The organism is Burkholderia sp. AU30198, assembly GCF_020419825.1.
Lineage (GTDB): Bacteria > Pseudomonadota > Gammaproteobacteria > Burkholderiales > Burkholderiaceae > Burkholderia.
The window spans coordinates 1-57304 of sequence record NZ_JAIZSA010000016.1; the positions used below are offsets into that span (position 1 = coordinate 1).

At 65.6% G+C, this 57304-nt stretch carries 52 protein-coding genes and 1 pseudogene (1 of these 53 cut by a window edge); 34 read left to right on the forward strand and 19 right to left on the reverse strand.

All coding sequences use genetic code 11. The annotated features are described in order from the left end of the window. Window positions 1–170: 170 nt before the first annotated feature. The 6 genes from LGN19_RS29010 to LGN19_RS29035 form a co-directional block, all read right to left on the reverse strand. Window positions 171–572 carry an ankyrin repeat domain-containing protein gene (locus LGN19_RS29010; protein ID WP_226218548.1) on the reverse strand — a complete coding sequence of 134 codons (402 nt, stop codon included), beginning with the start codon at window positions 570–572 and terminating at the stop codon, window positions 171–173. A 76-nt stretch (window positions 573–648) separates the two neighbouring features. Then, window positions 649–1113 carry a DUF6714 family protein gene (locus tag LGN19_RS29015; protein ID WP_226218550.1) on the reverse strand — a complete coding sequence of 155 codons (465 nt, stop codon included), beginning with the start codon at window positions 1111–1113 and terminating at the stop codon, window positions 649–651. Between the two features lie 55 nt (window positions 1114–1168). Beyond that, on the reverse strand, window positions 1169–1633 hold the full coding sequence (locus LGN19_RS29020) for a GNAT family N-acetyltransferase (RefSeq protein WP_174957623.1): 465 nt from the start codon (window positions 1631–1633) through the stop codon (window positions 1169–1171). A 109-nt stretch (window positions 1634–1742) separates the two neighbouring features. Beyond that, entirely contained in the window at window positions 1743–2114 is a 372-nt protein-coding gene (locus tag LGN19_RS29025) for a nuclear transport factor 2 family protein (protein ID WP_226218551.1), read from the reverse strand. A 92-nt stretch (window positions 2115–2206) separates the two neighbouring features. Then, window positions 2207–2806 carry a hypothetical protein gene (locus tag LGN19_RS29030; RefSeq protein ID WP_226218553.1) on the reverse strand — a complete coding sequence of 200 codons (600 nt, stop codon included), beginning with the start codon at window positions 2804–2806 and terminating at the stop codon, window positions 2207–2209. Window positions 2807–2894: 88 nt separating this feature from the next. Beyond that, window positions 2895–3098 carry a hypothetical protein gene (locus LGN19_RS29035; protein ID WP_226218554.1) on the reverse strand — a complete coding sequence of 68 codons (204 nt, stop codon included), beginning with the start codon at window positions 3096–3098 and terminating at the stop codon, window positions 2895–2897. A gap of 92 nt (window positions 3099–3190) precedes the next feature. On the opposite strand from LGN19_RS29035, the gene LGN19_RS29040 reads away from it, so the two are divergent. The 3 genes from LGN19_RS29040 to LGN19_RS29050 all read left to right on the forward strand — a co-directional run bounded on the left by LGN19_RS29040 (window position 3191) and on the right by LGN19_RS29050 (window position 7881). After that, entirely contained in the window at window positions 3191–4696 is a 1506-nt protein-coding gene (locus LGN19_RS29040) for an aldehyde dehydrogenase (RefSeq protein ID WP_226218556.1), read from the forward strand. A gap of 81 nt (window positions 4697–4777) precedes the next feature. Further along, the gene (locus LGN19_RS29045) at window positions 4778–6169 is read left to right on the forward strand and encodes an aspartate aminotransferase family protein (RefSeq protein ID WP_226218557.1); all 1392 of its coding nucleotides are present in this window, start codon (window positions 4778–4780) and stop codon (window positions 6167–6169) included. A gap of 302 nt (window positions 6170–6471) precedes the next feature. Continuing rightward, window positions 6472–7881 carry a purine-cytosine permease family protein gene (locus LGN19_RS29050; protein ID WP_226218559.1) on the forward strand — a complete coding sequence of 470 codons (1410 nt, stop codon included), beginning with the start codon at window positions 6472–6474 and terminating at the stop codon, window positions 7879–7881. A 12-nt stretch (window positions 7882–7893) separates the two neighbouring features. Here the strand turns inward: LGN19_RS29050 and LGN19_RS29055 are convergent, their stop codons facing one another. Next, a complete protein-coding gene (locus LGN19_RS29055; protein ID WP_226218561.1) occupies window positions 7894–9144 on the reverse strand; it encodes an SMI1/KNR4 family protein in 1251 nt (416 codons plus the stop codon). A 142-nt stretch (window positions 9145–9286) separates the two neighbouring features. After that, window positions 9287–10306 carry an AraC family transcriptional regulator gene (locus LGN19_RS29060; RefSeq protein WP_174957618.1) on the reverse strand — a complete coding sequence of 340 codons (1020 nt, stop codon included), beginning with the start codon at window positions 10304–10306 and terminating at the stop codon, window positions 9287–9289. 144 nt (window positions 10307–10450) lie between these two features. Here LGN19_RS29060 and LGN19_RS29065 point away from each other — a divergent pair, with 144 nt between their 5' ends. Genes LGN19_RS29065 through LGN19_RS29075 form a run of 3 tightly spaced genes read left to right on the forward strand, consistent with a single transcriptional unit; the run spans window position 10451 to window position 14117 of the window. Then, on the forward strand, window positions 10451–12118 hold the full coding sequence (locus tag LGN19_RS29065; protein ID WP_226218562.1) for an acyl-CoA synthetase: 1668 nt from the start codon (window positions 10451–10453) through the stop codon (window positions 12116–12118). A 22-nt stretch (window positions 12119–12140) separates the two neighbouring features. Further along, window positions 12141–12908, forward strand: a complete 768-nt coding sequence (locus LGN19_RS29070) for a 3-hydroxyacyl-CoA dehydrogenase (protein ID WP_226218563.1) — start codon at window positions 12141–12143, stop codon at window positions 12906–12908. 18 nt (window positions 12909–12926) lie between these two features. Then, a complete protein-coding gene (locus LGN19_RS29075) occupies window positions 12927–14117 on the forward strand; it encodes an acetyl-CoA C-acetyltransferase (protein ID WP_174957615.1) in 1191 nt (396 codons plus the stop codon). 131 nt (window positions 14118–14248) lie between these two features. On the opposite strand, the gene LGN19_RS29080 is transcribed toward LGN19_RS29075, so the two are convergent. Then, the gene (locus tag LGN19_RS29080) at window positions 14249–14902 is read right to left on the reverse strand and encodes a response regulator transcription factor (RefSeq protein ID WP_174957614.1); all 654 of its coding nucleotides are present in this window, start codon (window positions 14900–14902) and stop codon (window positions 14249–14251) included. A 372-nt stretch (window positions 14903–15274) separates the two neighbouring features. After that, a complete protein-coding gene (locus LGN19_RS29085) occupies window positions 15275–15973 on the reverse strand; it encodes a TetR/AcrR family transcriptional regulator (RefSeq protein WP_226218564.1) in 699 nt (232 codons plus the stop codon). 356 nt (window positions 15974–16329) lie between these two features. Between LGN19_RS29085 and LGN19_RS29090 the strand changes: the two genes are divergently transcribed. From LGN19_RS29090 to LGN19_RS29125, 8 genes are all read left to right on the forward strand, one after another. Beyond that, on the forward strand, window positions 16330–17610 hold the full coding sequence (locus LGN19_RS29090; protein WP_226218566.1) for a Zn-dependent hydrolase: 1281 nt from the start codon (window positions 16330–16332) through the stop codon (window positions 17608–17610). Between the two features lie 127 nt (window positions 17611–17737). Then, window positions 17738–19075, forward strand: a complete 1338-nt coding sequence (locus LGN19_RS29095) for an NAD(P)-dependent oxidoreductase (RefSeq protein ID WP_226218567.1) — start codon at window positions 17738–17740, stop codon at window positions 19073–19075. A 64-nt stretch (window positions 19076–19139) separates the two neighbouring features. Then, window positions 19140–20459, forward strand: coding sequence for an NAD-dependent dihydropyrimidine dehydrogenase subunit PreA (gene preA / locus LGN19_RS29100; RefSeq protein ID WP_226218569.1), 1320 nt, complete (start codon window positions 19140–19142; stop codon window positions 20457–20459). A gap of 101 nt (window positions 20460–20560) precedes the next feature. Continuing rightward, complete coding sequence (locus LGN19_RS29105; RefSeq protein WP_226218571.1) at window positions 20561–22069, forward strand: NCS1 family nucleobase:cation symporter-1; 1509 nt, start codon at window positions 20561–20563, stop codon at window positions 22067–22069. A gap of 61 nt (window positions 22070–22130) precedes the next feature. Further along, on the forward strand, window positions 22131–23588 hold the full coding sequence (gene hydA, locus LGN19_RS29110) for a dihydropyrimidinase (RefSeq protein WP_226218572.1): 1458 nt from the start codon (window positions 22131–22133) through the stop codon (window positions 23586–23588). A gap of 349 nt (window positions 23589–23937) precedes the next feature. Further along, complete coding sequence (locus tag LGN19_RS29115) at window positions 23938–25212, forward strand: NupC/NupG family nucleoside CNT transporter (protein WP_226218574.1); 1275 nt, start codon at window positions 23938–23940, stop codon at window positions 25210–25212. Window positions 25213–25251: 39 nt separating this feature from the next. After that, window positions 25252–26568, forward strand: a complete 1317-nt coding sequence (deoA, locus tag LGN19_RS29120) for a thymidine phosphorylase (RefSeq protein ID WP_174957607.1) — start codon at window positions 25252–25254, stop codon at window positions 26566–26568. 114 nt (window positions 26569–26682) lie between these two features. Beyond that, complete coding sequence (locus LGN19_RS29125; RefSeq protein WP_122950299.1) at window positions 26683–27072, forward strand: cytidine deaminase; 390 nt, start codon at window positions 26683–26685, stop codon at window positions 27070–27072. 34 nt (window positions 27073–27106) lie between these two features. Here the strand turns inward: LGN19_RS29125 and LGN19_RS29130 are convergent, their stop codons facing one another. From LGN19_RS29130 to msrB, 4 genes are all read right to left on the reverse strand, one after another. Beyond that, window positions 27107–28222, reverse strand: a complete 1116-nt coding sequence (locus tag LGN19_RS29130) for an aromatic ring-hydroxylating oxygenase subunit alpha (RefSeq protein WP_226218576.1) — start codon at window positions 28220–28222, stop codon at window positions 27107–27109. A gap of 239 nt (window positions 28223–28461) precedes the next feature. Beyond that, window positions 28462–29157: a peptide-methionine (S)-S-oxide reductase MsrA gene (gene msrA, locus LGN19_RS29135; RefSeq protein ID WP_226218765.1), complete on the reverse strand. Its 696-nt coding sequence runs from the start codon at window positions 29155–29157 to the stop codon at window positions 28462–28464. A gap of 123 nt (window positions 29158–29280) precedes the next feature. After that, window positions 29281–31152 carry a cytochrome c biogenesis protein DipZ gene (locus LGN19_RS29140; RefSeq protein ID WP_226218577.1) on the reverse strand — a complete coding sequence of 624 codons (1872 nt, stop codon included), beginning with the start codon at window positions 31150–31152 and terminating at the stop codon, window positions 29281–29283. Window positions 31153–31187: 35 nt separating this feature from the next. Next, window positions 31188–31718 (reverse strand): peptide-methionine (R)-S-oxide reductase MsrB, encoded by a 531-nt coding sequence (gene msrB / locus LGN19_RS29145; protein WP_122950303.1) that lies wholly within the window; start codon window positions 31716–31718, stop codon window positions 31188–31190. A gap of 630 nt (window positions 31719–32348) precedes the next feature. On the opposite strand from msrB, the gene LGN19_RS29155 reads away from it, so the two are divergent. After that, window positions 32349–32774: an NTF2 fold immunity protein gene (locus LGN19_RS29155; protein WP_226218579.1), complete on the forward strand. Its 426-nt coding sequence runs from the start codon at window positions 32349–32351 to the stop codon at window positions 32772–32774. A gap of 91 nt (window positions 32775–32865) precedes the next feature. Here the strand turns inward: LGN19_RS29155 and LGN19_RS29160 are convergent, their stop codons facing one another. Further along, window positions 32866–33189 carry a hypothetical protein gene (locus LGN19_RS29160; RefSeq protein WP_226218580.1) on the reverse strand — a complete coding sequence of 108 codons (324 nt, stop codon included), beginning with the start codon at window positions 33187–33189 and terminating at the stop codon, window positions 32866–32868. Here LGN19_RS29160 and LGN19_RS29165 point away from each other — a divergent pair. The 14 genes and pseudogenes from LGN19_RS29165 to LGN19_RS39635 all read left to right on the forward strand — a co-directional run. Continuing rightward, window positions 33167–33847: a hypothetical protein gene (locus LGN19_RS29165; RefSeq protein WP_226218582.1), complete on the forward strand. Its 681-nt coding sequence runs from the start codon at window positions 33167–33169 to the stop codon at window positions 33845–33847. The genes LGN19_RS29160 and LGN19_RS29165 overlap by 23 nt on opposite strands. Window positions 33848–33878: 31 nt before the next feature. Next, a complete protein-coding gene (locus tag LGN19_RS29170) occupies window positions 33879–34376 on the forward strand; it encodes an Lrp/AsnC family transcriptional regulator (protein WP_226218583.1) in 498 nt (165 codons plus the stop codon). 151 nt (window positions 34377–34527) lie between these two features. Further along, window positions 34528–35607: a homoserine dehydrogenase gene (locus LGN19_RS29175; protein WP_226218585.1), complete on the forward strand. Its 1080-nt coding sequence runs from the start codon at window positions 34528–34530 to the stop codon at window positions 35605–35607. Then, entirely contained in the window at window positions 35604–37034 is a 1431-nt protein-coding gene (locus LGN19_RS29180; protein ID WP_226218587.1) for an aldehyde dehydrogenase family protein, read from the forward strand. The genes LGN19_RS29175 and LGN19_RS29180 overlap by 4 nt, the downstream gene beginning before the upstream one ends. 82 nt (window positions 37035–37116) lie before the next feature. Further along, on the forward strand, window positions 37117–37914 hold the full coding sequence (locus LGN19_RS29185; protein ID WP_226218588.1) for an ABC transporter ATP-binding protein: 798 nt from the start codon (window positions 37117–37119) through the stop codon (window positions 37912–37914). 31 nt (window positions 37915–37945) lie between these two features. Beyond that, window positions 37946–38725, forward strand: coding sequence for a transporter substrate-binding domain-containing protein (locus LGN19_RS29190; protein WP_222210874.1), 780 nt, complete (start codon window positions 37946–37948; stop codon window positions 38723–38725). A gap of 72 nt (window positions 38726–38797) precedes the next feature. Then, entirely contained in the window at window positions 38798–39475 is a 678-nt protein-coding gene (locus LGN19_RS29195; RefSeq protein WP_174957599.1) for an ABC transporter permease, read from the forward strand. A 13-nt stretch (window positions 39476–39488) separates the two neighbouring features. Then, the gene (locus tag LGN19_RS29200) at window positions 39489–40184 is read left to right on the forward strand and encodes an ABC transporter permease (protein WP_226218590.1); all 696 of its coding nucleotides are present in this window, start codon (window positions 39489–39491) and stop codon (window positions 40182–40184) included. A gap of 44 nt (window positions 40185–40228) precedes the next feature. Then, the gene (locus LGN19_RS29205) at window positions 40229–41398 is read left to right on the forward strand and encodes a trans-sulfuration enzyme family protein (RefSeq protein WP_226218591.1); all 1170 of its coding nucleotides are present in this window, start codon (window positions 40229–40231) and stop codon (window positions 41396–41398) included. A gap of 104 nt (window positions 41399–41502) precedes the next feature. After that, entirely contained in the window at window positions 41503–42444 is a 942-nt protein-coding gene (locus LGN19_RS29210; protein ID WP_226218593.1) for a homocysteine S-methyltransferase family protein, read from the forward strand. Continuing rightward, window positions 42441–42878: an Lrp/AsnC family transcriptional regulator gene (locus LGN19_RS29215; protein WP_122950313.1), complete on the forward strand. Its 438-nt coding sequence runs from the start codon at window positions 42441–42443 to the stop codon at window positions 42876–42878. Before LGN19_RS29210 ends, LGN19_RS29215 begins: the two co-directional genes overlap by 4 nt. A gap of 218 nt (window positions 42879–43096) precedes the next feature. Next, window positions 43097–43504 (forward strand): hypothetical protein, encoded by a 408-nt coding sequence (locus LGN19_RS29220; protein ID WP_226218595.1) that lies wholly within the window; start codon window positions 43097–43099, stop codon window positions 43502–43504. Between the two features lie 341 nt (window positions 43505–43845). After that, window positions 43846–45873, forward strand: a complete 2028-nt coding sequence (rpoD, locus tag LGN19_RS29225) for an RNA polymerase sigma factor RpoD (protein WP_226218596.1) — start codon at window positions 43846–43848, stop codon at window positions 45871–45873. A 199-nt stretch (window positions 45874–46072) separates the two neighbouring features. Further along, window positions 46073–46141 (forward strand): annotated as a pseudogene (locus tag LGN19_RS39635) (hypothetical protein); the annotation flags it as partial. 270 nt (window positions 46142–46411) lie between these two features. Here LGN19_RS39635 and LGN19_RS29240 read toward each other — a convergent pair. The 4 genes from LGN19_RS29240 to LGN19_RS29255 form a co-directional block, all read right to left on the reverse strand. Beyond that, complete coding sequence (locus LGN19_RS29240) at window positions 46412–47218, reverse strand: oxidoreductase (protein ID WP_226218597.1); 807 nt, start codon at window positions 47216–47218, stop codon at window positions 46412–46414. A 32-nt stretch (window positions 47219–47250) separates the two neighbouring features. Then, window positions 47251–50391: an efflux RND transporter permease subunit gene (locus LGN19_RS29245; RefSeq protein ID WP_226218599.1), complete on the reverse strand. Its 3141-nt coding sequence runs from the start codon at window positions 50389–50391 to the stop codon at window positions 47251–47253. Further along, window positions 50388–51506, reverse strand: a complete 1119-nt coding sequence (locus tag LGN19_RS29250) for an efflux RND transporter periplasmic adaptor subunit (RefSeq protein WP_226218601.1) — start codon at window positions 51504–51506, stop codon at window positions 50388–50390. The genes LGN19_RS29245 and LGN19_RS29250 overlap by 4 nt, the downstream gene beginning before the upstream one ends. Window positions 51507–51588: 82 nt before the next feature. Continuing rightward, a complete protein-coding gene (locus LGN19_RS29255; RefSeq protein ID WP_122950318.1) occupies window positions 51589–52206 on the reverse strand; it encodes a TetR/AcrR family transcriptional regulator in 618 nt (205 codons plus the stop codon). Window positions 52207–52283: 77 nt separating this feature from the next. Between LGN19_RS29255 and LGN19_RS29260 the strand changes: the two genes are divergently transcribed. The 5 genes from LGN19_RS29260 to LGN19_RS29280 all read left to right on the forward strand — a co-directional run. Next, a complete protein-coding gene (locus tag LGN19_RS29260) occupies window positions 52284–53744 on the forward strand; it encodes an efflux transporter outer membrane subunit (RefSeq protein WP_226218603.1) in 1461 nt (486 codons plus the stop codon). A gap of 75 nt (window positions 53745–53819) precedes the next feature. Then, a complete protein-coding gene (locus LGN19_RS29265) occupies window positions 53820–54359 on the forward strand; it encodes a TetR/AcrR family transcriptional regulator (protein WP_226218605.1) in 540 nt (179 codons plus the stop codon). Window positions 54360–54438: 79 nt separating this feature from the next. Next, window positions 54439–54762, forward strand: a complete 324-nt coding sequence (locus tag LGN19_RS29270; protein WP_226218606.1) for a hypothetical protein — start codon at window positions 54439–54441, stop codon at window positions 54760–54762. 223 nt (window positions 54763–54985) lie between these two features. Then, window positions 54986–56578 (forward strand): PAS domain-containing hybrid sensor histidine kinase/response regulator, encoded by a 1593-nt coding sequence (locus LGN19_RS29275; RefSeq protein WP_226218608.1) that lies wholly within the window; start codon window positions 54986–54988, stop codon window positions 56576–56578. 30 nt (window positions 56579–56608) lie between these two features. Continuing rightward, a protein-coding gene (locus tag LGN19_RS29280) for an adenylate/guanylate cyclase domain-containing protein (RefSeq protein ID WP_226218609.1) crosses the window boundary here: on the forward strand, window positions 56609–57304 show its 5' portion. 492 nt of this gene lie beyond the right edge of the window; the window shows 696 of its 1188 coding nt (coding positions 1–696); it begins with the start codon at window positions 56609–56611; the stop codon falls past the right edge of the window.

The following is a 57304-nucleotide window of genomic DNA, read 5'->3' on the forward strand; positions in this document are numbered from 1 at the left end:
CCCGAACAGGACCGTGAAACGACTCTACGCCGATGATAGTGCGGATTCCCGTGTGAAAGTAGGTAATCGTCAGGCTCCTTAAGCCAGAAACCCCCGCCCGAAAGGCGGGGGTTTTTGCATTTGCGCGGCGAAAATGCGTGTGTGGGATCGGCCCGACTCAGGAGTCGATTTCATCGACGCGTCTTAAGAAGCCGGATTATTTTGGCATTCTCGTTAAGCTCGGCAACTTCGAGCGGCGTCTGACCAAATTCATTTTTTGAATGCTTCCTGGCGCTGCATTTCAAGAGAAATTCGACCGAATCGAATTGATCCATCATGGCGGCCTGATGCAGTGGCGTGTTGCCGAGGTCTCCGGCGACGTTTACATCGGCACCAGCATCGATAAGGACCTTCATGTCTTCAATCGCACCTGTTCGAGCCGCGAGATGTAAAACGGTGTCACCAACCGCGCCTCGCTGGTTGGGATCGGTTAACTCAAGTCCTAGGAATTCGGGGTGAGTTGCGTATTTTTCGAACATTGCTTTCAGACGCTCCTCGGATGTCACCTCTGAACCCTTGTTCCTTTTGTTCACAACGACACCTTGATCCTCTTCGCAACGACTAAGATGAGACTTCGAGTCGATTGAGGACCGAATCGAAAAGCGTTGATCAAAATATTTCGCGCAATAGGCTGGCAGTATCTGCCGCCAAGTCAGGATCTTGATGCCGCCACTCGATTCGACTCATCTCGCCGAGAAAATCAATGACGCTGTCTCGTTGATCTTTTGAGTATGTCTTCAATATTTCATCGAGCCAGTCGTTCGCTCCGCCCGTTGCCATTCGGTGCAGCTTGTACACGAGAGAATCGGGGATGTTGTCAGCCTCATCATATTCGTGGGTCGCTATCTTCATGAACAACGGAAGAAAGAACGCAAATGCCTCCGGCTCCATGAAAGCGAGGCACGCGGATTCATCGCACTCGTAGTCTTCCCGCAATTCCTTGAGCGTTCTGTCGAAGCGCTTCTTTCCTCGAAAGAAGTCATCGACGGCACACGACTCGATCCCCGATCTGTTGGTGATCGGTGCCCCCTTTGGGAAGGGATCGTTCGGAAACAATGAAAAGTCCAAACTCATTCTAGGCCGTTTGCCTGCACGGTTGACTTGGTCCTGGAGCCTGCGATGTCAGATATCAGATCGTGATCCGCAAGATCGGAAAGAACCTGCCCGGGACGACACTCGATTCCTTTTCGCCGATCTTTTCAGCCCCGAGCGCCAGATAGAACGGAACCGCATTGGGATCGGCTTCGATCACAAAGCTTCGGATCCCTCTTGCGGCGCTTTCCCGGCGGACCTCTTCCCACAGTGCACGGGCGACACCCCGGCCCATGTGGTCGGGATGGACAAACAGCCATCCGGGCGTCGGGCGATCCGCTTCCGATGACGCCCTGACCCAGAACCCGATGATTGCCTCTCCGGATTCCGCGACGTAACCGATCGACCCATCGATCGTCTCCGGCGCAATCGTGAGATCGCTCTGCCACAAGTCGAGCCAGTCCTTCGGATAGCCCCAGTGTGCCTTCGAAATGCGAGCCAGTCGCGTGAGCTCGTCCGCGTCCGCGGTGCGGGCAGCGCGGACGGTGAATGGTTGGTGCATCTCGTCTCCTGTCATGGTCGACACCTTCGGCGGGGTATCGTCCGGCTCGCATCGACGCCCCTCCGGATTCGCGGCCTGCCGATTCGAAGGGAGAGCGAGCTCGACGCGGTTACCGGAGCTGCGATGCATGCCCGGCGACGACGCGCCAGCCGGCACGCGATCGGCGCCACAGCCGAGTATAGGCAAACTCGCCATCGAACGCCGTGCCATCGAAATGGCCGGCGAGTATTGCCTTCGTCGTGGTCAGGATCATCTCGCCGATCGCGCATGCGTGCGTTTCCTGCACATCGAGTCTGTCGAGACGCAGAAGCTTCGCGCGATGCGCGGCCAGGTCGTCCGCCTTCGAAATGACCTGGCCGGTCGGGACGGTGAACACCAGATCGTCGTCCAGCAGCGCATCGAGCGCCTCGACATCGTTGGCCAGCATCGCGGCACGAAGCGCGGCTTCGCTGGGTTCGATGGCTGTATGGATTGCGTCCATTTCAGGGCCTCGCATCATCTCTAAAGGTGTGTGGTTTCACTCATACCGGCGAGCAACAGCAGCAAGCAACATACCGCACCGACGGATATCGTCTACCGCGCGTTCGACTGCGACTGACGCCGGACAAGCATCACCACGCAAATGCCGACCGACGCGATGACGTTGACGGCCGGATAGAACGCGACCGCGACACTCCACGTGCTCAGCGCCAGCAACGCCAGCGCGTACTTGACCACGCACAGCGCGAAATACGCGAGGCTCTCGCTCCATGGATCGCGGATCGTCTTGCGGACGGTCGGGCCGAGGCCGGCAAGCTCGATCAGCGTGACCAGGCAGATCGAGATCGTCGGATCGTCGGTCAGCATCCACAGCGGAATGGCTGACAGCGCCGCGCCCAGGAAAAGCCAGTCGACGCGTGTCCAGCCGCGTTCGCCTCGAAAGATGCTGGCCACCAGCGTCAGAAAGCAGGTGACGGCAATCGCCGCCGTGCACCACGCGGACGGCCCTGCACCCGCGACGAACTGGCCGGCAGCCGCGATCGCCGTGACGATCGACCACACGAGCCATGTGAACAGATGCGGACGAACGATGCGCCGGTAGATCGCGAGTGCGTACGGAATCGCGGCCAGCAAAGACACTGCCGTTCCAATCGCGCCAAAGATCGAAGCGGCGCCCTGATCGACATTCACCATCGACGCATCCTTGTTCGCGCAGGCCGACCAGTATGTGGTCGGACGGGCCGGGGCGCAATGTCGTGCCGGCCAGGTGTCGCAGCGAGTGTCACGTCGCGGCGCGCCGGAAAGCCGATGCGATCCCACACAAACAAACGGCACCGGGATCGTGACGGGGCAGGAAAACCCACTGCACGACCGCGGGATGAATAGAAATAACCTCTTCAATGAGAAGAAAAACTGTTCTTTCAAATCTCATTTTGATGACCGACAGTTGGCCAACCGGACGACTGCGGCGATTCTCGGCGGTCACGGGCCCCGGTCGTGCCCGCTGGCGTCTTTCGTCCGGTCGAATGCAGGCAGAGAACAACGCACAAATGCCTGGTCGTCAAAACGGAGTCTTGAATGAACCCAACTTCAGCAGAAAACCATCAGCACGCAGACTGGAGACGTCTTGCGGCGCAAGTTGTCCCGAGAACGCTCGCGCATATTGGCGGCCGCAGCGTGCCGGCCCGCAGCGGCCAGACGTTTGCCGCGATCAATCCGGCCACCGAGGCCGTCATCGCGGAAGTCGCGTCGTGCGATGCAGCGGATGTCGACGACGCGGTGCGTGCCGCGCGTCACGCGTTCGAATCCGGCGCGTGGTCGCGCTGTGCGCCGGCCGCGCGCAAGCGCGTGCTTTGTCGGCTCGGTGAACTCATCGCATCGCATGGTGCGGAGCTCGCGCTGCTCGACTCGCTCAACATGGGCAAGCGTGTCGCGGATGCATTCAGCATCGACGTGCCGGCCGCGGGCGGTCTCTTCAGCTGGTACGGCGAAGCCGTCGACAAACTGCATGGCGAAGTCGCGTCAACCGACCCCGGCAACCTCGCGGTCGTCACGCGCGAACCGCTGGGCGTCGTCGGCGCCGTGGTGCCGTGGAATTTTCCGCTCGACATGGTCGCGTGGAAGGTGGCGCCAGCGCTGGCGGCCGGCAACAGCGTCGTGTTGAAGCCGGCGGAACAATCGCCGCTGTCCGCCTTGCGTCTCGCGGAGCTGGCGCTCGAGGCCGGCCTGCCGCCGGGCGTGCTGAACGTCGTGCCGGGTTACGGCGAGACCGCGGGGCGCGCGCTCGGGCTGCATCCCGATGTGGACGTGCTCGCATTCACGGGATCGACGGCCGTCGGCAAGAAATTCCTCGAGTACGCCGCGCAGTCGAACATGAAGCAGGTGTGGCTCGAATGCGGCGGCAAGAGCCCGAACCTGGTCTTCGACGATACCGACGATCTCGACCTGGCCGCACGCAAGGCGTGCTTCGGTATTTTCTTCAACCAGGGCGAGGTGTGTTCCGCCAACTCGCGGCTGCTGGTTCAGCGTTCGATTCACGATGCGTTCGTCGACCGGCTGATTGCGCATGCCGCCGCGTTCATGCCGGGCGATCCGCTCGATCCGTCGAGCGGGATGGGGGCCGTCGTCGACGAGCAGCAGCATCGGCGCGTGCGCGAGTGGATCGCCCGCGGCCGCGATAGCGCGACGCTCGCGATCGGCGGAGGCGCGCCGCGTATCGACGGCAAGGGCTACTTCATCGAGCCGACGATCTTCATCGACGTGAAGCACGACGATGCCATCGCACGCGAGGAGATCTTCGGGCCGGTGCTGTCGGTGATGGCGTTCGACACCGAGGACGAGGCCGTCCGGCTCGCGAACGACTCGATCTATGGGCTTGCCGCGTCGGTCTGGACCGGCAGCCTGTCGCGCGCGCACAGTGTGGCGGGCCGGCTGCGCGCCGGCACGGTGTCCGTCAACACGGTCGATGCGCTGAGCGCGCAGACGCCGTTCGGCGGGTTCCGCCAGTCGGGCTTCGGCCGCGATCTTTCGCTGCATGCGATCGACAAGTACACGGGCCTTAAGACGACCTGGATCAGTTACTGATTCGACGCGGCGGGCCGCAAGCGGCTGCGCCGCGCCATACGACAACGCTTTTTATCCACAAAACGAACCGGAGACTCGCCTATGAATGCGCCCAACTTTCCGCATCGTACGACGCAGGACTATCAACGCAGCGACGCCGCGCATCATCTGCATGCGTTCGTCGACCAGAAGGCGCTGAACGAGGAAGGCGCACGCGTGATGGTGCGCGGCGAAGGTGTCCATCTATGGGACAACGACGGCAACCGCTACCTGGACGGCATGTCCGGGCTGTGGTGCACCAACGTCGGCTATGGCCGGCCGGAGCTGATCGACGCCGCCGCGCGGCAGATGAAGGAACTGTCCTACTACAACATGTTCTTTCATACGACGCATCCGTCGGTGATCGAACTGTCCGAGCGTCTGTTCGCGCTGCTCGGCCATCGCTTCAGTCACGTGGTGTATACCAATTCGGGCTCCGAATCGAATGAAGTGCTGATTCGCACTGTGCGACGCTTCTGGGACGTGATGGGCAAGCCGAAGAAGAAGGTGTTGATCGGCCGCGTGAACGGCTATCACGGCTCGACGGTGGGCAGCGCGTCGCTGGGCGGCATGGCGTTCATGCATGAAATGGGCGATCTGCCGATTCCGAACATCACACACGTGGACGAACCGTACTGGTACGCGAATGGTGGCGATCTGAGCCCCGAGGCATTCGGCAAGCAGGCGGCGCTGTCGCTTGAGCGCAAGATCCTCGAGATCGGCGCGGAGCGCGTCGCGGCGTTCGTCGCGGAACCGTTCCAGGGGGCGGGCGGGATGATCTTTCCGCCGGACGGCTACTGGCAGGAGATCGAGCGCATCTGCCGTCAGTACGACGTGCTGCTCTGCGCGGACGAAGTGATCGGCGGTTTCGGCCGTACCGGCGAGTGGTTCGCGCATCGTCACTTCGGCTTCGAACCGGACCTGATCTGCATGGCCAAGGGGCTGACCTCGGGCTACGTGCCGATGGGCGGCCTGATCATGAGCCGGCGCGTCGGCGATGCGCTGGTCGACAAGGGCGGCGTCTACGCGCACGGGCTGACCTATTCGGGGCACCCGGTCGCGGCCGCCGTCGCGCTGGCCAACCTCGACGTGCTCGAACGCGAAGGCCTCGTCGAGCGGACGAAGATGGATACGGGACCGTACCTGCAGAAAGCGCTGCGCGATGCGTTCGACGGTCATCCGCTCGTCGGCGAGATCCAGGGCGTGGGCGCGGTCGGCGCGATCCAGTTCGCGAAGAACAAGGCGACGCGCGAGCGCTTTGCGAACGAGGCCGACCTGACCTGGCACAGCCGGACGGTCGGGTTCGAACTCGGGGCGATCGTGCGTTCGACCAATGGCCGCCTGATCGTTGCGCCGCCGCTGGTGATCGATCACGCGCAAATCGACGAACTGGTCGGCACGATGCGCAAGGCCGTGGACGCCACTGCGCGCGAAGTGCTCGGGATCGACTGCTGACCGGTTGAGCGACGCGCTTCCGTCCGGCGACAGACAGACGGGCGGGAGCGCACCGAACCACGGGTTTCGCTGCCGCGACGGGCCGGCTGCGTTCAGGCGCCGGAGCGGCAATCCGGCAGGTTGAAGATTGGGCATCGTGGGTGGTGGTCCGGCGAAGTGGTGTGCTGTTGCACGCCTATTAATAAGGAATGCAAATAAATGACCGGTTGATCGCAGCAGGCACGCTTCGCGTAGACCAGGCATTCCGCTTCACCCTTCAGCCCCCGAACCCGCGAACATCACAACAGAAACAAGGAGACGAAATGAGTCAGGGCGAGTCCATTGCTCATCTCGAGGAAAGCACCATCCAGCCGATTCCGCTGACCGAGCGGCACGGCAGCGCGAAGGACCTGTTCACGATCTGGTTCGGGTCGAACATCATGATGCTGACGATCGTCACCGGATCGCTCGCGACCACGGTGTTCAAGCAGCCGTTCTGGTGGGCGGCGCTCGCCACGCTCGTCGGCAGCCTGATCGGCGCGGTTTTCATGGCGCTGCATTCCGCGCAGGGGCCGCAACTTGGCGTGCCGCAGATGATCCAGACCCGCGGGCAGTTCGGGTCGTTCGGCGCGCTGCTCGTGGTCGCGCTGGTCGTCGTGATGTATGTCGGCTTCTTCGCGTCGAACTGCGTGTTCGGCGGGCAGGCGCTGCACAGCCTGAGCGCCGATATTCCGCTCGAGGCGGGCGTCGTGGTGATCGGCCTGATCAGCCTGCTCGGCTCGATCTACGGCTACAAGCTGATCCACGCGTATGCGCGGCTGCTGAGCTGGTGCTCGGGCAGCGTGCTCGTGCTGGCATTCGTGTGGATCATCTTCGTGCATGGATTGCCCGCCGACACGTTCTCGAAGCATTCGCTGAACCTGTCTGGCTTCCTGGGTGCGATGTCGGTCGCCGCGCTGTGGCAGATCGCCTATGCACCTTACGTGTCGGACTATTCGCGCTACCTGCCGCCCGATACCGGGCCGCGCACGGCGTTCTGGTCGAGTTACTGGGGCTGCGTGCTCGGCTCGTTCTTCCCGATGCTGCTCGGCTGCCTGGTGGGCCTCGCGACGCCCGACGGCAATGTCGTGAGTGGCCTCACGGGCCTCACGCAAGGGATCAGCGTGCTCGTGATCGTAGTGCTGTCGTTCGGCATTGCGGCCAGCAATGCGATGGAGCTGTATTGCGGTGCGCTGTCAGCCATCACCGTACTGCAGACGCTCTTTCCGTCCTGGTCGGGCAAGGCGCGTGCGCGGGCGATCACCGCGATCGTCCTGTGCGGCATCGCGCTCGCGATTGCGCTGTTCGGGCAGAACAACTTCCTCGCCGGCTATACGAACTTCATCCTGCTGCTGCTGTACGTGCTCGTGCCGTGGACCGCGATCAACCTCGTCGACTACTACCTCGTGTGTCATGGCGAGTACGACGTCGATTCGTTCTTCCGGCAGGACGGCGGCATCTACGGACGCTTCAATGCGATTGCCGTTGGATCGTACTTCATCGGCATCGTCGCACAGGCGCCGTTCATGGCGACCGATCTCTATACGGGCGAACTGGCGAGCCGGCTCGGCGGCGCGGACGTGTCGTGGATCGTCGGTCTCTCGCTGACGTCGCTGGTCTACTACGCGGGTTGCAAGCTGTTTTCGCGGCCGCTGCAGGGTGTGGCCGCGCGCGCCGACGCGGTTTCCCGCTGAGTCCGTGTCACGTTACAGCACGAATGTCCGGAGGCGTTCAGCGTGGGCTTCGAGTCCGTCGAGGCCGAGATAGTGGCTGAGCTTGCCCTTGCGGACCTCGGCGATGTCGGCAGTGAACTTGCGCAGCAGCGTTGCACTCGCCGTACGGTAGGCGGCGGCAGCGTCAACGCCTTGTGCCGCCAGTGCCGCGCCGATCAGGCGCGCGCTGTCGGCGCCGCCGCCGGCGACACAGCGCGCCATTGCGTCGGCATCGGGTTGTGCGCCGGCGTCGAGCAGTGCGCGCATCAGCGCGGCCGGCACGTTGCCGGAGGCGGACTCCAGCGAATCCGGCGCGACCGGCGCACCGGATTCAAGCAATGCGGTGGCGGCGGCAAACTTCTCGCGCCGCAGCGCGTAGTCGGTCGGGATCGAGCTGCCGGCGAGCGCCGTGCCGAGATTCGCGACGAGCGGCGCCAGTTGCATGGTGAGCGCCGTGTCGTCGTGGTCGATCGCGTCTCGCAACGCCTGGCGCGCGAGCGCCGGTTGGGTGGCGAGCGTGCCGGCGGCGAGCGGCGTGCGCCAGTCGGTCACGGCCTGGCAAAAGAACGCGATCAGCTTGTCCGCCAGCGGCGCTGACAGACCATGCTCCATCCGACGTTCGTCGACATACTCGAGAAACGTTATACCGGTTCCGCTCTGGCCAGGTTCCAGCGGGTCTGCATGGAGCTGCAGCGCGCCGAATGCCGCGTACAGGTCGGAGGCGATCGTCGCGAGGCCGTCCTCGTGCATCGCACCGCGCCACGCAGGCGGCAGCCCCTGTTTCCACGCGAGCACGTGGCCGCAATCCTTTGCGTCGGGTTCCGTCACGATGTAAATGCGGTCGCAATATTCGAATCCGCCGAACGGCAATACGTCGAGCTTGCCACTCCAGGCGCGTGAATCCTCCTCGGCGGCTTCCTCGGCCAGTTCGAGTTCGTGGTCGATCCAGCCCTCCAGGTCGCGATAGCTGTCGCTGCCGTTGTAGAACAGTTCGCCCCAGCTGATTCCTTCGATATGACCGTTCATCTCCAGCGTCAGGTCGTAGTCGAGGCTGCCGCCGGCCGTCGTGCGCCACAAATCGAGCAGCGCGGGCGGGAGGTCGCCGTGGCAGCGGGCCTGCACGGCCGCGATCTGGTCGGCCGGCATCGGCGGCTGTGCGTCGAAGATCACACGGTCGGCAAACAGCACGATGCCGTGCGCGCGCAGGTCGGCCAGTTCAGCGTCGGAAAAGTGGGTGGCTTGCATCGGAGCGGGAGCGGTGGTGGTGGGTTGGATGTTCTCCGTCGTTCATGGGGAACGAACGGCGGTCGATAGGTCGCATCGTATCAGCGTCGCGTGGACGCTTCCGTGTCGGTCGGGCATTCATCGTTGACGACGGCCTGCCGCGTCATCCGCTCGCCACCCCCGGCTCCCCCTCCGCCGCATGCACGTCCCGCCGGAACGCGCCGGGGCTCGTGCCCGTCCATTTCCGGAACGCGCGATGAAACGCGCTCGGCTCGGTGAAGCCAAGCTCGGTTGCGATCTCCGCAACGCTGAGCGCGTGCCCGCGCAGCAGCGACTGCGCCAGCGCGCCGCGCAACTCGTCCTTGATTGCCGCGAAACTTTGACCTTCGCTGCGCAGACGCCGCCGCAGCGTCGCCGGCGTCGTGCCAAGGCGCACGGCCAGCGTATCGAAGTCGGGCCACTCGGCGGCCGGCAGCGTTTTCAGCTGTGCGCGCGTCTTCGAGACCCAGCCCGTATCGTGCCGGTAGCGGACCAGCAGGTTGCCGGGCGCGCCGCGCAGGAAGGTCTTCAGCGCCTGCTCGGAGCGGATCGTCGGCAGCGCGAGGTACGCGGCGTTGAACGTGAGCCGGCTGTCGGGCCGGTCGAAATGCACGGGAACGCCGAAGAACTGGTGATAGTCGCTGCGCTGGTCGGGGCTCGGGCATGCGAAGTCGATGCGTTGCAGCGGGATGCGCCGGCCGATCAGCCAGCATGCGACGCCGAGCAGGATCAGCCAGAACGTCCGGTACGCGAACGCCGGGTAGGGGGCGCCCGTCTGCGTCAGCACGATCTGCGCCTGCCCGTCGGCTACGACGAGCTCGCCATGCGGCTCGTCCAGCACCACGCGCAGGAATTGCAGCGCCCGCCGCAGCGCCTTGTCGAGCGTACCCGCGTGCAGCACCGCGTGGCACAGCAGCGTGAAGCTGCCGCGCCGCATCGGGCGCGCGGCGAGGCCGAAGAACTCGTCGTCGAGCGCACCGGCGATCGCGAGCCACAGCCGGCCGTACTGCTGCGGCGTGACGGGCTCGCGCATGGCGGCCGGCAGGCCGGCGGCGCGCAGCACGGGCTCCGTCGGCAGGCCTTGCCGGCGCAGGCACGCGAGCGCGTCGTCGACGAAATCCGGCGAAATCATCTGCGGCCCCATTTTTCTGCATCCTCCCGACATGGCAAAAGCGATCACGATTCTAGATTCTGTTTGTCATTGATTGCAATGTACGGGCTGTCTACTATCGAACTATCCCCGGCGCGCCCCTGGCTCGCCGGCGGCCATAACGCACAGGAGACACGCATGCCTGATGGAGCTACCGCCCGGGCGGTGCCGGCCTACGCCGACGCCGTGGCCCGGTTCAGTATCGAGACCGCCGCGCAGCAACTGCACGGCGACCTGGAGCGCGGCCTGAACGCGTGCGTGGAATGCTGCGACCGGCACGCATCCGCGGACGCGATCGCGCTCGACTGGATCGACGCGGGCGGGCAGCACCACCGCTACACGTTTGCGCAGATGAAGGCGCTGTCGGCACGCGTCGCGAACCTGCTGGTCGCGCAAGGCGTGAAGCCGGGCGACGTGGTGGCGGGCTTGTTGCCGCGCACGCCGGAACTCGTCGCGACGATCCTCGGCACGTGGCGCGCGGGCGCCGTCTACCAGCCGCTGTTCACCGCGTTCGGCCCGAAGGCGATCGAGCACCGGCTGCGCATGAGCGACGCGCGCCTGGTCGTGACCAACGTCGCGAATCGCGCGAAGCTCGACGAGATCGCCGATTGCCCGCCCGTTGCGACGGTGCGCGAGCCGGCCGAAACGCTGCCGGCACGCGACATCGATTTCCGTGCGGTGCTCGATGCGCAGTCCGACGCGTTCGAACCGGTGCTGCGCAAGGGGACGGACCTGTTCATGATGATGTCGACGTCGGGCACGACGGGTTTGCCGAAGGGCGTGCCGGTGCCGCTGCGCGCGCTGCTCGCGTTCGGCGCGTACATGCGCGAAGCGGTCGACCTGCGTGCCGGCGACCGGTTCTGGAACATCGCCGATCCGGGCTGGGCGTACGGCCTCTATTACGCGATCACGGGCCCGCTGTTGCTGGGCCACGCGACGACGCTCTACGAGGGCAGCTTCACGGTAGACAGCACGTACGACGTGATCGAACGGCTCGGGATCACGAGCCTCGCCGGCTCGCCGACGGCATACCGGATGCTGATGGCGGCCGGGACGGAAGCGGCGGCGCGGCTGAAGGGCAAGCTGCGCGTGGTCAGCAGCGCGGGCGAACCGCTGAATCCGGAGGTCGTGCGCTGGTTCGACGCGGCGCTCGGCGCGCCGATCTACGATCACTACGGCCAGACTGAACTCGGGATGGTCGTGAACAACCACCACGGCCTCGCGCATGCGGTCCACGCCGGTTCGGCTGGCTTCGCGATGCCGGGCTACCGTGTCGCGGTGCTCGATGAAGCGAGCCGTGAGCTTGGCCCCGGCGAGCCCGGCAACCTCGCGATCGACATCGCGCGCTCGCCGCTGCTGTGGTTCCACGGCTACTGGCAACAGGACACGCCGGCGATCGCGGGCGGTTATTACCGGACCGGCGACAACGTCGAGCTGGAGCCGGACGGCACCGTGAGCTTCATCGGCCGCGCGGACGACGTGATCACGTCGTCCGGCTACCGGATCGGCCCGTTCGACGTGGAAAGCGCGCTGATCGAGCATCCTGCGGTGAGCGAGGCCGCCGTCATCGGCGTGCCCGACGCGGAGCGCACGGAGATCGTCAAGGCGTTCGTCGTGCTGTCGAAAGACTTCGACGGCACGCCGGCGCTGGCCGAGGAACTGAGCCTGCACGTGAAGCGGCGGCTGTCCGCTCACGCCTATCCGCGCGCGATCGACTTCGTCGACGCGCTGCCGAAAACCCCGAGCGGCAAGATCCAGCGCTTCGTGTTGCGCAAGATGGAAGCCGAGAAGGTCGCTCAACCCTGAACACATACTGTACGGACTGCGAATGGATATCAAGGATCACGTTTTTCTGATCACGGGCGCCGGTTCGGGCCTTGGCGCCGCGGTGGCGCGCATGGTGGTCGCGGATGGCGGCAAGGCCGTGCTGCTGGACGTCAACGAAGAGGCAGGTGCGGGCCTCGCGCACGAACTCGGCGCGGCCGCACGCTTCGTGAAGACCGATGTGACGAGCGAAGCCGACGGCCAGGCGGCCATTGCCGCCGCGCGTGACGCGTTCGGCCGCATCGACGCGCTCGTCAACTGCGCGGGTGTCGCGCCGGGCGAGAAGGTGGTTGGCCGCGACGGCCCGCACTCGCTCGACCGCTTCGCGCGCGCGGTGTCGATCAATCTGGTCGGCACGTTCAACATGATCCGGCTGGCCGCCGAAGCGATGTCGAAGCAGGACGCCAATGCGGACGGCGAACGCGGCGTGATCGTCAACACTGCGTCGGTCGCGGCGTTCGACGGGCAGATCGGGCAGGCTGCGTATGCGGCGTCGAAGAGTGGCGTGGTGGGCATGACGCTGCCGATCGCGCGCGAACTCGCGCGGTTCGGCATTCGCGTGGTGACGGTTGCACCGGGCATCTTCGCGACGCCGATGATGGCCGGCATGCCGCAGGACGTGCAGGACGCGCTCGGCAAGAGCGTGCCGTTCCCGCCGCGGCTTGGCCGCCCGGAAGAATTTGCGGCGCTGGTGCGCCACATCGCCGAGAACACGATGCTGAACGGCGAAGTTATCCGTCTCGATGGCGCGTTGCGCATGGCACCGCGCTGACACTGGAGGAAGCGAATCATGACGACTCAGGATCCGATCGTAATCGTTGGTACGGCGCGTACGCCGATGGGTGGTTTTCAGGGCGACCTCGCGGCAGCCAGCGCGAGCGACCTTGGCGCGGTAGCGATTCGCGCGGCGCTCGAGCGCGCGAACGTGCCGGCCGAGCGTATCGATGAAATCGTGTTCGGCTGCGTGTTGCCGGCGGGCCAGGGCCAGGCGCCGGCGCGGCAGGCCGCGCTGAAGGCCGGGCTGCCGCTCGCGGCGGGCGCGACCACGGTCAACAAGATGTGCGGCTCGGGGATGAAGGCCGCGATGTTCGCGCACGACCTGCTGCTGGCGGGTTCGGCGGGTGTCGCCGTCGCGGGCGGGATGGAGAGCATGACGAATGCGCCGTACCTGCTGCCGAAGGCGCGCGCGGGGATGCGCATGGGTCACGGGCAGGTGCTCGACCACATGTTCCTCGACGGACTGGAAGACGCGTACGACAAGGGCCGGTTGATGGGCACGTTCGCGGAGGATTGCGCGCAGTCGTATCAATTCACGCGTGAAGCCCAAGATGCGTTCGCGATCGAATCGCTGACGCGCGCGCAACGTGCGATCACGGAAGGGCGCTTCGTGTCGGAGATCGCGCCGGTGACCGTGAAGGCCGGCAAGGCCGAAGCGGTCGTGTCGATCGACGAGCAGCCGGGCAAGGCGAAGCTCGACAAGATTCCGACGCTCAAGCCGGCGTTCCGCGAAGGCGGCACGGTGACGGCCGCCAACTCGTCGTCGATCTCCGACGGCGCGGCGGCGCTGGTGATGATGCGTCGCTCGGAAGCCGAGCGGCTCGGCCTCACGCCGAAGGCCGTGATCGTCGGACATTCGACGTATGCGAACAAGCCGGGCCTGTTCGCGACGGCGCCGATCGGCGCGCTTCGCAAGCTGTCGGAGAAGACCGGCTGGAACCTGCGCGACGTCGATCTGTTCGAGATCAACGAGGCATTTGCGGTGGTCGCGATGGCCGCGATGCGCGATCTCGACCTGCCGCACGACAAGGTCAACGTGCACGGCGGCGCGTGCGCGCTCGGCCATCCGATCGGTGCATCGGGCGCGCGCGTGATGGTGACGCTGCTGGCCGCGCTGGAAAACTACGGCCTCAAGCGCGGGGTGGCGTCGCTGTGCATCGGCGGTGGCGAGGCGACGGCGATCGCGATCGAGCGCGTCGCCTGACGCACGACGCATAGTACGCACGCTGCAACGCGGGCGACGGGTATCGCGCGGGAATCTTCCGCGCGTTGCCGGTCGCCCGTTTTCTTTTGGGCATCTCGCGCGCGCTCGTCAATCGATCGATATGAAAGCAGCTAGGATGTCGCTATGCCATTGCGCTGCGCGACCTTCACCAGTTCGACCATGTTCGGGGCGTTGAGCTTGCTCATCAGACGCACCTTGTAGGTACTCACCGTTTTGTGACTGAGCATGAGCGTACGGCCGATTTCCTGGTTGTTCATTCCTTTCACCAACAGGCCGAGGACCGTCATTTCGCGGTCGGTGAGCCCATCGAGCTCTGCGGCCTGGCCTGTGGCTTCGCTCGCCGCGACTTCCAGCAAGTTTTCGCGAAGCATGTTGGTGACCACTTGCGGGAAATACGAATAGCCGGCGAGCAGCGCCTTGACGCCCTTGGATATTTCATCCAATCCGTCGTCCTTGCAGACAAAGCCTGACGCGCCGGCTTGCAGGCAACGCATTGCATAGTTGCGCGTGTCGCCGGACGTGAGCACCAGGATGCTGGCGTCCAGTTCGGCGCCGCGCAGGCGATCCATGACCGAGAAGCCGTCCAGATCGGGAATGACCAGATCCAGGATGACCAGATCGGGCTTGAGCGCCCGAACGGCCTGCACGCCGTCCACGCCCGTGCGGCACTCCGCGACGACTTCATGGCCGTCACGCTCCAGAATCACTCGCACTGCCATTCGAATCAGTGGATGGTCGTCCACGATCACAATACGACGATTCACGGTCCCCTCTGCTTGATTGATTTTCTTCGTCGAACACGCCAGCACTGGCTGGGCAGTCTATTCGGTTTTCGGTTGAAGCGATGGCTGACAAGGTATCGGCGCCCATTGCCGCAAAGCCACCCTGTCCTTGCCGCTTACCTTACTCGAATGCGGATTGACAGCGAATGCGCCGAGTGGTGCGTCAGATATTTCCTGACGAAAAGCAGATTGTTCCGAATAGCTTGAACGGGCATTGGGCCGGCACATTTGACGACGTGATGGCGCGATGGTTTTGCTGAGACCCGTCGCTTGGGGTTGGCCGTCACTACCGTCGAGGCTGCCCGTGATTGCGCAGAGACGAGCCACTCAGCGACGCGGCATCCGCCGCCGTTCTCATGCCGATCGCTTTGCCTCAGGCGACACCGCCCCGCACGCGCGAATCACGAGCTGCACGACCTGTTCGGTCTTCTCGTCGAACGCTTTCTGCGTGAACGTCCGCTTGCCGCTCAGCGCGCGGATCTGCGCATCGAAATCCGCGTAGTGTTGCGTGGTTGCCCAGATCAGGTACATCAGCGCATGCGCGTCGATCGGCGCGAGCAGCCCTCGCGCGATCCAGCCATCGATGACCTTCACGCGCGTATCGAACCACGGCTTCACGCGTTCCGACAGGATGTCCTGCATGTGCTCCGCACCGTGGATGATCTCGTTGGCCCAGACCTTCGAGCCGAGCGGACGCCGTCGCGACAGCGCCATCTTCGCGCGCACGTAGGCACCGATCGCTTCGACGGGATCGTCGTCGGCCTCGAACGAACCGGCCGCGCGATGCCAGTCCTCGAACAGGTCGTCGAGCACGCGGCGGTACAACGCGAGCTTCGTCGGGAAGTAGTAATGCAGGTTCGCTTTCGGCAGGCCAGCGCGCTCCGCGATCATCGCGGTGCTCGCGCCGTCGAGCCCGCGTTCCGCGAATACGGCCTCCGCACAGGCGAGCAGATGCGCTTCGTTGGACTCGCGGATGTGCGCCTTGCGTCGCCGCAAAGGCGCGGGCGTTTCGCCGCTGTCGGTGGCTTCGGTTGCCGCCTCGTCATGTCTCATCGTTGCCCTCGCGCGGCGGGCGTGCCGCGTTGGGCTTCATTCTAGCCGCTGATTCGCATCGCGCGCACGTGTGCGGACATCGCGCATTCATCGTCATGCTGCGTTGCGATGGCACGTTTCTCGCTCCATTCATTCACGCAAGAAAGAGATTGATTTGGTCATTTTGATCGTCTAAAACCTGTCCAATCGGACAGGATTCGACGAGCGGCGGAAACCTTTCGACCCGATTCATCGGACGAACTTCGCGAACGATCAGGGCATGCACCGCGCTTGGGCGGCATTGCCCCGAAACAGGCATGACACGCACCGGCACAGACCGGGCTGACGACATCACCGACCCCACAGGAGCGATACGAATGAACGCGGTATCGGAAACAGTGAAGCGGGCAGCTTTCGACACGTCGATCAAGGTCGACGGCAAGCGGTTGTGGGACAGCCTGATGGAAGTCGCGAAGATTGGCGCGACACCGAAGGGCGGCGTGTGCCGCCTCGCGCTGACCGATCTCGACAAGGCCGGCCGCGACCTGATCGTCGGCTGGGCGAAGGCCGCCGGTTGCACGGTGACGGTCGATACGATGGGCAACGTGTTCATGCGCCGCGCGGGCCGCGTAGCCGATGCGGCGCCGGTCGTCACGGGTTCGCACGCGGATTCGCAGCCGACGGGCGGCCGCTTCGACGGTATCTACGGCGTGCTCGGTGGCCTCGAGGTGATCCGCAGTCTCAACGATCACGGCATCGAGACCGAGCATCCGGTCGAGGTCGTGATCTGGACCAATGAAGAAGGCTCGCGCTTCGCGCCCGCGATGGTCGCATCCGGCGTGTTCGCGGGCGTGTTCCCGCTCGAATACGGGCTGTCGCGCAAGGACGTGGACGGCAAGACGATCGGCGAAGAACTGGCGCGCATCGGCTACGCGGGTGACGTGCCGTGCGGCGGACGCAAGCTGCACGCGGCGTTCGAACTGCATATCGAGCAGGGGCCGATTCTCGAAGCGGAGTGCAAGACGATCGGTGTCGTGACCGACGCGCAGGGGCAGCGCTGGTACGAGATCACGTTCACCGGCCAGGAAGCGCACGCGGGGCCGACGCCGATGCCGCGTCGCCGCGACGCACTGCTCGGCGCATCGCGCGTGGTCGATCTCGTCAACCGGATCGGCCTCGATCATGCGCCGTTCGGCTGCGCGACGGTCGGCATGATGCAGGTCTACCCGAACTCGCGCAACGTGATTCCCGGCCGCGTGTTCTTCACCGTCGATTTCCGTCATCCGGACGACGCGGTGCTCGCGAAGATGGATGCTGCGTTGCGCGATGGTGTGGCGCGCATCGCGGGCGAGATCGGGCTCGAGACCGAACTCGAGCAGATTTTCTATTACAAGCCGGTCGCGTTCGACGCTGCCTGCGTGGAAGCCGTGCGCAGTGCGGCCGACCGCTTCGGTTTCTCGCATCGAGACATCGTGTCCGGTGCCGGCCACGATGCGTGCTACCTCGCTCAGGTCGCGCCGACGTCGATGGTGTTCGTGCCGTGTGTCGACGGCATCAGCCACAACGAGATCGAGGACGCGACGCCCGCATGGATCGAGGCCGGCGCGAACGTGCTGCTGCACGCGATGCTGTCGCGTGCATGCGAGCCGGCTTCATGACGCAGAGACCGTAGCAGCCGGCTGGCTACTCATCGCCTGACCGTAGCATTCCTAAGAACGACCGCCCCGACTGTGCATTCACAGCCGGCGGGGACGGCTTTGTCTCCACCCAGTCGAAGGAACGCGTATGACCACCAAGCCAACCGGCGATATCGCCGCGCATCGCCTGTCGTCCACGCAACTCTCGTGCGAATTCGCCGATATCGCGCCGCTGCTCGATCCGACTGCCGCAGCGGCCGCCGCCAGCCGCTGCCACTACTGCTATGACGCGCCGTGCGTGCAGGCCTGCCCGACGCAGATCGACATCCCGAGCTTCATCCGCAAGATCGGCAACGGCAACCTGAAGGGCGCCGCGACCGACATCCTGTCGGCGAATCCGCTCGGCGGGATGTGCGCACGCGTGTGCCCGACCGAGATCCTGTGCGAGGGCGCATGTGTGCGCAACCACCAGGATGCGCAGCCCGTCGCGATCGGTGCGCTGCAGCGGCATGCGACCGACTGGGCGATGGAGACCGGCGCGGTGCGCTTCACGCGCGCGCCCGACACGGGCCGCCACGTCGCGGTGGTCGGTGCGGGCCCGGCCGGGCTCGCGTGCGCGCACCGGCTTGCGCTCGCCGGGCACCGCGTCACGCTGTTCGACGCGCGCCCGAAGGCCGGCGGCCTCAACGAATACGGGATCGCCGCATACAAGACCGTCGACGATTTCGCGCAGCGTGAGGTCGAGTGGCTGCTGTCGGTGGGCGGCATCACACTGAAAACCGGCGTCGCGCTTGGCCGCGACATGACGCTCGACGCGTTGCGCGAGCAGCACGATGCAGTGTTTCTCGCGATGGGCCTCGGCGGCGTGCGTGCGCTCTCGATCGACGGCGAGCAACTGGGTGGCGTGATGAACGCGGTCGACTTCATCGAGCAGGTGCGGCAGGCCGATGCGCTGGAGAACGTGCCGGTCGGGCGGCGCGTGGTCGTGATCGGCGGCGGCAACACGGCGATCGATGCGGCGGTGCAGAGCCGCAAGCTCGGCGCCGAGCGCGTGACGATGGTGTACCGGCGCGGCGTGGATGCGATGAGCGCGACGTGGGCCGAGCGCGAGTTCGCGCAGAAGAGCGGCGTCACGCTCGTCACGCACGGGAAGCCGGTGCGCATGGCCGGCGCGAACGGGCAGGTGACGGGTGTCGAGTTCGAGGCGGCGTCAGGCGAGCGCTTCACCGTCGACGCGGACATGGTGCTGAAGGCGATCGGCCAGACGCTGGTGCCGGAAGGCATCGACGCTACGCTGCTGACGGCGGACGGCGCGCGCATCGCGGCGGACGCGGACGGGCGCACCGCATGGCCCGACGTGTGGGCCGGCGGCGACTGCGCGGCGACGGGCGGCGTCGACCTTACGGTGCAGGCCGTGCAGGACGGCAAGCGCGCGGCCGCGTCGATCGACGCGACGCTCGCGCAGCGCGACGCGAAGGCTGCGTGACCGCGCATCGCGCGTCACACACCACGAGCACAACGAACACGACCCCACTCTCACGGAGCCGAACATGGCCGACCTTCGCTGCACCATCGCGGGCATCACTTCGCCGAATCCCTTCTGGCTCGCCTCCGCGCCGCCGACCGACAAGGCCTACAACGTGAACCGCGCGTTCGAGGCGGGCTGGGGCGGCGTCGTCTGGAAGACGCTCGGGCTCGATCCGCACGTCGTCAACGTCAGTTCGCGCTACGGCGCGGTGCAGTGGAACGGTCAGCGCATCGCGGGGCTGAACAACATCGAGCTGATCACCGACCGTCCGCTCGACGTGAACCTGAGAGAGATCGCGCAGGTAAAGCGCGACTGGCCGGACCGCGCGCTGATCGTGTCGCTGATGGTGCCGTGCAACGAGCGCGACTGGAAATGGATCCTGCCGCTCGTCGAGGATACGGGCGCCGATGCGGTCGAACTGAATTTCGGCTGCCCGCACGGAATGAGCGAGCGCGGGATGGGGGCGGCGGTCGGACAGGTACCCGAATATGTGGAGATGGTCACGCGCTGGGTGAAGGAAGGCACGAAGCTGCCGTGCCTCGTGAAGCTCACGCCGAACATCAGCGATATCCGGATGGGGTCGCGCGCCGCGTACAAGGGCGGTGCGGACGGCGTGTCGCTGATCAACACGATCAACTCGATCGTCGCGGTCGATCTCGACCACATGGCGCCGATGCCGACCGTGGACGGCAAGGGCACGCACGGCGGCTATTGCGGCCCGGCGGTCAAGCCGATCGCGTTGAACATGGTCGCGGAGATCGCGCGCGATCCCGAAACGCCGAACCTGCCGATCTCGGGCATCGGCGGCATCTCGAACTGGCGCGATGCGGCCGAGTTCATGGTGCTCGGCGCCGGCAGCGTGCAGGTGTGCACCGCCGCGATGCACTACGGCTTCCGGATCGTGTCGGATCTGGCCGACGGGCTGTCGAACTGGATGGACGAGAAGGGCTACGCGACGCTCGACGACATCCGCGGCCGCGCGGTGCCGAACGTGACCGACTGGAAATACCTGAACCTGAAGTACGACATCAAGGCACGCATCGACCAGGACCGCTGCATCCAGTGCGGGCTGTGCCATATCGCGTGCGAGGACACGTCGCACCAGGCGATCACGGCGACGAAGGACGGCGTGCGCCACTTCGAAGTGGTCGATTCGGAATGCGTCGGGTGCAATCTTTGCATGCATGTGTGTCCGGTCGAGCAATGCATCACGATGGAGCGTGTCGATTCGGGCGACTACGCGAACTGGACCACGCATCCGAACAATCCGGCGAGCGCGGAGGCGGGAGCGAGTGCCGGTGCGGCGCCGGCACCCGAGAAGCACGCGAAGAAGGCGGCCTGACCGGCGTCCGGCGGCGCGGGCCATCCTGCACCGCCGCTTTTCGTTCCACCCGGGCCGGCATCGCATGATGCCGGCGCTGACGTTTTCGTGGAGTGCGCTAGATGAATCACGCAGCGAATCCCGCCGATCCCGATAGCGCCGCGGCGCCGGGCGGCAGCCTGTACAACGACGACCTCGCGCCGACGACGCCGGCGCAGCGCACGTGGAAGTGGTATCACTTCGCGGCGCTATGGGTCGGGATGGTGATGAACATCGCGTCGTACATGCTCGCGGCCGGGCTGATCCAGGAAGGCATGTCGCCGTGGCAGGCCGTGATGACCGTGTTGCTCGGCAACCTGATCGTGCTCGTGCCGATGCTGCTGATCGGCCATGCAGGCGCGAAGCACGGGATTCCGTACGCGGTGCTCGTGCGCGCGTCGTTCGGCACACAGGGCGCGAAGCTGCCGGCGCTGTTGCGCGCGATCGTCGCATGCGGCTGGTACGGGATCCAGACCTGGCTCGGCGGCAGCGCGATCTATACGCTGTTGAACATCCTGACCGGCAACGCGCTGCACGGCGCGGCGCTGCCGATCGTCGGCATCGGGGTCGGGCAGCTCGCGTGCTTCCTCGTGTTCTGGGCGTTGCAGATCTACTTTATCTGGCATGGCACCGATTCGATCCGCTGGCTCGAAAGCTGGTCCGCGCCGATCAAGGTCGTGATGTGCGTGGCGCTCGTGTGGTGGGCGACGTCGAAGGCGGGCGGCTTCGGCACGATGCTGTCGGCGCCGTCGCAGTTCGCGGCGGGCGGCAAGAAGGCCGGGCTGTTCTGGGCGACCTTCTGGCCGGGCCTGACCGCGATGGTCGGCTTCTGGGCGACGCTCGCGCTGAACATTCCCGACTTCACGCGCTTCGCGCATTCTCAGCGCGACCAGATGATCGGGCAGTCGATCGGGCTGCCGTTGCCGATGGCTTTGCTGTCGGTGGTATCGGTCGTCGTGACGTCGGCGACCGTCGTGATCTACGGCAACGCGATCTGGGATCCGATCGACCTGACGAGCCGGATGACGGGCGTCGGCGTGGGCATCGCGCTCGTGATCCTCACGCTCGACACGATGTGCTGCAACCTCGCCGCGAACCTCGTCGGCCCGGCCTACGACTTCTCGAGCCTGTGGCCGAAGGCGATCTCGTACCGCACGGGCGGGATGATCACCGCGACGATCGCGATCGTGATGATGCCGTGGAAGATCCTCGCGACGACGGATGGCTACATCTTCACCTGGCTCGTCGGTTATTCGGCGCTGCTCGGGCCCGTGGCGGGGATCCTGATGGTCGACTACTTCCTGATTCGCGGCACGCGGCTCGACACGCGCGCGCTGTTCGACGAGCGCGGCGGCTTCAGCTACGCACGCGGCTGGAATCCGGCCGCGCTGGCCGCGCTCGCGATCGGCGTGCTGCCGAACCTGCCCGGCTTCCTGCACACGGCTTTTCCGGCGTCGTTTCCGAACGTGCCGGCGTTCTTCAACACCCTTTACACGTACGCGTGGTTCGTCGGCCTCGTGCTGGCGTCATGCGTGTACGGCACCTGGATGAAGTGGCGCGCCGGACAGCACGCGCAGATCGCGAGCGCATGACGCACGCGATGCGTGCGATGCGCTTGATGCGGCACCCGACAGTCAACGAGGAGGCAAACAAATGGCAATCCTGATTCGCGGCGGCACCGTGGTCGATGCGGACCGCTCCTATCGCGCGGACGTACTCTGCGCAGCCCCGGAGGACGGCGGCACGATCCTGCAAATCGCCGAGCAGATCGACGCACCGGCCGGCGCGACCGTCGTCGATGCGCACGACCAGTACGTGATGCCGGGCGGCATCGATCCGCATACGCACATGGAGTTGCCGTTCATGGGCACGACCGCGAGCGACGATTTCTACTCGGGTACGGCCGCCGGGCTCGCGGGCGGCACGACGAGCATCATCGACTTCGTGATCCCGAGCCCGAAGCAGCCGCTGATGGATGCGTTCCACGCATGGCGCGGCTGGGCCGAGAAGGCGGCGGCCGATTACGGTTTCCACGTGGCCGTGACGTGGTGGGACGAGAGCGTGTACCGCGACATGGGCACGCTCGTGCGCGAACATGGCGTGTCGAGCTTCAAGCACTTCATGGCGTACAAGAACGCGATCATGGCCGACGACGAGGTGCTCGTGAACAGCTTCTCGCGTGCGCTCGAACTCGGTGCGCTGCCGACCGTGCACGCGGAGAACGGCGAGCTCGTGTTCCAGCTGCAGAAGGCGCTGCTCGCGCGCGGGATGACGGGGCCGGAGGCGCATCCGCTGTCGCGGCCGCCGGAGGTCGAGGGCGAGGCCGCGAACCGCGCGATCCGCATCGCGCAGGTGCTCGGCGTGCCCGTGTATATCGTGCATGTCTCCGCAAAGGATGCAGTCGATGCGATCGCGCGTGCGCGCAGCGAAGGGCTGCGCGTGTTCGGCGAAGTGCTGCCGGGCCACCTGGTGATCGACGAGGCCGTCTATCGCGATCCGGACTGGACGCGTGCGGCCGCGCACGTGATGAGCCCGCCGTTCCGCTCGGCCGAGCATCGCGAGGCGCTGTGGCGCGGGCTGCAGGCGGGGCAACTGCATACGACGGCGACCGACCACTGCGTGTTCTGCGCGTCGCAGAAGGCGATGGGCCGCAACGATTTCACGAAGATCCCGAACGGCTGCGGCGGTGTCGAGGATCGCATGTCGGTGCTGTGGCATCACGGCGTGAATCACGGCCGCATCACGCCGAACGAGTTCGTGCGGATCACGTCGACGAACGCCGCGCAGATCTTCAACCTGTATCCGCGCAAGGGCGCCGTGCAGGTGGGCGCCGATGCCGACCTGGTCGTGTGGGATCCCGCCGCGACGAAGACGATTTCGGTGAAGACCCACCACCAGCAGGTCGACTTCAACGTGTTCGAGGGCATGACGGTGCAGGGCGTCGCGACGCACACGCTGACGCGCGGCGCGCTCGCATGGGCCGACGGCGACCTGCGCGCGGTGCGTGGTGCCGGCCGCTATCTGAAGCGGCCGCCGGCGGCGAGTTACTACGAGGCCGCGCGGATCGCGAACCGGCTGCGCGAACCGCATCCGGTCGAGCGCGCCGGCTGAACGGCGCATCTCGCGCGGGGCGTGTCGGTTCGAACGACATGTCCCGCGCTTGAACCTGCTTTCCCATTCGTGCCGGCACCGCTCCGGCGCGAACTTGCCGCCTCTCCGCATTCCGTCAATTCTCTCAATATTTGGGACGAATTGAACGCGACCTCGTCTCGCCGATCTCCCGGTACATAGAACAACTGATCAAGTCCGCGCAACACGCGACGCCGCTCAAGAAAAGCCATTTTGTTTGCGTTGTCGGCGTGCATGCCGGCGAGTAATATCCACCGACGGCGTTGCGCAGGTGTGCCGGGCCGGCCCGCCCGCCGAACAGTCCAACAACATTGAGAGCAAGGAGTACGAGGTGGATATTCTGCGCAGTCTCCTGGGTATGCTGTTCCTGCTGCTGGTCGCCTATCTGCTGTCGAACAACCGGCGTGCGGTGAGCGGCCGGACCATGATCGCCGCGCTGTGCACACAGCTGGCCATCGGCGCGCTGGTGCTGTTCGTGCCGTCGGGCCGCACGGCGCTGGCGGCAGCCGCGAACGGCGTCAATCGCGTGCTCGACATGGGCAATCACGGCATCGCGTTCGTGTTCGGCGGGCTGGTCGACAGCCGGATGTTCCAGCTGTTCGGCGACGGCGGGTTCGTGTTCGGCCTGCGCGTGCTGCCGATGATCATCTTCGTGACCGCGCTGATCGCGGTGCTGTACTACATCGGCGTAATGAAGTGGATCGTTGCGATTCTCGGTGCGGCGCTCGCGAAATTGCTCGGCGTGAGCCGCATCGAGGCGTGCTCGGCGGTGGCGACGATCTTTCTCGGGCAAAGCGAGATGCCCGCGCTCGTGAAGCCGTTCGTGCGGAACATGACGAGCGCCGAGATCTTCACGGTGATGGCAAGCGGCATGGCGTCGGTCGCAGGCTCGGTGCTGGTCGGCTACGCCGGCCTCGGCGTGAGGATGGAATACCTGCTCGCCGCGTCGTTCATGGCGGTACCCGGCGGGCTGCTGTTCGGCAAGCTGCTGTATCCGACGGTCGAGCCGAGCCGCGTCGTGGTCGATGGGCTCGACTTCGACGACAAGCGGGCCGCCAACGTGATCGAGGCGGCGGCGTCCGGCGCGTCGGTCGGGCTGCGGATCGCGATCAACGTCGGCGCGATGCTGATCGCGTTCGTGGGGCTCATCGCGCTGATGAACCTCATCGTCGGCGGCGTGGCCGCGTTCGCGGGCTTTCCGCAGATCACGCTGGTCGGTATCATCGGCCACCTGTTCGCGCCGCTTGCGTGGATCATCGGCGTGCCGTGGCACGACGCGGCGCTGGCCGGCAACTTCATCGGCGAGAAGCTGATCTTCAACGAGTTCGTCGCGTATGGCGACCTGTCGCCGTACCTGAAGGGCGGCCCGCACGTCGCGGCCGCCGGCCTGCAGGTGCTCGACCCGAAGACGCTCGCGATCGTGTCGTTCGCGCTGTGCGGCTTCGCGAACTTCTCGTCGATCGCGATTCTCGCGGGCGGCTTCAGCGCGGTCGCGCCCGAGCGCCGCTCGGAAGTCGCGCGGCACGGCCTGCGCGCGCTGACTGCCGCGACGCTGTCGAACCTGATGAGCGCCGCGATCGCCGGCCTGTTCTTCTCGCTGCATTAAACCGTGCAGTAGACTCCGACCGATCGAGGAGAGGCAACGATGTTTTTACCGCAGGAATTCATTCGCCGGAAGCGCGACGGGCAACCGCTCGATCGTGACGGGATTGCCGCGTTCGTGCGCGGCGTGACCGACGGCAGCGTGACCGAGGGCCAGGTGGCCGCGTTTGCGATGGCCGTGTTCTTCAACGACCTGAACGTCGACGAGCGCGTCGCGCTGACGCTCGCGAAGCGCGACTCGGGCGACGTGCTCGACTGGCGTGCGCTCGATCTCGACGGACCGGTGATCGACAAGCATTCGACCGGCGGCGTCGGCGATGTCGTGTCGTTGATGCTCGGGCCGATGGTGGCCGCGTGCGGCGGCTACGTGCCGATGATCTCGGGGCGCGGGCTCGGCCATACCGGTGGCACGCTCGACAAGCTGAGCGCGATACCCGGTTACGACGTGACGCCCGATACGGACGCGTTTCGCCGCACGGTGCGCGACGTCGGCGTCGCGATCATCGGGCAGACCGCGCGGCTGGCGCCGGCCGACATGCGCATCTATGCGATTCGCGACGTGACGGCGACCGTCGAGTCGGTCGCGATGATCACCGCGTCGATCCTGTCGAAGAAGCTCGCGGCCGGACTCGACGGGCTCGTGATGGACGTCAAGGTCGGCTCCGGCGCATTCATGCCCACTGCGGAGCAATCGGCGGAACTGGCCCGCAGCATCGTCGACGTCGGCAACGGCGCGGGCATGAAGACGACCGCGATCCTCACCGACATGAACCAGTCGCTCGCACCGTGCGCGGGCAATGCGCTCGAAGTGGCGTGCGCGATCGACTACCTGACGGGCAAGTCGCGACCGGCGCGCCTGCATGACGTCACGATGGCACTGTCGGCGGAGCTGCTTGTCACCGGCGGGCTGGCACGCGACGTCGCGCAAGCGCGCGCGAAGTTGCAGCACGCGCTCGATTCGGGTGCGGCGGCGGAACGCTTCGCGAGGATGGTCACGGCGCTCGGCGGACCCGCGGACCTGCTCGACGCGCCGGCGCGTCATCTTGCACGGGCGGACGTGATCGTACCGGTTCCGTCGCGCGCGAGTGGCGTGGTGCAGCGAGTCGACTGCCGCGCGCTCGGGCTGGCGGTCGTCGCGCTTGGCGGCGGGCGCACACGTGCGGCGGATGCGATCGACTACAGTGTCGGCCTGACGGCGCTCGCGGAGATCGGGCAACGTGTCGATGCCGGCCAGCCGCTCGGTTATGTGCATGCCCGCGACGCCGCCGCCGCGGCGCACGCAGTGGATGCGATCCAGTGCAGCTACGTGCTGGGCGAAACGGGTGATGTGCCGCCGACGATTTATCAGCAGATCGGCTGACCGATCGCCGGTGCGGGCATCGGCGATCACTTCACTTCACGTCACGGGAGTATCGTGACGGCCGGGGTTTGGCCGCGCCGATACATCCCCGCACACAATCGAGGGCACGACGAGATGGAACGACACGAACTGATCGAAGCGGCGAAGGCGGCGCGCGAACGCGCGTATGCGCCGTATTCGCGCTTCAAGGTCGGCGCGGCGCTGCAGGCGCGCGACGGGACGATTTTTCACGGCTGCAACGTCGAGAACGCGTCCTACGGGCTCTGCAACTGCGCGGAACGTACGGCGATGTTTTCGGCCATCGCCGCCGGTTATCGTCCGGGGGATTTCACGCGGCTCGCGGTCGTCGGCGACACGGACGGCCCGATCGCGCCGTGCGGCGCGTGCCGTCAGGTGATCATCGAGGTCGGCACGCCCGACATCGAAGTGATCCTGGCCAACCTGAAAGGGGCCGTCGAGGTCACGACGGCCCATGCATTGCTGCCGGGCGCGTTCCGGTTGTAACGGCGCGCGCTTCTCACGTCACGCGCCATTCACGTTACGCGCCGTCGCGCGCGTCGCGGATCGGGATCACCGTGCGCGCACCGCACTGGCGCAGCAGGTCGCGCAACTCGTTGATGACCGGGAACACCTCGTGGTTCCAGTCGGCGCCCTGGCGATCGTGCGCTTCCTGCTCGCGCTCGACGATCCAGCGATCCTCGCGGAAGATGCGTTCGGTGAACCAGACGAGCAGCGGCCACGCGAGATCGAGCGCGAACGGGATGCCGGGCTTGTGGATCGACAGCAGTCCGAACGTGCGGTTGGTGCGCTGTTCGGCGTCGAGCGGCACGTAGACGATCCACAGGTCCATCACGAGCGTGCCTTCGCTCGAGCGGATCTGCAGCGTCTGGTACGGGTAGCCGGTGCGCACCGTCATCACGCTCTTGTCGGACTGGTCGGCCGTCTTCTTGCTCGCGCCGAACACGAGCGCCTCGCCGACCGGCTGCTTGCCTTCCATCCGCGCGAACGTGTAGTCGACTTCGACCCAGTCGTCGCCGCGGCGCCGGCCCAGCGAACGCGCGCGCATCTGTCCCATCTGCTTGCGATGCAGGAACTGATGGTTCATGTCCATCAGGTTCTCGTGCATGAACGAGTAGTGGCACTTGACCTCGCGGCCGAAGCGACGCGTCTTGTACGTGCGGTTTTCAGCCGATTCGAGTGCAGGAAACGGCCGTTCGCCGGCGAGCGTCGCGTCGCCCGGGAACACGAAGATCAGCCCGTGCGCCTCGCGGCATGGATACGCACGTACGCCGTTCGGCAAGCGCTCTCGGCCTAGATAGGGCACGTCGACGCATTGGCCGCTGTCGCACGCGTAGGTCCAGCCGTGATAGCAGCAGCGCAGCGTTTCGCCGCTTACGACGCCCGCGTGCAGCGGCACTTGGCGGTGCGCGCAACGATCCTCGAGCGCGTACACGGCGCCGGATTCGGTGCGCACGAGTACGATCGGATCGCCGGCGAAGCGCACGCCGAGCGTCTTGCCGCGTTTCAGCTCGCGCGACCACGCGAGCGGGTACCAGTGATCGGGATGAATCGGTACGCGGCGCAGGTCGCGCACGGCCGCGCCGGAAGAGGGTTCTCCAAGGGTGCCGCTGTCGGGGAAGGGCACTGCGCGCATGCGTGACGTCTCCGGGCTGGACTGGGATTCCGGGCGCCGCAAGACGCGGCGGGGATCTGGAGAAGTCTACGCGAAGTTGCCCGTCGCGGCGGACGCGATGCGGGTTTGCCCCGGCACGGCGGCCCCGGTTTCGTTGATGCAGCGCAAACCGGGTCGAAGGCGGCGCGCGCTGGCCGTGCGTGGCCGCGCGGGCCCCGGCCGCGCGGCGGGCGGCACCCCGTCACGCGGCCGCGTGACGGTCACGAGCGCGCATCGCGCCAAAGTATCGCGTCGGTGCGGTACAGCGCGGGGAAGTACTGCTTCAGCCCGACGATCTTCGGCATGTCGTTGTACGCGATGTACGGCGCGTCGGGATGCAGTTCGAGGTAGTTCTGGTGATAGGCCTCGGCCGGGTAGAACCCCTTGTAGTCCTCGACGCGCGTGACGACGGGCGCCGGAAACACGTGTGCGGTGCCGAGCTGCGCGATGTACGCGGTCGCGACCGCGCGTTGCTGCGCGGTGGTCGGGAAGATCGCCGACCGGTATTGCGAGCCTTCGTCGGGGCCCTGCCGGTTGAGCTCGGTCGGATCGTGGGCGACCGAGAAGAACACCTGCAGCAGCCGGCCGTACGTGATCTGGGTCGGGTCGTAGACGATGCGAACCGATTCCGCGTGGCCGGTCAGCCCCGAGCCGACGAGCGCATAGTGCGCGGTTTCGGATGCGCCGCCCGCATAGCCGGCCGTCACCTGCTTCACGCCCTTCACGTGCTCGAACACGCCTTGCACGCCCCAGAAGCAGCCGCCGGCGAGCACGGCCGTCTCGTCGTGCGATGCGCCAGGTGTTTCGTCGAGCGTCGGCGCGGGCACGGTGCGCATCGGCTCGGCGGAATTGACGATGCGCTGGTAGCCGAACACGGCGGCGGCCGCGACGGCGATGGCGCCGATGCGGCGCAGCATCGCCGTGCGCCGTTGCGGCGCGGAACCGCGTGGGGAGAGGGTATTCACGGTGCGCTCCTTTGGAAACCGGAATGGAAAGTGGGCGGCCTGGAGGCGGCGCCGGTGCGCCGCGTCCTGCCGGGATCAGCCGAACGTGAACGCATACGCATTCACGCCGGGATCGAGAAACTCGATTGCGAACGTGCGGTCGGCGATCGCGCCGGACTGCCGCACGAGCTGGTACAGACGTTGCCCGGTGACGGTGCCGTAGCCCTGCGCATCGACGTCGGTGCCATGCGCGGCGCCGGGCGCCGCGCCGTCGATCGTTACGCGAAACCGCACGGGCTGGCCGTTCGCGCCCGGGCCGAGCACGAGGTGCAGGTCGCGGGCGTGGAAGCGGTAGACGATCCGTCCCGACGGGGCGGCGAGCGACGCGCGTTCGGCGCCGACCTGCCACGTGCCGGCGAGGCCCCAGTCGTTGAGATCGGGGTGCGCCGGCGCGTCGTAGCGATGCGCTGCATCGCGCACGACGCCGCCCGGCGACGTGAAATCCTCAGCGCGTGCGTAGCCGACGTAGGTCTCGGGCGAGCGCACGTCCGCGCTGTCGGCCGCCGCGAGCGCACCCTTCGCGGGGGCGCCGGAGAGTCCGATCGGCACGTTCAGCGCTTCCGGATGGCCGGCTTCGGCAAGCAGCGACTGGATCGCGCGCTCCGATTGCGCGTATTCGCCTTCGCCGAAGTGGTGATGGCGGATGCGCCCTTGCGCGTCGATGAAGTAGTGCGCGGGCCAGTATTCGTTGCCGAACGCGCGCCAGATCGAATAACCGTTGTCGATCGCGACCGGGTAGTCGATGCCGAGGTCGTGCACGGCCTTCTTCACGTTGCCGATGTCGCGCTCGAACGCGAACTCCGGTGCGTGCACGCCGATCACGACGAGCCCGTACGGCGCGTACTTGCGTGCCCATGCGGTCGTGTACGGCAGCGTGCGCAGGCAGTTGATGCACGAGTAGGTCCAGAAATCGACCAGCACGACCTTGCCGCGCAGGCCGGCCGCCGTCAGCGGCGGCGAGTTCAGCCACTGCACCGCGCCGTCGAGCGGCGGCAGCGTGCCTTCGACGGGCAGCGCGGCCGGCGCATGCGTCGCATCCACCGCGCGCATCATCGCGCCGCCGGCCTGTTCGGCATCGGCTGTCGCGGCCATCATCGCGCCGCCCGAACCGTTCGCGGCGCCGTTTGCCGAGTTGTCCGCCGGGTTGCCCGCCGCGACCATCGCCGCCGGTGCGCCGTTCGAACGCCCGCCGAGCCGGTCGACGAGCTTCGTCTCGAGCCCGCCCGTCGTGGCGGTCGACAGTTGGGCCAGCGCGCCCGTATCGAGGCCGAGCGCGATCGCGCCGACGCCGGCCAGTAGCATCACGCCGATCCCGCGCTTGATCCATTCGCCGGCGCCGAGTGAGCGCTTCATCGCGGCGAACACCTTGCCGCCGATCACGAGCGCGACGCCGAGCGACGTCGCCGCGCCGGCCGCATACGCGACCAGCAGCAGCGTCGTGCCGACGCTTGCGCCGCGCAGCGCGGCGCCGGTCAGCACGAGCCCGAGGATCGGGCCCGCGCACGGCGCCCACAGCAGGCCGGTCGCGACGCCGAGCAGCAGCGACGACGCGGGGCCGGCCGGGCGGCCGTCGCGTTGCGCGAAGCCGGTGAGCCGGTTGCCGGCGGCGACGAGCGGGCGCGTCAGGTGCTCGGCGAGGCGTGGCATCAGCAGGGTCAGGCCGAATACCGCGAGCAGCACGATGGCGACCCAGCGGCCGGCCTGGTTGGCCTGCGCGACCCAGCCGCCGCCGACGGCGGCGAGCGTCGCGACGACGGCGAACGTGAGCGCCATGCCGGCGAGCAGCGGCAGGCCGGTGCGCACGAACGGCTGGTCGGCGCGCGCGAACACGAACGGCAGCACGGGCAGGATGCACGGGCTCAGGATCGTGAGCACGCCGCCGAGGTAGGCAAGGACGATGAGCAGCATGGTGCGTTCTCCAGTCGGTCGGGAGTGGGGCCGGATCAGGCGGCGGCAGGGTGGAAGGCGAGCGCGAGGCCGTTCATGCAGTAGCGCAGGCCGGTGGGCTGCGGGCCGTCGTCGAACACGTGGCCGAGGTGGCCGCCGCAGCGGCGGCAGTGCACTTCGGTGCGGATCATCCCGAACGACGCGTCGGTGGTGGTGGCGACCGCGTGGTCGAGCGGCTTCCAGAAGCTCGGCCAGCCCGTATGGCTGTCGAACTTGGTGGCCGACGAGAACAGCGCGAGGTTGCAGCCGGCACACGCGAACGTACCTTGCCGGTGCTCGTCGTTGAGCGGGCTGGTGTACGGCCGCTCGGTGCCGGCTTCGCGCAGGATCGTGTACTGGGCGGGCGTGAGCCGGCGATGCCACTCGGCGTCGCTGAGGGTGACCTCAAAAGGGGCGGCTGTCTGCGGGGTGGCCGGCGGCGCGGCGAACGCACGGCCGACCAGTGCGCGGCGGCCGACGGACGACAGCGTCGCGAGCACGGCGAGGCCGGTGGCGCCGGCGAACAGCAGATGTCTGCGGGTAGGCATGATGGGCTCCTGGCGGCAGGTCCTGAAAACATGCGCCCATCGTAGTCAGCGGCCGGTGTCGAAGTCCTCACGGAAAGTTAAATGAATTGTGAAGATTGGGGTGGTCTGTGGGGGGCGGTGGAATCCGTCGAAGGGTCGACTGGCAAAGGGGGGCGCGCTCGACAACGTGACGGTGAGTGCGTGCTACCGCAGGATCAGACGCTACAGATGCTGCGCTACGGCTCTGGCTACGTCCACCAGACTCGATGTGGCGATCAAGTGCTGGGCGACTTCGAGCGCGACGAGCTGCGTCGCTAAGTTATGCGCACGCAGCGGCGATTGACCGGGTGTTCTGCCTATGATCCGCTTGGTCGGAAGGTCTGGCAGTGGGGCGGTTCATCAATCAGGATCCGATCGGGTTGCCGGGCAGAGACAATCCGTACCGATACGCGTCGAATCGGACCGGCTGGATCGATCCGTGGGGATGGCGTGTTACACCTGCGGGTTCCCGCGGGGCCGCAGGTCAGCCTCCGCGTGCAAGCGCGACAATTACTGCCAAGGTTCTCGGCACGGGTACAGTCACGAAGGTATATACAAATGGCCAGAGAATCATAGGGCGACAATATTTTCAAAAAATAAAGGTTGAGGATGATGAGTGATGGTTTTGAGCATGCACGAAGCGCGCTGGGATCATTTATGTTGAAAATGAATCGATGGGAGAGGGACTTCTATCAAAAGAAGCGTAGTGCTTTGGACGGTGGCCTTGATGTAACTTCTCTCGACGAGCGCGCGCGGAAGCAACTTTTGGAAATCCTGGAGCAGTGGGCGTTTCAGGATAAAACGAATCAAGGTCGTTTAATTGACCTGGGTTGTTCGGACCCGCCAACGTACGATCCTGAAACTGACGTTGAAGATAGTGCGGAGTCAAGTGGTGGAGAAGTGGTTTTTACTTTTCACCAGACAGTTGGCTTGTTGACCGTATTCCGTTTCACCATGAAAAGAAGTGGCGAAGAATGGAAAATCAAGAAGAAGGATTTTTTGAACTATAAGGACAAGTGGCAGCGGTCAGCGCTGTAACCGCGCTGTTCGACCTGTTTCTCGGGTCGAGCCTTGTCAGGACAGGCACATATCCTGACGTGCGTCCTTGCAATCCGGGGGGCGGGGTTGCTCAGCGCGAATGAGCAAGTTCGTCCGGCACCACGGTGAAGAAATCGCGTACGCGAACAAGACGACGGGCAAGGCGCACAAATATGACCGTGCCTTTCGGCGTTGCGGCGACATCCCGTGCATCGCGACGAAATTTATCCATGAACGGAAAACTTTCGACGATTTTCGTCGAGAAACAGGGGAAGTCGGATTTTTTCGGTCGCAACGAGGCGATATGATTTCTCCAGCCCCAATATTCGTCAGCCGCCCATGAAGTGCGCCAGCATCGCTCTGACGCGGCACCGCAAGCACGAGAGAGTTGTATGCCGGACACGCCATTCGTCATCGCCGAACACGCCCGCAGGAGAGCCGCTCAGGTCCGGTCCGGCGACGTCCCCGCCGCCTTGCAGGACGGGCCCAAGTGGGTGTGTCGGATCGTGCCGGATCAGGCGCCGCTGTGCGGCGTCGAACACCGGTCAGCTGCAAGCATGGCCGGCATGCTCGGCCGGCTGAAGCCGGCGAACGTCCTGTTGACGGACCCGGTCGCGAGCGCCGACGGCTGGCTGGCGCGTTCTTCGACCGACAGGGGGGGGCGGTGTCGAGCCTATGCGCACGTCGGCGCGGACCGGATACTCGAGATGGTTGGAATGCCGGCGGTCGGCCCGTGGCTCGACGAGCGCGACACCTGGTGGCCCGGCGCGTACGAACTGCCACTGCTCGAGCAGTTATCCGCGAGCGGATCGCCGCTGCGCGAGCTGCTTGGCGCGACCGCATCCGCCCATCTGCTGATGAGCCTGACCGAAGTCGACGGCACCGCGCTCGTGACCGAATCGGACGATGGCGTCGAGCGTCCGTTTCGCATTCCCGCGGGCGTGGATACGATCCACTTCGCCCCCGTATGCATCCACGGCCCAGCGGCGCAGTGGCGCGAAACGCTCGTCACCGCGTTCGACCGCGTCCGGCATCTGGTCGGGATCAGATCGACTCGTCCTTTCTATCTTTGAAGCAAACACCCGTTCTCCGGCAAGCCACGCCATGACCGATCCACTCGACACCTTCGACCGCAAGATCCTGAATATCGTCCAGCGCGATTGCACCGCGACTGCGGATGCCATCGCCGAACGGATCGGCCTGTCCACGTCCGCCGTGCAGAAGCGGCTGAAGCGCATGCGCACCGAAAAGATCATCTCGGCAGAAATCGCAGTGGTCGATCGCGCGGCCGTCGGCCGGCCGATGACGTTCATTGCAGCGATCGAGATCGAACGCGAAAACTACGAGACGGTCGCCCGGTTCCGCGAGTGGTCGAAGGCGCACGATGAAATCCAGCAGATTTACTACGTGACCGGCTCCGTCGACCTGATCGCGATCATCACCGCACCCGACGTCGAGGCATACGACCGGTTGTCCGCGCGGATCATGCAGAGCAATCCGATGATTCGCCGGATCAACACGAATGTCGTGCTGAGCGCGCTCAAGGTCGGGTTGTTCGTGCCGGTCGACAAGGACGGCGACGACGCACCGTCCACGGCCTGACGAGGGCGGTTCGCGCGGCGACGGCCGATCCGTCCGTCCCGCGTGACAAACCGCAACGCGTGACTGCCCGAATCGGTCGAAACGCATAATTTGTCGATCAGTTCGCATAACTAACATGTTTCCTGTAGTCAATGAACAGGAGATGATCAAGATGGAACTCAAACTGGCATTGGTCGGCTTCGGCGGAGTCAATCAGGGACTGGTCGAACTGCTCAAGAAGAAACGCGCGCTGCTGGACGCATCGGGACTCGACGTGTCGGTGACGATGGTCGCCGATCTGCGGTTCGGGATCGCGACGAATCCTCGCGGCATCGCGCTGGATGTCCTCGACGAAACCGTCCGGCGGGGTGTCGACGCCGAAGCGCTCCGTCGCGATCCCGGCACGCTGGTGTCGCAGGACGTCGGTCTCGAGGCCGTGCTGAAGGCCATTGCGTCGGAGCACGTGGATGTCGTCGTCGAGGCGACCTTCACCGACCCGAACACTGGTGAGCCGGCACTGTCGCATTGCCGTACCGCCCTCGAATGCGGCAAGCACGTGATCACGACCAACAAGGGGCCGATCGCGCTCGCGCAGCCGGCGCTGGCACGGATCGCCGCGCAATCGGGCGCGTGCGTGATGTACGAGGGCACGGTGATGAGCGGCACGCCGGTGCTGCGGCAGCTCGTGACGTCGCTGCGTGGCTGCGACGTCAACGGCTTCGCCGGCATCCTGAACGGTACGTCGAACTACGTGCTCGGCGAGGTCGAGGCCGGCGCGAGCTTCGATGCGGCGATCCGGGATGCGCAGCAGCGCGGCTATGCGGAGGCGAACCCCGCGGCCGACGTCAACGGGTCGGACGTGCAGCTGAAGGTCGTGATTCTGGCGAACGCGCTGTGGAACGCCGGCCTCACGCGTGGCGATGTGACGTGCCGCGGCATCGTGGAGCTGACCGAGCACGACGTGCGCGCGGCGGCGGCGGAGCGCATGTCCTGGCGGTTGATCGGCTCGGCCGTCCGCCATCCGGACGGCACCGTGACCGCGAGCGTCGAGCCGCGCAAGCTGCCGGCCGGCCATCCGTTGCTTGCCGCGAGCGGCGTGACGAATGCGATCACGTTCGACACCGACGTGCTCGGCGGCGTGACGATCAGCGGGCCCGGTGCGGGGCGCGAGGAAACGGCGTTCGCGATCCTGTCCGACCTGATCGAACTCGCCGACAGGATCGGTGCCGTGTCGCACGAGGTGGCCGCATGAGCGCGCGCGATGCGGTGCTGACCGGCTGCACGGGGGCCGGCGTGGTCGATGTCCGGTCGCCGTATGACGGCGCGATCGTCGGCCAGGTTCGGCCGTCGTCCGTCGATGCGGCACCGGTCCTCGTCGAGCGCGCGCTCGAAGGGGCGCATGCGGCCGCGGCCATGCCGCGCAGCCGGCGGGCTGACATCCTGTTTCGCGCAGCAGCGATCGTCGAGGCGCGCACGGAGACGTTTGCACGCACGATCGCGCTCGAAGCGGGCAAGCCGTTACGGCAGGCCCGCAAGGAAGTCGCACGCTGCGTGAACACGCTGCGCCTGTCGGGCGAGGAGGCGAAACGGCTGACCGGCGAGACGATCCCGTTCGACGGCTATCCCGGCTCCGAGGATCGCAGCGGCTACTACACGCTGGAGCCGCTCGGCGTGATTCTCGCGATCACGCCGTTCAACGACCCGTTGAACCTCGTTGCACACAAGCTCGGGCCGGCGATTGCGACCGGCAATGCAGCGATCCTGAAGCCCTCGCTGCTTGCGCCGCTGTCCGCGCAGGCGCTCGTCGAGGTTCTGTGGGAAGCCGGTGCGCCGCGCGACGCGCTGCAGATCGTGCACGGCGGCGCGGAGATCGCGTCTGCGCTGGTGCGCGACCGGCGGATCCGGATGGTGACCTTTACCGGCGGTCCGGAGACTGGCGAGGCCATCACGCGCCAGGCGGGACTCAAGAAGATCGCGATGGACCTCGGCGGAAATGCGCCGGTGATCGTGATGGCCGACTGCGACCTGAAGGATGCCGCCGAAGCATGCGTGTCGGGTGCGTTCTGGGCAGCGGGACAGAACTGCATCGGCACGCAGCGGATCTTCGTCGCCGACGCCGCGTACGAGCCGTTCGTCCGCTACTTCGTCGAGCTGACCGGCAAGATGGTCGTGGGCGATCCACTGGACGACGCGACCGACATGGGACCGATGATCGGCGAGGAACAGGCGGCTCGCATCGAACACTGGGTCGACGAAGCGGTCGCCGGCGGTGCGACGGTGTTGAGCGGCCATCGGCGGCGCGGTGCGCTGTATGAACCGACGGTGCTCGTGGATGTGCCGCGCGACGCGCGCATATGGACCGACGAGGTATTCGCGCCGGTCGTGACGATCGAGAAATTCACCGACCTGGAGCAGGCGCTCGACGCCGCCAATGCGTCGGAGAGCTGCCTGCATGCAGGCGTGTTTACCAACCGCCTGGAGGTCGCGCTCGGCGCGGCGGAGCGGCTGCAGGCGGGCGGCGTGATGATCAACGATTCGTCCGACTACCGCTTCGACGGCATGCCGTTCGGCGGCTTCAAGCATGGGTCGCTGGGCCGCGAAGGTGTCCGGTTCGCGATGACGGAAATGACGCAGCCGAAGGTGGTCTGCTTCAGGCGCAACCGGCGGCTGTCGAGCTGATGCGCGAGCGCCGGCACATGACGGGCCGGCGCGGCGCGAACCGGAGCGGTGTGTGTGCAACGTAGCGGAGAAGGAGTCGAGGATGCCAGTAGCAATTCCTGCATGCAAGCCGGCGGTGGACGCGCTGGTGGTCGAGGATATTCACAAGTCGTTCGGCGGTGTCGAGGTGCTGAAGGGCATCTCGCTGACCGCGCGGAATCACGAGGTCGTGTCGATCCTCGGCAGCAGCGGGTCGGGCAAGAGTACGTTCCTCAGGTGCATCAACTTGCTGGAAATGCCCGACCGTGGCCGGATCTGCGTGAACGGCGAAACGCTCGCGCTGAAGCCGGCGGGCCGCGACGGCGCGCTTGTCGCCGCCGACGCGCAGCAGGTGATGCGCGTGCGCCGCAAGCTCGCGATGGTGTTCCAGCAGTTCAATCTCTGGGCGCACATGACGGTGCTGCAGAACGTGATGTTCGTGCCGGTGCGCGTGCTGGGCGTACCGAAGCGCGACGCACGCGACAAGGCGATCGCGATGCTCGAACGGGTCGGGCTCGCCGGCAAGTGCGAACACTATCCGAACCAGCTGTCGGGCGGCCAGCAGCAGCGTGTGGCGATTGCACGTGCACTCGCGACCGATCCCGACGTGATGCTGTTCGACGAACCGACGTCGGCGCTCGATCCCGAGCTCGTCGGCGAAGTATTGAAGGTGATGCGCTCGCTGGCCGACGAGGGGCGCACGATGCTTGTCGTCACACACGAGATGGGTTTTGCGCGCGAAGTCGCGAACCGCGTCGTGTTCGTCCACCAGGGACGAATCGAGGAGGACGGCAGTCCCGACGAGGTGTTCGCGAGCCAGAAATCGCCGCGCTTCCAGAAGTTTCTGTCCAGCATCATCTGATGCGGATTCAATGCCAACCGGAGGGGAAATCATGAAGAAGCTGCTTCAGTCGCTGTGCGTGGGCGCGGCACTGCTCGGATCTGTCGCGCATGCCGAGCAGGTCGTGCGGATCGGCACGCTCGCCGATTACGCGCCGTTCGAATACAAGGATGCGTCCGGCAAGCTGCAGGGCATGGAGATCGACATCGGCAAGAAGATGTGCGACACGATGAAGGTCAGGTGCCAGTGGGTGACGATGGATTTCGATGCGCTGATTCCGGCGCTCAAGGCGAAGCAGATCGATGCGGTGCTCGCGCAAATGTCGAAGACGCCGGAGCGCGAGCAGTCGGTGGATTTCACGCGCATCTTCACGACGGCACCCGTGCAGCTCGTCGCGAAGCAGGGTTCGGGTATCACGGATGGCGCGGCCACGCTGCGCGGCAAGACGATCGGCGTTCAGACCGCGTCGACCCACGAATCCTATCTGCGCCGCCGCCTGCTGGCGAGCAAGTCGGGGATCAACGTGAAGGTCTATCAGACGCTCGACGAGGCCTGGCTCGACCTGGAGGCCGGGCGCGTCGATGCCGTGCTTGCCGACAACACGGTCGCGTACGACTGGCTGACGAAGGCCGGCAGGAAGGAAGGTTTCGACTTCGTCGGCAAGCCGATCGCCGATGCGGAGATCTTCGGCGACGGTACGGCGATCGCGGTACGCAAGGGCGACGCGCCGCTGAAGGCGCTGTTCGACAAGGGGATCGCGCAGGTGCAGGCAGATGGCACGTTCGCCGCCGCCAACAAGCGCTATTTCCCGTTCAGCATCGCGCCGCAATAGCCGCGCATCGGGACCGCGCGGCCGCCGCACGGCGGCCTGCGCGATCCGGGCCTCACAAGGAGCGATATCACGATGGACATTCTGGTGAACTACGGTGCGCAGATCGCGGCGGGTGCGCTCGTCACGCTGGAACTCGCGCTCGCCGCGCTGTGCGTCGGCATGCTGCTCGGCATCGCCGGTGCATCGGCAAAACTGTCGGACATGGGCTGGCTCAGGCATGCGACCTATGCGCTGACCAATTTCCTGCGCGGCATTCCCGAGTTCCTGATCCTGCTGATCTGCTATTTCGGGCTGTCGCATCTGCTCAACACGCAATTCGATGGTGCCTTCGCCGTGAGCCCTTTCTCGGCCGGCGTGATCGCACTCGCCGTGGTGTTCGGCGCCTATTCGTCGGAGATGTTCCGCGGCGCATTCATCGCGGTGCCGGCCGGACAGATCGAGGCCGCGCGCGCGTACGGGATGACACGCCTGCAGACACTGTGGCACGTGCGCCTGCCGCAGGCGTGGCGCATCTGCCTGCCGAGCCTGAACAACATGTGGCAGAACCTGCTGAAGGACACGTCGCTGGTATCGATCGTCGGGCTCGAGGACATGCTGCGCAAGGCCAACATCGCCGCGCAGTTCACCAAGCAGCCATTCGTTTTCTACGTGACGGTCGGTATCGTCTACTTCGGCTTTCTCGCCGCTTCAAACCCCGTATTCGCATGGCTCGAGCGCATCGCGGGCCGTGGTTACGCACAACGCACCTGACGAGGGCCATGCGATGAACGACTTCCTTTCCCTCATCGAGCAGTCCGGCCCGGACGTCGCGCGCGGTGTATGGATTACGCTGCAACTGCTGGTGCTGTCTTGCACGTTCGCGTTCGCGCTCGCGGTGCCGCTTGCCGTCGCGCGTGCGTCGGAGCGCCGGTGGCTGTCGGTACCGAGCCGCCTGTTCATGTCGGTGTTTCGCGGCACGCCGCTGCTGGTGCAGATTTTCGTGCTGTATTACGGGCTCGCGCAGTTCTCGATCGTGCGCGCGTCGCCGCTGTGGCTGCTGGTCGGCGGATCGTTCTCGTGCGCATTGTGTGCGCTGACGCTCAACCTCGCGGCCTATATGGCGGAAGACATCCGTGGCGGGATAGCCGGCGTGCCCGCCGGCGAGAAGGAAGCCGCGCTCGCGTTCGGGATGAGCCGCTTCATGCTGACCTGGTTCGTGGTCGTCCCGCGCGCGATCGGCATCGTCGCGCCGACGCTCGGCAACGAGATCGTGCTGCAGCTCAAGTCGACCGCGCTCGCCAGCACGATCACCGTGCTCGACCTGACCGGTGTCGCGCGGCGCATCTCCATCGAAACCTATACGACCGACGCACTGATGCTGGCCGGCATCGTGTACGTCGGTATCACGGCAGTGCTTTCGACCGTGCTCAAACGCGTCGAAGGGCAGCTGAATCGCCATCTGGGCAACGTGCGTGCCTGACGGCACCGCGCGGACACGACACAACCAACGATCCGGAGAACGAAATGGGATACAGGCTTGAAACGCTCGCGCTGGCCGCGGACCGCGACGTGACCGACGAGAAGACGGTCGCGCCGGCGATCCACTATTCGGCCGTGTTCAAGGCGGCCGGCAGCGAGGAATTCGCGGAGATGTCGAGCGTGCCGCAGCATCCGCGCAACTACACGCGCTACGGCAATCCGGTTCACGAGCGGGTCAAGGCGATCATGGCGGAGCTCGAGGGCACCGAGACCGCGCTCGTCACCGCGTCCGGCATGGGCGCGATCGCGACCGCGATCCTCAGTGTCGTGAAGGCCGGCGATCACGTGATCGGCCAGACGCGCCATTACATGAGCACGACGAAAATGCTCGACGACATGCTGCGCCGGTTCGGCGTCGAGGTGACGCTCGTCGACCAGACCGACGCGGCCGCGTTCGATCGTGCGATCCGGCCGAACACGCGGCTGATCGTGCTCGAATCGCCGGTCAATCCGCTGCTGCTCGTGACCGACATCGCCGCGGTGACCGAAGTCGCCAGGGCGCGCGGCATCCTGACACTCGCGGACAACACGTTCGCGTCGCCGGTCAACCAGCAGCCGCACCGGCTCGGTGTCGACATCGTCGTGCACAGCGCGACCAAGTATCTCGGCGGCCATCACGACCTGACCGGCGGCGTGATCTGCACGAGCCGCGTGATCGCCGAGCAGATCTGGCATACGCACATCACGCTCGGTTCGGTGCTGTCGCCGATGGACGCGTGGCTGCTGCTGCGCGGGCTGCGCACGCTGCCGATGCGCGTCGAGCGGATCAACGCGAACGCCCAGGCGCTCGCCGAATTCCTCGAGACGCACGCGAAGATCGAGCGCGTGTTCTACCCGGGCCTGCGCAGCCATCCGCAGCATGAACTCGCGTGCCGGCAGATGCGCGGCTTCGGCGGCGTGGTCGCGTTCGGCGTGCGGGGCGGCTATGGCGAAGCGCAGCGCTTCGTCGAGGCGCTGCGCGTGCCGCTGAACGCGGGCAATCTCGGCGGCGTCGATTCGCTCGCGATCCATACGGCATCCATGTGGGCGGGCACGATGTCGGCGGAACAAATGCGCGCGGCCGACATCCCGCTCAACTTCATCCGGTATTCGGTCGGCATCGAGCATGTCGACGACCTGAAAGCCGATATCGCGCAGGCGCTCGAGCAGATCTGACACGGACCGGCGCACGCGGTCGTTCGACGCATCGGGCGGGCCGCGCCGGCCTTTGAATCGATCCGGGCACGAGCGGCCCGGGTTGCAACGACGGAGCACGGAATATGCATGGCATCACGGTACTCGACGGCGGCATGGGGCGCGAGCTGGCGCGGATGGGGGCGCCGTTCAGGCAGCCGGAATGGTCGGCGCTCGCGCTGATGGAAGCGCCGCATTACGTCGGCCTCGCGCACGACGCGTTCATCGCGGCGGGCGCCGACGTGATCACCGCGAACAGCTATGCGGTCGTGCCGTTCCATATCGGCGAGCAGCGGTTCCGTCGCGACGGTGTCGCGCTCGCGGCACTGGCCGGGCAACTCGCGCGGCAAGCCGCGGATCGCGCAGTGCGGCCAGTACGCGTCGCGGGATCGCTTCCGCCGACCGGCGGTTCGTATCGGCCCGACCTGTTCGACGCGGCGCGTGCCGATGCGATTCTGGCGACGCTCGTCGATGGACTCGATCCGTACGTCGACCTGTGGCTGGCCGAGACGCAGAGCCTGACCGGCGAGATCGACGCGGTCCGTCGCGCGCTCGGTGCGAATCCGAAGCCGCTCTGGGTGTCGTTCACGCTGCGCGACGAGGTCGGCGCCGACACGGGCGCCGGGCCGGTACTGCGATCGGGACAGACACTCGACGAAGCCATCGACGCCGCCGTGTCCGCGCGCGCGAGCGCGCTGCTGTTCAACTGCAGCCAGCCGGAGGCGATGGGTGCGGCGATCGAGACGGTGCAGCGTAGGCTCGCTGGAATGGGAGCGGGAACGGCGTTGATGATCGGTGCGTATGCGAACGCCTTTCCACCGCAGCGCGCCGATGCGCGTGCGAACGAGGAACTCGACGCATTGCGCGGCGATATCGATCCGCCCGGCTATGCGAAATGGGCGGAGCAGTGGCTTGCGCTCGGTGCGCAGATCGTCGGCGGGTGTTGCGGAATCGGCCCCGGCCACATCGCGGCATTGCGCGACGCGGTCGATGCGCGCGGCGTCGCGCACACCGGGTCCGGCCAATGAAGATCGACGGCCTGGACCAGAAGATCATCGACGCATTGTGTGCCGATGCGCGGATTCCGCTCGCGGTGCTGGCCGACAGGATCGGTTTGTCCAGGCAGGCGGTCCGGCACCGGATCGACCGGCTCGAAGCGCTGAAGATCATTGCAGGCTATACGGTGCGGCTCGCGTTGCCCGACGATGTCGCACCCGTGCGTGCCGTGATGCTCGTCTATCGCAAGGACCGGATGCGCGGCGCGGACGTGCTTGCCGCACTCGAGCGGATCGCCGAGGTGCGCGACTGCGCGGTTCTCAGCGGCGAGGTCGATTTGCTGGTGCAGATAGAGGCGGCCACGCATGAGCGCATCAGCGACATCTGGGCGACCATCAGCGCATTGGACGGCGTGCAGAACATGACGACCAGCTTCGTGCTCGACTCGGTCGTTCATAAGCGGTGACGGCCCGGCGCCGTGGACAGTCTTTGGTCTTGATGGAGCGAATTTCCGCTTCGGGTCGCTTTATGTCCTGTGCATGGAAGGCCGCATCCACGACGATCGTCGAGTTCTGTCGTCGGGCGCTAGCCGGCCAGAAACGGCCGATCGACACCGTCACGTAAATCGTCCGCAATCAACGCACTCGCGAACCGCGATTCGCTCCGCATCCGTCCAGGCGTATCATGCGAAATGACCTAAACCGTGCAGCTTGCTGGATTGCGTTCACCCTCGAACGCTGCCTGTTTCCGAATTGCGATGTGCTCGCGGCGCAAATCGCGAATGCTGAAATCGGCGAGCTTTGTCAATGCGGGTGCAACAGTTTCTCGCTATCAATGGCTGCGCCTGACGGCGTGCCTGGAATATCCACGAGCGGACACGGTTACGGTCGGGTGTTTGAAGCCGACTTTCGGGACCTTGGCGAACACGACGTGTCACGATCGCTTGAAATTCTCTTGTTCGCCGATGATTCGGGTCATTTGAGCTACGTTGAGATCGATTACTGCGGAAACGGACTACTCATCCCCGAGCGCATGAACCTCGAGTCGGCTCCCTATCACCTTCTTCAGGGTGACACGCTGATCCGCGCATAGATCACGGGCATGTCCATGACCTACGTTCGTCGCGGCATGCAGACACACTGATGATGTCCGCTCCGTGGGCCGTCGAGCGGCCGGAATGGGGCGACAGCACGCATTCACTGGCAGGGACAGGGGGCGACTGCTACCCCCTTGTCGCAGCTAGAGAGCGCTGCACCGGCAAAGCGTATGGAAATCCCTGGCTGCCCCCGGGGGTTGTACCGGACAATACAATCCGGTATCATTCACGCCCCCCACAAGCTGCGCATACGGATTTCGCACGAGGCGTCCCGCCCTCGACTATCTGTGCGTACACGATTCCGTTCGCATCCCGGCAGGCAACCCATTCTGGCGTCATGCTCGCGACGATCGTCGGCTCATCTGTCGAGGAGCATGTATTGGCAATTCCTGATCGGAACGATTCCACATCCCCTGAAATCACGGCCACGGCAAAAGCCGGCCGCCGTGTGGCAAAGGGCAAGGCCCAGGCCCTGACACCGACTGACAGCGCGTCGCTGGCACGCCAGAACGAGGAGCGCCAGCACCAGATGCGCGCGTTGATCGCGCTCGGTCGCGAGCGCGGCTATCTCACCCACGCGGACATCAACGACCACCTGCCCGACAACTTTGCCCAAACGGCGGCGATGGACACCATCGTCAGCACGTTCAGCGACATGGGCGTGGCCGTGTACGAACAAGCGCCGGACGCCGAAGCGCTGCTGTTGACCGACGCTGCGCCGGTCGTGGCATCCGACGATCAGGCGGACGAGGAGGCGGAAGCTGCGTTATCGACCGTTGATTCCGAATTCGGCCGCACCACGGATCCGGTTCGGATGTACATGCGAGAAATGGGGGCCAGCGAACTGCTGACCCGCGCCGGTGAAATTGAGGTCGCGAAACGGATCGAAGATGGTCTGCAGGACATGATTCAAGCGATTGCCGCGTGTCCGTCGATCGTGTCCACGATTCTTGCCGATGTCGACCGCGTCGTTGCCGGGGAACTGCGCATCGACGAACTGGTCGATGGCATCAGCGTCGACGCCGATGAAAGCGAAATGGCGCCAGAGTCCCAGGAAGAGGATACGGAAGCACAAGCCGCCGACGATGATTCGGACGAAGACGACGTCGAAACGGACGCCGGGGATTCGGAGAAGGTGAACGCGGCACGCCTCGAAGAACTCACGAACGACAGTCTCGTGATTTTCGCGCGCGTGCGTGCACTGTTCGAGCAGTTGCCGGATGTGCCTGTCACGGGCGATGCCCGTTCCGCAGCCGCTGTACAAGTGCGCACGGCGATCCAGCGTGAACTCGCGCCGATCCGCTTTACCGCCAAGACCATCGACCGCCTGTGCGCCATCGTGCATGGGCAAGTGACTGAGGTTCGCGCGATCGAGCGCAGCATCCTGGCGATTGCTGTCGACCGTTGCGGCATGCCGCGCGACGCGTTTGTCGAGTCGTTCCCGGGCCACGAGACCGACCTCGAATGGACGAACCGCACGGCGGCGACCTCGCAGCAGTTTGGCGCGGCGCTCGAGCGACATCAGCCGGCGATTCAGGCGGCGCAGCAGAAGCTCGTCGACATCGAGTCCCAGGTCTCGTTGCCGCTCCAGCAGCTCAAGCAGATCAACCGCCAGATGAGTGCCGCGGAACTGAAAATGCGGCAGGCCAAGCGCGAGATGATCGAGGCGAACCTTCGTCTTGTCATTTCAATCGCCAAGAAATACGTGAACCGCGGCATGCAGTTCCTGGATTTGATCCAGGAGGGCAATATCGGCCTGATGAAGGCCGTGGACAAGTTCGAATACCGGCGCGGCTGGAAGTTCTCGACCTACGCGACCTGGTGGGTCCGGCAGGCTGTCACGCGTGCGCTCGCCGATCAGGCGCGGACCATTCGCGTGCCGGTCCACATGATCGAGACGATCAACAAGCTGAACCGGATATCGCGCGAAATCTTGCAACAGACAGGGCAGGAAGCGCATCCCTCAGTGCTCGCAAAGCGCATGGAGATGTCCGAGGAGAAAGTGCTCAGTATCCTCAAGATCGCCAAGCAACCTGTCTCGCTCGAAACCCCGGTGGGTGACGACGCCGATGCAACGCTCGGCGACATGATCGAGGATGTCTCGGCGAGCTCACCGGCTGAGGCGGCGATTCACGCGAACATGCGTGCGGCGATCGACGAGGCACTCAACGGGTTGTCGCCGCGCGAGGCCAAGGTTCTGCGGATGCGATTCGGGCTCGACACAAACTCCGATCACACGCTTGAAGAGGTCGGCAAGCAGTTCGATGTGACCCGTGAGCGGATCCGTCAGATTGAGAGCAAGGCGATGCGCAAGCTGATGCATCCCAGCCGTGCGGACAAGCTCAGGCCATTTCTTGAGCGCTAGACTTGAGCGCTAGAGCAAGCCGGGCGTGGTATCCCAGCGACGCCCGGCTCCAGGCTTGAAGCGATCACGCGTCGGCCTGATCGTTGTCCTGACCGCAGCGTATTCGCTGCGGGGAAAACTTACAGCGGCTTGATGCTGGCGGCCTGCTTCCCCTTGCTCGGGCGGCCCGGGTGCGGACTCCGCAAACCTGGTCGCTGCACTGGATCAATGGGCGACGAAGGACAAGGCACCCGGGAACCTCGTTGCATCGAAGCTGAACACGGACGGTAGCGCGGCGTTTGCGCGAGCCTTGTGCCAGTATCCGCCGTACCCGCGCTATACCGGGCCCGCGAACGGCGCCCGCCACGTCGACGGCGAGCGCGCCGATTTCATCCGCGAAGGGCTGCACGCCTTCCGGACCCTTCGAATTCGCGACCCGCACGCGATGGCCCGCCGCCTTCAGCCGGCGCGCAAGCGTCCCGCCGATATTGCCGGGTCCCGATGATGCCTATTTCCACGGTGGTTACCTCGTTCAAGAATGCTTCGCCAGCCCGCCGCGTCACGCGAGCCGGAATTTTTTCCGCAGGCTCGAATCGACCGGGCCGGCTGGCATGAACCGTCGCAACTTGCGCAACAGCGACGCCTCACCGGTCGGCGTGCGTCGCATCCGCCATGCGCCGAGCGCTGCGTCGACGATGGTGGCGGCCACGCCCTCGGGGTGCGGCGCGGTTTTCACGCAGTGGACAACGGCACGCGACGCGAGCGTCCGCTCGCGGTCGTAATCGGCGATCGGCGCGCTTGCCTGCAGCGCGTTGACGTCCAGGTTCGTCCGCGTAAACGACGGTTCGACCAGCGTCGCGCGAATGCCGAACTGGCGCTGTTCGTGATCCAGCGTTTCGGTCAAACCCTCCACCGCATGTTTGGATGCCGAATAGAGTCCCATATAGGGCGCCGGCAGGAAGCCGAGCACCGAGCTGACATTGACGATCCGGCCGCGCCGCTGTGCCCGCATGTGCGGAAGCACCGCATGGGCCGTACGCAGGATGCTGAATACGTTGGTGTCGAACAACGCCGCGGCTTCGGTCACGGAGGTTTCCTCCACCGCGCCGAGCAGGCTCGTGCCTGCATTGTTCACGAGCACGTCGATGCGTGCGGCGCGATCGATGATCGTTTGAATACCCGATTGAACGGACGCGTCGTCACGTACGTCCATCTCGATCAACTCGACGCCGGCGACGGGCGCCGTTCGCGCGATGCTGCGCACGGTGCCGAACACGCGGCACCCGCGTTTGGCGAATTGTTCTGCGGCGACGCGCCCGATGCCCGACGACACGCCGGTCACGACGACAACGGTGGAATTCGACATGGCTGTTTCCTTGGACAGGATGAATGGCTGTATCAATCGCGCGCGTTCAGCGCGGGCTGAAATACAGCCTCGCCCGGCGATGCCGGTTCATGACCGCCGTGGCGGGTGGCGGCGGAATGACCGGGCCGGATCCTGAACCAGATCGCGTACATCGCCGGCAGGAACATCAGCGTGAGGATCGTCCCGGCGAACGTGCCGCCGATCAGCGTGTACGCGAGCGTTCCCCAGAACACCGAATGCGTGAGCGGAATGAACGCGAGCACGGCGGCCATGGCGGTCAGGATCACCGGGCGCGCCCGCTGCACGGTCGCTTCGACGACCGCGTGGAACGGATCCAGTCCCGCCTGTTCGTTCTGGTGAATCTGGCCGATCAGGATCAGCGTGTTGCGCATCAGGATCCCCGACAGCGCGACGAGGCCGACCAGCGCATTGATGCCGAACGGCTGCCGGAACAGGATCAGCGTGGGTACTACGCCGATCAGGCCGAGCGGGCTCGTCATGAACACCATCACCATCGCGGAGATCGAGCGCACCTGGAAGATGATGATGACGAGCGTGACCGCCAGCATGATCGGGAAGAGCGGCAGCATCGCCTGGGTGGCCTTGCCGGATTCCTCGATGGAGCCGGCTTCCTCGATTCGATAGCCGCTCGGCAGCGCGGCGATGATCGGCTGAAGCTGTTTCGTGATCGCAGCCGACACGTCCGGCGGCTGCAAGCCGTCGGCGATGTCGCCGCGCACCGTGAGCGTCGGCAAGCGATCGCGCCAGCGCATGATCGGCTCTTCCATCCGCACGTCGACCTTGCCGACCTGCGACAGCGGGATGCGCTGCCCGCTCGCGCCGGCGAGCGTGAAGTCGTCGAGCCGCGCCGGGTCGAGCCGCGCATCGCCGCCCGACCGCGCGATCACCTGTACGGTCCGGATATCCTCGCGCACCGCGGTGACGGGCACCCCGGTCAGCAGGAACTGCAGCTGCTGCGCGACCGCACTGGACGTCAACCCGACTGCCTGCAGGCGATCCTGCTGCAACGTGAAATGCAGCGTCGGCGCGCGCGTGCCCCAGTCGGCATTGACCGTGCGCATCATCGGGCTGCCGGTCATCACACGCTCGACATCGGTCGCGATGCCGCGCAGCTTGTCCGGATCGGGGCCCGTGACCCGATACGCGACCGGGAACGGCGAATACGGACCGAACACGAGCTGCGTCACGCGCACGCGGGCTTCGGGCGCAAGGCCGTCGGCGATGGCCCGCCGCAGGCGCGCCTTCAACGCATCGCGCTCGTCCTGGCTGTCGGTGCGCACCACGATCTTCGCGAATGACGGATCGGGCAGCTCCGGCCCCATCGCCAGATAAAAGCGCGGCGCGCCCTGGCCGACGTACGCGGTGACGATCCTCGCTTCCTTCTGCTTCGCGAGCCACGCTTCGACCTTCGACGTGGCGGCGCTCGTTTGCGAAATCGACGTGCCGTACGGCATCTGCACCTCGATCAGCACCTCGGGACGATCGGAGATCGGGAAAAACTGTTTCTTGACGACCGCCATGCCGAGAATCGCGAGCACGAACAGGGCGACGACCGAACCGGCGACGAGCCATTTGCGGGCGATCACGCGCGTCAGCAATTGCCGGAAGCGGTTGTAGCGAGGCGTGTCGTAGATCGCATCGTGGCCGCCTTCGAGCCTCTTGAGGTTCGGCAGCATCTTCACGCCGAGGTACGGTGTGAAGGCTACTGCAACGACCCACGATGCGATCAGCGCGATCCCGACGATCCAGAACATGTTGCTGGTGTATTCGCCCGCGCTGGAGCGAGCGAAGCCGTTCGGCATGAAGCCGACCGCGGTGACCAGCGTGCCGGCCAGCATCGGTGCGGCCGTATGGCTCCACGCGTACGCCGACGCGGCCACGCGGTCGTAGCCTTCCTCCATCTTCACAACCATCATTTCGATTGCGATGATCGCGTCGTCGACCAGCAGCCCGAGCGCGAGGATCAGCGAGCCGAGCGTGATGCGGTCGAAGTTCTTGCCGGTGGCGGCCATCACGACGAACACCACGGCCAGCGTCAGCGGTACGGCCGCGGCGACGACGAGTCCCACGCGCCAGCCCATGCTGACGAAGCTCACCAGCATCACGACGAGCAGCGCGGCGAAGAACTTGACCATGAACTCGTCGACGGCGGAGCTGATGTTCACGGACTGGTCGGTGACCTTGGTCAGGCTCATGCCGAGCGGCAGCTCCGCGTTGATCGCGCCGACTTCCCGGTCCAGCGCACGGCCGAGGTCGAGCCCGTTCCAGCCGTCGCGCATCACGACGCCGAGCAGCAGCGCGGGTTCGCCGTTGTTGCGGATCATGAACGTCGACGGGTCTTCGTAGCCGCGCTCGACGGTGGCGATGTCCGACAGTTTCAGCGTGCGGCCCTGTGCGACGATCGGCGTGTCGCGAATCTTCTGCAGCTTGTCGAATGCGCCTTCCACGCGAATGAAGATCTCGGGCCCGCGCGTCTCGACGGAGCCGGCCGGCGTCAGCGCATTCTGGCCGTTGAGCGCGGCGAACACGTCCTGCGGGCTCACGCCGAGCGTCGCGAGCCGGTCGTGCGACAGCTGCACGTAGATGCGCTCCGCCTGTTCGCCGATGATGTCGACCTTCTTCACGCCCGGCACATGCAGCAGGCGCTGACGCTGCATCTCCGCATCGCGCACCAGCAGGCGCTGCGGTTCGCCCTTGGCCTTCAGCGCGAACAGCGCAAACGTGACGTCCGCGTATTCGTCGTTGACCATCGGGCCGATCACGCCGGCCGGCAGATCGTTCGCCACGTCGCCGATCTTCTTGCGCGCCTGATAGAACTGCTCCTGCACCTCGGACGGCGGCGTGCTGTCGAGCAACGTCAGCGTCGTGAACGCGAGGCCGGGGCGCGTGTAGGTTTCGGTGCGGTCGTACCAGCGCAGCTCCTGCATCCGCTTTTCGATCTTTTCGGCCACCTGGTCGTGCATTTCCTGCGCGGTGGCGCCCGGCCACGCGGTGACGATGGTCATCACCTTGACCGTGAATGCCGGGTCTTCCGCGCGGCCCAGCTTGAAGAACGACACGAGCCCCGCGAGCGAAATCAGGCAGATCAGGAACAGCGTGATCGCGCGCTCGCGCACCGCGAGCGCCGACAGGTTGAAGCGGCGTTCGCTCATGGCTGTGCCCCTTCGCGCGCGACCGTGGCGGCCTGCGCGGCCACGCGAACCGCTTCGCCGTCATGCAGCAACTGCGCGCCGAGCGCGACGACCCGGTCGCCTTGCTTGAGTGCGCCGGACACGCGCGCGTTGTCGTCGTCCAGATGCTCGACCGTGACCGACCGCCATCCCACCTTGGCCGGATCGCCTGCGACGACCCACACGCCGGGCCCTTTGCCGCCGTCCAGCAGCGCGCCGATCGGCACCTGCAGGCCGGCTGGCGGTGTCGCGCGTGCGTCGTCCGGTATGCGGATCGTGACGGTTGCGCCCAGCGGCGCGGCGGCCAGCGCGCCCTGCAGTACGTAGCGTGCTTCGAACGTGCGCGTTCGCGCATCCGCGGAATCGGAGAGCTGGCGCAGCGTCGCGGGGACACTCGAGCCCGGCTTGCCGAACAGCTCGGCCAGCGCCACGGAGCCGGCCGCGGGCCGCAGCGTTTCCGGCAACTGGATCACGGCTTCCCGGCTGCCGGCGTGTGCGAGCCGCACGACCGGCTGGCCGGCGCTGACAACCTGACCGGGCTCCGCGAGCGTTTCCATCACGACGCCGTCGCCGTCCGCAACGAGTTCCGCATAGCCGGTCGCATTGCGCGCGACGTCGGCGTCGGCTTCGGAGGCGCTCAACTGGGCTTTCGCGGCGTCGGCCGCTGCCTTGACCTGGTCATAGGCCGATGCCGATATCGCGCCGGTGCCGCGCAGGTCGCGGTAGCGCGCTTCGTCCTCGGCGGTCTGCCGCGCGCGTGCCCGTGCTGCGGCTACTGCCTCGTCGCGTGCGCGCGCCGCGAGCTTCAGGTCGACGGGATCGATCCGCATCAGCGGCTGGCCGCGCCGGACGGCTTGTCCGGTATCGACGAGCCGCTCCAGCACCTTGCCGGACACCCGGAACCCGAGGTCGCTCTGCACGCGTGCGGCGACGGTTCCGGTGAACGAGCGGGACGCGGGCGCGGCAGCCTGCACGATGGCGGTACGCACGAGCGGCGCCTCCGTGCGCGGATCGGAAGGCGCTTTTCCGCTGCAGGCGGCTAGCGCGAAGGGCAGTGCGGAAGCGACTGCGAGGAGAGCGAGGCGACGCCGGAGCATGAAAGACCCACTGACGAAGTGATTGGGGCTTTCATTGTGTATCTAGTGACCAATATAGTCAATGGTCACAAACGGTGCCGGTTCAAGGGGCGAGGCTGCGGAGCACCAGACTCGACAACTGCGCGGGCGCGGCGTCGGTCGTGTCGAGGTTGTACTGCAGCAGCAGCGGATTCATGTACGGTCGCATCACGAGGAAGATCGCCGTCGCGGTTTCGTCCAGCGGCGTCTTGCGCTCGAACTCGCCGCTTTGCCGGCCCGCCTGGAGCACCTCCTGCAGCAGCTTCTGCACCCGCGCCTCATAGGCCTGCACCGACTGCCAGTTGCCGGTGGCGGCCGACGCGGCGATGTCGTACAGCTTGCGATCGCGGAAGAACAGCCGCAGGCTCGCTTCGGTAAAGACCTTGAACATGCGCCGGAGCTTTTCGGTGGGCAGTTCCGCTTCGGCGACGGCGGCGCGCACGTCGGTTTCGATTTCGTACAGGCAGTTCGCGCAGATCATCTCGCCGATCGCCTGTTTCGACTCGAAGAACTTGTAGATATAGGCCTTCGAGAAACCGATGGCCTTCGCGAGGTCGGACACGGTCGTCTTTTCATAGCCGTACCGGCTGAAGTGCTCGGTGGCGGCGGCCACGATCTGGTCCCGCACGTCGTGATCGGCCGGGCCGCGCGCGGGAGCCGGGGAAGCGGTGTTTTCTTTCATGGGTTACGGCTGGCAGGGATGGACAACGAGTGACTATTTGGTATTATAGTCACCACCTAGTCTTTGCTAAAACCGTCATGCTACCGAAACCCATCGTTGCCGCGGCGCTCGCCGCGTTCCTGTCGACGGGATGCGCCGTCGGTCCCGACTATGTGCGGCCGGACATCGCCATGCCGCAGCGCTTCCAGGGCCAGAGCGCCGTGGAGCAGCGGCACGCGGCGGCCGAAGCGGCGCTCGCGACTTGGTGGACGGGTTTCGGCGATCCACAGTTGACCCGGTTCGTCACGCTCGCGCTCGCGCAGAACCTCGATCTCGCGCAGGCCGCGGCACGCGTCACGCAAGCGCGTGCCGGGCTCGGTGCGGCCAATGCGGCGCTGTTGCCTTCGGGCAATGTGACCGGTCAAGCTGCGCGCGTTTACCAGTCGGTCGAAACGCCGTTGGGGCGCGTGCTGAATTCGACGCCCGGTTTCGACCGTCACGGCAACGACTACGAGGCCGATTTCAACGCAAGCTGGGAACTGGATGTGTTCGGCGGGTTGCGCCGCGGGCGGGAAGCCGCGCTCGCCGATTATCAGGCCTCCGAAGCGGCGGCGGTCGCGTCGCGCCTTGCCGTGGCCGCGCAGACGGCGGACCTCTACATCACGATTCGCGGGTTGCAGGGCCGGCTGAAGGTCGCGCGGCATCAGGTGCAGACCGAACAGGATCTGTTGTCGACCATCAATCTGCTGTATGGAAAGGGGCTCGCGGCGGAGCTTCAGGTCAGGCAGGCCGAAGGCGCGCTCGCTCAGGTTCGCGCAACGGTGCCGGTGTTCGAAGCGGCGCTGGACGCGGCGATGAATGCGCTCGACGTGATGCTCGGCTCGCAACCCGGTACGTATCGAGCGGAATTGCTCGACGGCGGCGACGTGCCGGCTGCACCGCGGATCGCGGCGACGGGAACGCCTGGCGAACTCCTCAGGCGGCGGCCCGACCTGATCGTCGCCGAGCGGCGTCTTGCGGCGTCGAACGCGCGCATCGGCGTGGCCATTGCCGAGTATTACCCGAAGTTCTCGCTGAGCGGGTTGATCGGTAGCGCGACGACGATGGGCGCGGGCAACCTGTTTGCCGGCGGCGCGAACCAGGCTGCCGGCGTGCTCGGCCTGCGCTGGCGTTTGTTCGACTTCGGTCGCATCAATGCGCAGATCGCGCAGGCCAAAGGGCAGGATGCCGAAATGCTTGCTGCGTATCGGCTCGCGGCGCTGCACGCCACCGAGGACGTCGAGAACGCGTTCTCGGCACTCGTCAAACGCGACGAACAGGCGGCTGTTCTCGCTGACGGCGTCGATTCGCTCGGCCGCGCACGGGCTGCGTCGTTCGCGGCGTACCAGAAAGGCGTCGTCAGCCTGGTCGAAGTGTTGCAGGCCGATGAAAGCCTGCTGCGCGCATCGGACGCGCGCGTGCAGGCGAAAACCGAAGCGGCTCGTGCGTCGGTGGCTGCGTTCAAGGCGCTCGGCGGAGGATGGCAAGGGGCGGCGTCCGAAGCCGTCGCCAGTCGATAACGGCCGTACGTACCGACGCCTTGGCGGGGCGAGACGTCGTCGTCCCTATTCGTTGTGCGATGAGTGCTCTGGAACATGCGACCCAAGCGGATGACACGTGCGGAAAGCCGCGAACTCACCCGTCGGGACCTGCTCGACGCTGCCGCGCTGTGCATAGCCGAGAAGGGACTGGCGGCATCGAGCGTCGAGGACATGGTTGCGCGCGCCGGGTACACGCGCGGCGCGTTCTACGCGAACTTCAGGAGCAAGCGCGAGCTTTTCGTCGAACTTCTTCGCGTCAAGCATCGCAACATTCAAGAAAATCTGGAGGCGTTACTGCAGGATGCTGCGGTATCGTCCGAAGCTGTTCAACAGCATTTCGCGTTGCTGTATGCGCGCTGCTATTCGAGCAGCGTCGATTACGTCGTTTGGGCCGAGGCTCGCCTGCAGGCAGAGCGCGATGCGTACTTGCGCGAGCATGTGGAGGCCATGTGTGTTGAACGACGCGACATGATTGCGCGCTTCTTTGATCGAGGATGCAAGTGTCGTGGCACTGGAGCAGCGGCCTCGTCCGCCGATCGCGCGCTTATCGTGATCGCGATCATGGACGGCCTGCGGTACTTGGGGAGATCGTAATTCCCATGCATGCTTTCGGTTGGAGCGATCTGGCGGGGCGACTGGCCAGGCCAAAGTAGGGCGTTTCAGAGGGTTGTGGATGGCGCGCGATCGGTGCGGCAGCCAGAAAAATGAGCGCCCCAATTCCTTCATTCCGGCTGCCCATCATGAAGCCGGCAAGATGTGGAACCTCATCACTCCGCTCCGGTTGCCCGCTCAAACCCAGATTTCGCACAAGCCTTGTTATCACGACAGCACGATTCTGAGCATGAACTCGCGGGCCGGGCCACACGCGGACCGCAGCGCTCTCGCCGCAATTGGCCACGCGACAGTTGATGGCAGACTTCACAACGCGGCGGCCGCTGACAACGTCAATTTGCGCTTTTGCGAAGCGTCAGACCATTCCGACTTTGACACGAAGTGATGCAGCGACGGGTGCCGCGCGCGCTCTTGGCCATTGCCTCGTATTTGACGCATCGTTACGCCAGCGGGATTATGAGAGCAACGATGTGACGATGCGCTCTATTAGACCCGCTGTTCCATGTCGTAAGACGGATTGCTTCTCACCCACGAAACGCCCGGATCCGTCCCCACGGGATTGAGTGGCTGCGTCACAAATGCGCCGACGCTTGTTTTGGGGGTGGATCATGCAACAGCAATCGTTATCGACAAATCCCCCTTCGTCAGAAGCCAACGTCGATGACGTTGAACGGCGTTTCAGGTCGCTTGCGGATGCGATACCCCATATCGTATATACGGGCACGCCGGATGGTTCGGTCGACTACGTCAGCCGGCGGCTCGAAATGTATACAGGACTCGATTTTGCGCAAGTGGAGGGTTGGAATTGGACCTCGACGCTGCACCCGGATGATGTGCAACGCGCGATCGAGGCCTGGAATAACGCGCGGGCGAACGGCAGCGAATATGAAGTGGAAGTGCGGATAAAGCGAATATCCGACGGTACCTATCGTTGGCATCTGGATCGGGCATCGCCGTTAAAAGATGCGAAAGGTAATGTCGTCAAGTGGGTTGGGACTGTCACCGACATCGAGGATCGCAAGCGGGCGCTGGCCGCGGCCGAGCGAGCCAATCGTGCGAAATCGGACTTCCTGTCCAGCATGAGCCACGAGTTGCGTAGCCCACTCAATGCGATCCTGGGTTTTGCCCAACTCATGGCGTCCGAGTCGCCACCGCCGACCTCGTCGCAACAGGCGAGCATCGACCAGATTCTGCGGGCAGGATGGCATCTGCTCGAACTGATCAACGACGTGCTCGATCTGGCGAAGATCGAAGCCGGGCAAGTCGCGATTTCGCCTGAACCCGTATCGCTGGGCGACGTCCTGCGGGAGTGTGAGTCGATCATCGTAACGCAGGCTCGGCAACGGGGCATTCGTGTGACCTTTCCGCAGATCGAGCCGCCGTGCCATGTCCGCGCCGACCGCACGCGCGTCAAGCAGGTCCTCATCAATCTGTTGTCGAACGCCATCAAGTACAACCGTCCGTCGGGCACGGTCGACGTCGACTGCAGCACGCCTGTGCCGGGCCGGGTTCACGTGAGCGTCGGCGACACGGGCCCAGGTTTGTCCCCGGATCAGCTGGGTCGACTCTTCCAGCCGTTCAACCGCCTGGGACAGGAGGCGGGCGCGGAAGAGGGCACGGGCATCGGTCTCGTGGTCGCAAAACGACTGATGGAATTGATGGGCGGCGGTATCGGTGTCGACAGCACGCTTGGAAAGGGCAGCGTCTTCTGGATCGAACTCGATGCGGCGCCCGCCCCGGAAATGGTGGCGACGCTCGCCACACAGCCTGCCATGCCGGCCCGAGGCGCGACCGGCGACGCTGCCGCAGCGACGCCCGTGCATACCGTGCTCTATATCGAGGACAATCCCGCCAACCTGAAGCTCGTCGAACAACTGATTGCGCGGCACGCGGACCTGCGCATGCTCGGTGCCGTGACGGGACGGCTGGGCGTGGAACTGGCGCGTAGTGTGCACCCGCGAGTGATCCTGATGGATATCAACCTGCCCGATATCAGCGGCATCGAAGCGCTGGACCTGTTGCGCAAGCATCCCGAGACGGCGGATATTCCCGTTGTCGCGCTCAGTTCGAATGCGATGGCGCATGATATCGAGCAAGGCATGCAAGCGGGTTTCTTCCGCTATCTGACCAAGCCGATCAAGATCGATCCATTCATGGATGCGCTGGCCGATGCCATCGCGCTGGCTGTAGGACGGAAATAGTCGGGGGGGCAGGTTGCCAGGTAGCGAACCATGATCGATTCGTCAGCAATCGTCGACGCCCGGATCCTGGTCGTCGACGATCTGGAGGCCAATATCCTGCTGCTCGAGCAGATCCTGCGGCGGGCGGGGTATGCGCACGTCGAGTCGACGATGGATGCGTCCGCCGTTTATGGACTTCATCGCCGGTACCCCTACGATCTGATCCTGCTTGATCTGCAGATGCCCGGCACGGACGGTTTCCAGGTCATGGAAAGCCTGAAGTCGCTCGAGGCGGACAGCTATCTCCCGGTCATCGTGATCACCGCCCAGCCGGCCCACAAGCTGCGCGCGTTGCAGGTCGGCGCGAAGGACTTCATCAGCAAGCCATTCGATCTGGCGGAAGTGCTGATGCGGGTTCGCAACATGCTGGAAGTTCGGTTGCTGCACCGGGAGTTGCGCAAGCGCGGTGACGCACTCGAGCAGAAGGTGCGGGAAGTGGAGGCGAGCCATGAGCTGATCAGCCGTCAGAGCGACGAACTCAGGCAGCTATACGCGAAGGTCGTCGCCGAGCAGAAGGTATCGGAGCGGCTGCTGCTCAACATGCTGCCTTATCCTATCGCCGAGCGGCTGAAATCGCATCTCGACGACATCGCGGGGAGTTTCCCCGAAGTGATTGCGGACCGCTTTCCCGAGGTATCGGTGCTGTTCGCGGATATCGTGGATTTCACCGGCTTCTCGGCCGACATG

What these genes read in the sequence shown, in the direction of transcription:
- LGN19_RS29015 (WP_226218550.1), bottom strand. Translation starts at nt 1,113, where the DNA reads ATGAGTTTGGACTTTTCATTGTTTCCGAACGATCCCTTCCCAAAGGGG.
- LGN19_RS29020 (WP_174957623.1), bottom strand. Translation starts at nt 1,633, where the DNA reads ATGCACCAACCATTCACCGTCCGCGCTGCCCGCACCGCGGACGCGGAC.
- LGN19_RS29025 (WP_226218551.1), bottom strand. Translation starts at nt 2,114, where the DNA reads ATGGACGCAATCCATACAGCCATCGAACCCAGCGAAGCCGCGCTTCGT.
- LGN19_RS29030 (WP_226218553.1), bottom strand. Translation starts at nt 2,806, where the DNA reads ATGGTGAATGTCGATCAGGGCGCCGCTTCGATCTTTGGCGCGATTGGA.
- LGN19_RS29040 (WP_226218556.1), top strand. Translation starts at nt 3,191, where the DNA reads ATGAACCCAACTTCAGCAGAAAACCATCAGCACGCAGACTGGAGACGT.
- LGN19_RS29045 (WP_226218557.1), top strand. Translation starts at nt 4,778, where the DNA reads ATGAATGCGCCCAACTTTCCGCATCGTACGACGCAGGACTATCAACGC.
- LGN19_RS29050 (WP_226218559.1), top strand. Translation starts at nt 6,472, where the DNA reads ATGAGTCAGGGCGAGTCCATTGCTCATCTCGAGGAAAGCACCATCCAG.
- LGN19_RS29055 (WP_226218561.1), bottom strand. Translation starts at nt 9,144, where the DNA reads ATGCAAGCCACCCACTTTTCCGACGCTGAACTGGCCGACCTGCGCGCG.
- LGN19_RS29060 (WP_174957618.1), bottom strand. Translation starts at nt 10,306, where the DNA reads ATGGGGCCGCAGATGATTTCGCCGGATTTCGTCGACGACGCGCTCGCG.
- LGN19_RS29065 (WP_226218562.1), top strand. Translation starts at nt 10,451, where the DNA reads ATGCCTGATGGAGCTACCGCCCGGGCGGTGCCGGCCTACGCCGACGCC.
- LGN19_RS29070 (WP_226218563.1), top strand. Translation starts at nt 12,141, where the DNA reads ATGGATATCAAGGATCACGTTTTTCTGATCACGGGCGCCGGTTCGGGC.
- LGN19_RS29075 (WP_174957615.1), top strand. Translation starts at nt 12,927, where the DNA reads ATGACGACTCAGGATCCGATCGTAATCGTTGGTACGGCGCGTACGCCG.
- LGN19_RS29085 (WP_226218564.1), bottom strand. Translation starts at nt 15,973, where the DNA reads ATGAGACATGACGAGGCGGCAACCGAAGCCACCGACAGCGGCGAAACG.
- LGN19_RS29090 (WP_226218566.1), top strand. Translation starts at nt 16,330, where the DNA reads ATGAACGCGGTATCGGAAACAGTGAAGCGGGCAGCTTTCGACACGTCG.
- LGN19_RS29095 (WP_226218567.1), top strand. Translation starts at nt 17,738, where the DNA reads ATGACCACCAAGCCAACCGGCGATATCGCCGCGCATCGCCTGTCGTCC.
- preA (WP_226218569.1), top strand. Translation starts at nt 19,140, where the DNA reads ATGGCCGACCTTCGCTGCACCATCGCGGGCATCACTTCGCCGAATCCC.
- LGN19_RS29105 (WP_226218571.1), top strand. Translation starts at nt 20,561, where the DNA reads ATGAATCACGCAGCGAATCCCGCCGATCCCGATAGCGCCGCGGCGCCG.
- hydA (WP_226218572.1), top strand. Translation starts at nt 22,131, where the DNA reads ATGGCAATCCTGATTCGCGGCGGCACCGTGGTCGATGCGGACCGCTCC.
- deoA (WP_174957607.1), top strand. Translation starts at nt 25,252, where the DNA reads ATGTTTTTACCGCAGGAATTCATTCGCCGGAAGCGCGACGGGCAACCG.
- LGN19_RS29125 (WP_122950299.1), top strand. Translation starts at nt 26,683, where the DNA reads ATGGAACGACACGAACTGATCGAAGCGGCGAAGGCGGCGCGCGAACGC.
- LGN19_RS29130 (WP_226218576.1), bottom strand. Translation starts at nt 28,222, where the DNA reads ATGCGCGCAGTGCCCTTCCCCGACAGCGGCACCCTTGGAGAACCCTCT.
- msrA (WP_226218765.1), bottom strand. Translation starts at nt 29,157, where the DNA reads ATGCTGCGCCGCATCGGCGCCATCGCCGTCGCGGCCGCCGCCGTGTTC.
- LGN19_RS29140 (WP_226218577.1), bottom strand. Translation starts at nt 31,152, where the DNA reads ATGCTGCTCATCGTCCTTGCCTACCTCGGCGGCGTGCTCACGATCCTG.
- msrB (WP_122950303.1), bottom strand. Translation starts at nt 31,718, where the DNA reads ATGCCTACCCGCAGACATCTGCTGTTCGCCGGCGCCACCGGCCTCGCC.
- LGN19_RS29155 (WP_226218579.1), top strand. Translation starts at nt 32,349, where the DNA reads ATGAGTGATGGTTTTGAGCATGCACGAAGCGCGCTGGGATCATTTATG.
- LGN19_RS29165 (WP_226218582.1), top strand. Translation starts at nt 33,167, where the DNA reads ATGCCGGACACGCCATTCGTCATCGCCGAACACGCCCGCAGGAGAGCC.
- LGN19_RS29160 (WP_226218580.1), bottom strand. Translation starts at nt 33,189, where the DNA reads ATGACGAATGGCGTGTCCGGCATACAACTCTCTCGTGCTTGCGGTGCC.
- LGN19_RS29170 (WP_226218583.1), top strand. Translation starts at nt 33,879, where the DNA reads ATGACCGATCCACTCGACACCTTCGACCGCAAGATCCTGAATATCGTC.
- LGN19_RS29175 (WP_226218585.1), top strand. Translation starts at nt 34,528, where the DNA reads ATGGAACTCAAACTGGCATTGGTCGGCTTCGGCGGAGTCAATCAGGGA.
- LGN19_RS29180 (WP_226218587.1), top strand. Translation starts at nt 35,604, where the DNA reads ATGAGCGCGCGCGATGCGGTGCTGACCGGCTGCACGGGGGCCGGCGTG.
- LGN19_RS29185 (WP_226218588.1), top strand. Translation starts at nt 37,117, where the DNA reads ATGCCAGTAGCAATTCCTGCATGCAAGCCGGCGGTGGACGCGCTGGTG.
- LGN19_RS29190 (WP_222210874.1), top strand. Translation starts at nt 37,946, where the DNA reads ATGAAGAAGCTGCTTCAGTCGCTGTGCGTGGGCGCGGCACTGCTCGGA.
- LGN19_RS29195 (WP_174957599.1), top strand. Translation starts at nt 38,798, where the DNA reads ATGGACATTCTGGTGAACTACGGTGCGCAGATCGCGGCGGGTGCGCTC.
- LGN19_RS29200 (WP_226218590.1), top strand. Translation starts at nt 39,489, where the DNA reads ATGAACGACTTCCTTTCCCTCATCGAGCAGTCCGGCCCGGACGTCGCG.
- LGN19_RS29205 (WP_226218591.1), top strand. Translation starts at nt 40,229, where the DNA reads ATGGGATACAGGCTTGAAACGCTCGCGCTGGCCGCGGACCGCGACGTG.
- LGN19_RS29210 (WP_226218593.1), top strand. Translation starts at nt 41,503, where the DNA reads ATGCATGGCATCACGGTACTCGACGGCGGCATGGGGCGCGAGCTGGCG.
- LGN19_RS29215 (WP_122950313.1), top strand. Translation starts at nt 42,441, where the DNA reads ATGAAGATCGACGGCCTGGACCAGAAGATCATCGACGCATTGTGTGCC.
- LGN19_RS29220 (WP_226218595.1), top strand. Translation starts at nt 43,097, where the DNA reads ATGCGAAATGACCTAAACCGTGCAGCTTGCTGGATTGCGTTCACCCTC.
- rpoD (WP_226218596.1), top strand. Translation starts at nt 43,846, where the DNA reads ATGCTCGCGACGATCGTCGGCTCATCTGTCGAGGAGCATGTATTGGCA.
- LGN19_RS29240 (WP_226218597.1), bottom strand. Translation starts at nt 47,218, where the DNA reads ATGTCGAATTCCACCGTTGTCGTCGTGACCGGCGTGTCGTCGGGCATC.
- LGN19_RS29245 (WP_226218599.1), bottom strand. Translation starts at nt 50,391, where the DNA reads ATGAGCGAACGCCGCTTCAACCTGTCGGCGCTCGCGGTGCGCGAGCGC.
- LGN19_RS29250 (WP_226218601.1), bottom strand. Translation starts at nt 51,506, where the DNA reads ATGCTCCGGCGTCGCCTCGCTCTCCTCGCAGTCGCTTCCGCACTGCCC.
- LGN19_RS29255 (WP_122950318.1), bottom strand. Translation starts at nt 52,206, where the DNA reads ATGAAAGAAAACACCGCTTCCCCGGCTCCCGCGCGCGGCCCGGCCGAT.
- LGN19_RS29260 (WP_226218603.1), top strand. Translation starts at nt 52,284, where the DNA reads ATGCTACCGAAACCCATCGTTGCCGCGGCGCTCGCCGCGTTCCTGTCG.
- LGN19_RS29265 (WP_226218605.1), top strand. Translation starts at nt 53,820, where the DNA reads ATGCGACCCAAGCGGATGACACGTGCGGAAAGCCGCGAACTCACCCGT.
- LGN19_RS29270 (WP_226218606.1), top strand. Translation starts at nt 54,439, where the DNA reads ATGGCGCGCGATCGGTGCGGCAGCCAGAAAAATGAGCGCCCCAATTCC.
- LGN19_RS29275 (WP_226218608.1), top strand. Translation starts at nt 54,986, where the DNA reads ATGCAACAGCAATCGTTATCGACAAATCCCCCTTCGTCAGAAGCCAAC.